At 48.8% G+C, this 44,179-nt stretch carries 30 protein-coding genes; 18 read left to right on the top strand and 12 right to left on the bottom strand.

The features are described 5' to 3' along the window. The first annotated feature begins 477 nt into the window (after nt 1–477). Nucleotides 478–3,804 carry a PAS domain S-box protein gene (locus tag Q0K92_RS01500; protein ID WP_297324028.1) on the top strand — a complete coding sequence of 1,109 codons (3,327 nt, stop codon included), beginning with the start codon at nt 478–480 and terminating at the stop codon, nt 3,802–3,804. A gap of 17 nt (nt 3,805–3,821) precedes the next feature. Here the strand turns inward: Q0K92_RS01500 and Q0K92_RS01495 are convergent, their stop codons facing one another. Next, on the bottom strand, nt 3,822–4,499 hold the full coding sequence (locus Q0K92_RS01495; protein ID WP_297324027.1) for a thiopurine S-methyltransferase: 678 nt from the start codon (nt 4,497–4,499) through the stop codon (nt 3,822–3,824). 181 nt (nt 4,500–4,680) lie between these two features. Between Q0K92_RS01495 and Q0K92_RS01490 the strand changes: the two genes are divergently transcribed. The 6 genes from Q0K92_RS01490 to Q0K92_RS01465 all read left to right on the top strand — a co-directional run bounded on the left by Q0K92_RS01490 (nt 4,681) and on the right by Q0K92_RS01465 (nt 12,010). Beyond that, nucleotides 4,681–7,578, top strand: a complete 2,898-nt coding sequence (locus tag Q0K92_RS01490) for an EAL domain-containing protein (RefSeq protein WP_297324026.1) — start codon at nt 4,681–4,683, stop codon at nt 7,576–7,578. Between the two features lie 59 nt (nt 7,579–7,637). Beyond that, the gene (locus Q0K92_RS01485; RefSeq protein ID WP_297324025.1) at nt 7,638–8,843 is read left to right on the top strand and encodes a hypothetical protein; all 1,206 of its coding nucleotides are present in this window, start codon (nt 7,638–7,640) and stop codon (nt 8,841–8,843) included. An 80-nt stretch (nt 8,844–8,923) separates the two neighbouring features. After that, nucleotides 8,924–9,889: a 2-hydroxyacid dehydrogenase gene (locus Q0K92_RS01480; protein ID WP_297324024.1), complete on the top strand. Its 966-nt coding sequence runs from the start codon at nt 8,924–8,926 to the stop codon at nt 9,887–9,889. Nucleotides 9,890–9,922: 33 nt separating this feature from the next. Then, complete coding sequence (locus Q0K92_RS01475) at nt 9,923–10,255, top strand: SMR family transporter (RefSeq protein ID WP_297324023.1); 333 nt, start codon at nt 9,923–9,925, stop codon at nt 10,253–10,255. Between the two features lie 12 nt (nt 10,256–10,267). Continuing rightward, nucleotides 10,268–10,816, top strand: a complete 549-nt coding sequence (gene greB, locus Q0K92_RS01470; RefSeq protein WP_297324022.1) for a transcription elongation factor GreB — start codon at nt 10,268–10,270, stop codon at nt 10,814–10,816. Nucleotides 10,817–11,041: 225 nt separating this feature from the next. Continuing rightward, on the top strand, nt 11,042–12,010 hold the full coding sequence (locus Q0K92_RS01465) for a hypothetical protein (RefSeq protein WP_297324021.1): 969 nt from the start codon (nt 11,042–11,044) through the stop codon (nt 12,008–12,010). 98 nt (nt 12,011–12,108) lie between these two features. On the opposite strand, the gene Q0K92_RS01460 is transcribed toward Q0K92_RS01465, so the two are convergent. Then, nucleotides 12,109–12,777: a hemolysin expression modulating protein gene (locus Q0K92_RS01460; RefSeq protein ID WP_297324020.1), complete on the bottom strand. Its 669-nt coding sequence runs from the start codon at nt 12,775–12,777 to the stop codon at nt 12,109–12,111. A gap of 310 nt (nt 12,778–13,087) precedes the next feature. Here Q0K92_RS01460 and Q0K92_RS01455 point away from each other — a divergent pair, with 310 nt between their 5' ends. Continuing rightward, nucleotides 13,088–14,647, top strand: a complete 1,560-nt coding sequence (locus Q0K92_RS01455) for an adenylyltransferase/cytidyltransferase family protein (RefSeq protein WP_297324019.1) — start codon at nt 13,088–13,090, stop codon at nt 14,645–14,647. Between the two features lie 180 nt (nt 14,648–14,827). Here Q0K92_RS01455 and Q0K92_RS01450 read toward each other — a convergent pair whose 3' ends face one another. After that, nucleotides 14,828–16,663 (bottom strand): sigma 54-interacting transcriptional regulator, encoded by a 1,836-nt coding sequence (locus Q0K92_RS01450; protein WP_297324018.1) that lies wholly within the window; start codon nt 16,661–16,663, stop codon nt 14,828–14,830. 390 nt (nt 16,664–17,053) lie between these two features. Between Q0K92_RS01450 and Q0K92_RS01445 the strand changes: the two genes are divergently transcribed. Genes Q0K92_RS01445 through Q0K92_RS01435 form a run of 3 tightly spaced genes read left to right on the top strand, consistent with a single transcriptional unit; the run spans nt 17,054 to nt 20,663 of the window. Further along, the gene (locus Q0K92_RS01445) at nt 17,054–18,640 is read left to right on the top strand and encodes an alginate export family protein (protein ID WP_297324017.1); all 1,587 of its coding nucleotides are present in this window, start codon (nt 17,054–17,056) and stop codon (nt 18,638–18,640) included. Nucleotides 18,641–18,663: 23 nt separating this feature from the next. After that, nucleotides 18,664–19,386 carry a cytochrome c4 gene (locus Q0K92_RS01440; protein ID WP_297324016.1) on the top strand — a complete coding sequence of 241 codons (723 nt, stop codon included), beginning with the start codon at nt 18,664–18,666 and terminating at the stop codon, nt 19,384–19,386. Next, nucleotides 19,383–20,663, top strand: a complete 1,281-nt coding sequence (locus tag Q0K92_RS01435; protein WP_297324015.1) for a cytochrome c — start codon at nt 19,383–19,385, stop codon at nt 20,661–20,663. Before Q0K92_RS01440 ends, Q0K92_RS01435 begins: the two co-directional genes overlap by 4 nt. Before the next feature lie 49 nt (nt 20,664–20,712). Here Q0K92_RS01435 and Q0K92_RS01430 read toward each other — a convergent pair whose 3' ends face one another. The 5 genes from Q0K92_RS01430 to Q0K92_RS01410 form a co-directional block, all read right to left on the bottom strand. Then, nucleotides 20,713–21,867 carry a trypsin-like peptidase domain-containing protein gene (locus Q0K92_RS01430; protein WP_297324014.1) on the bottom strand — a complete coding sequence of 385 codons (1,155 nt, stop codon included), beginning with the start codon at nt 21,865–21,867 and terminating at the stop codon, nt 20,713–20,715. A gap of 37 nt (nt 21,868–21,904) precedes the next feature. Next, nucleotides 21,905–22,342, bottom strand: coding sequence for a thioredoxin TrxC (trxC, locus tag Q0K92_RS01425; protein WP_297324038.1), 438 nt, complete (start codon nt 22,340–22,342; stop codon nt 21,905–21,907). Between the two features lie 266 nt (nt 22,343–22,608). Further along, nucleotides 22,609–22,926, bottom strand: coding sequence for a chaperone modulator CbpM (locus Q0K92_RS01420; protein ID WP_297324013.1), 318 nt, complete (start codon nt 22,924–22,926; stop codon nt 22,609–22,611). Nucleotides 22,927–22,929: 3 nt separating this feature from the next. Next, the gene (locus Q0K92_RS01415; protein WP_297324012.1) at nt 22,930–23,874 is read right to left on the bottom strand and encodes a DnaJ C-terminal domain-containing protein; all 945 of its coding nucleotides are present in this window, start codon (nt 23,872–23,874) and stop codon (nt 22,930–22,932) included. Between the two features lie 204 nt (nt 23,875–24,078). After that, entirely contained in the window at nt 24,079–25,245 is a 1,167-nt protein-coding gene (locus Q0K92_RS01410) for an alkaline phosphatase PhoX (protein ID WP_297324011.1), read from the bottom strand. Nucleotides 25,246–25,353: 108 nt separating this feature from the next. Here Q0K92_RS01410 and Q0K92_RS01405 point away from each other — a divergent pair, with 108 nt between their 5' ends. Next, nucleotides 25,354–25,737: a multidrug ABC transporter permease gene (locus Q0K92_RS01405; protein ID WP_297324010.1), complete on the top strand. Its 384-nt coding sequence runs from the start codon at nt 25,354–25,356 to the stop codon at nt 25,735–25,737. 15 nt (nt 25,738–25,752) lie between these two features. Here the strand turns inward: Q0K92_RS01405 and Q0K92_RS01400 are convergent, their stop codons facing one another. Together Q0K92_RS01400 and Q0K92_RS01395 are read right to left on the bottom strand one after the other, a co-directional pair. Continuing rightward, nucleotides 25,753–27,144, bottom strand: coding sequence for a PAS domain S-box protein (locus Q0K92_RS01400; protein WP_297324009.1), 1,392 nt, complete (start codon nt 27,142–27,144; stop codon nt 25,753–25,755). Nucleotides 27,145–27,190: 46 nt separating this feature from the next. Then, nucleotides 27,191–29,632, bottom strand: coding sequence for an EAL domain-containing protein (locus Q0K92_RS01395; protein ID WP_297324008.1), 2,442 nt, complete (start codon nt 29,630–29,632; stop codon nt 27,191–27,193). A gap of 480 nt (nt 29,633–30,112) precedes the next feature. On the opposite strand from Q0K92_RS01395, the gene Q0K92_RS01390 reads away from it, so the two are divergent. The 5 genes from Q0K92_RS01390 to Q0K92_RS01370 all read left to right on the top strand — a co-directional run bounded on the left by Q0K92_RS01390 (nt 30,113) and on the right by Q0K92_RS01370 (nt 38,368). Then, nucleotides 30,113–31,714 carry an efflux transporter outer membrane subunit gene (locus Q0K92_RS01390; RefSeq protein ID WP_297324007.1) on the top strand — a complete coding sequence of 534 codons (1,602 nt, stop codon included), beginning with the start codon at nt 30,113–30,115 and terminating at the stop codon, nt 31,712–31,714. Between the two features lie 103 nt (nt 31,715–31,817). After that, nucleotides 31,818–32,369, top strand: a complete 552-nt coding sequence (locus Q0K92_RS01385) for an NAD(P)H-dependent oxidoreductase (protein WP_297324006.1) — start codon at nt 31,818–31,820, stop codon at nt 32,367–32,369. A gap of 49 nt (nt 32,370–32,418) precedes the next feature. Next, nucleotides 32,419–33,648, top strand: a complete 1,230-nt coding sequence (locus Q0K92_RS01380) for an efflux RND transporter periplasmic adaptor subunit (protein WP_297324005.1) — start codon at nt 32,419–32,421, stop codon at nt 33,646–33,648. Then, nucleotides 33,645–36,827 carry a multidrug efflux RND transporter permease subunit gene (locus Q0K92_RS01375; protein ID WP_297324004.1) on the top strand — a complete coding sequence of 1,061 codons (3,183 nt, stop codon included), beginning with the start codon at nt 33,645–33,647 and terminating at the stop codon, nt 36,825–36,827. Before Q0K92_RS01380 ends, Q0K92_RS01375 begins: the two co-directional genes overlap by 4 nt. A gap of 80 nt (nt 36,828–36,907) precedes the next feature. After that, complete coding sequence (locus tag Q0K92_RS01370) at nt 36,908–38,368, top strand: catalase (protein WP_297324003.1); 1,461 nt, start codon at nt 36,908–36,910, stop codon at nt 38,366–38,368. A gap of 65 nt (nt 38,369–38,433) precedes the next feature. Here the strand turns inward: Q0K92_RS01370 and Q0K92_RS01365 are convergent, their stop codons facing one another. Both Q0K92_RS01365 and Q0K92_RS01360 read right to left on the bottom strand, forming a co-directional pair. Next, nucleotides 38,434–40,512, bottom strand: a complete 2,079-nt coding sequence (locus tag Q0K92_RS01365) for an MtrB/PioB family decaheme-associated outer membrane protein (RefSeq protein ID WP_297324002.1) — start codon at nt 40,510–40,512, stop codon at nt 38,434–38,436. 37 nt (nt 40,513–40,549) lie between these two features. Then, nucleotides 40,550–41,500, bottom strand: coding sequence for a DmsE family decaheme c-type cytochrome (locus Q0K92_RS01360; protein ID WP_297324001.1), 951 nt, complete (start codon nt 41,498–41,500; stop codon nt 40,550–40,552). A 378-nt stretch (nt 41,501–41,878) separates the two neighbouring features. On the opposite strand from Q0K92_RS01360, the gene Q0K92_RS01355 reads away from it, so the two are divergent. Next, nucleotides 41,879–44,053, top strand: coding sequence for a glutamine synthetase III (locus tag Q0K92_RS01355; RefSeq protein WP_297324000.1), 2,175 nt, complete (start codon nt 41,879–41,881; stop codon nt 44,051–44,053). Nucleotides 44,054–44,179: the final 126 nt, after the last annotated feature.

The following is a 44,179-nucleotide window of genomic DNA, read 5'->3' as shown; positions in this document are numbered from 1 at the left end:
GGCAACAAAAGCCTGAATGCGGTCGCGAAAATCCTTGGCGGATGATGGGTCCACCGCAGCGAGCTGGATGGGCCAATGCCTATTTTGAGATTTAACGCTGATGAACATTAAATTGCCTGTGAAAATTCGATTTTATGGAAGTCGGAGTGATCGTTGGTGGGACAGGATACTGAAAATTACGCAATATGATATGCTATAGTGCTTTACTACTCAACAAATTTTTGTGGGTGACGGCATCAACTGATGCGGATTATCGTGATTGTCAGTGCATGATGATCGCATCGAGTCAAGTATAAGCTGGCAGTATTACCGCCGGTTCAAGATACTCAGTATCAGATAGTTATAGCGTGCGGTCATTTTTGCTTAATATTTTCTTATATTTTGGATTAAAATCATACCGCTTGTGCAGCACTGCCAGAATTGAAGCATACGCTTATTCCGATTCACGTTTCCATATTCCCTATGTAAATCCATTTCATGAATAACGATGATATAGCGCTAGAAAAATCTTCCCAAATGAATGTGGCGATTCCAATTGCCACTATCCTAAGCGAAGAACAGCTGAGTCAGTTGTTCGATGGTATAAGAGATTTAATTCAGAGCGTTGCGCCGGATGGGCATTTTCTCTTTGTCAATCGTGCCTGGCGTGAAGTACTGGGGTATACAGCGGAAGAAGTGGCAACGTTGAATGTTTTCAGCATCATTCACCCCGATTATCATGCGCACTGCCAGAAATTCATGCAACGTATCATGGCGGGTGAAGATGTTGGGCTCATTGAAGTGCCATTTCTGACAAAAACCGGCCGGATTATCATGGTGGAAGGCAATGTGAGCCTTTATTCCATAGACGATGTGCCGATTGCGACACGCGGCATATTTCGCAATATTACCGAGCGTAAAGCAGCGGAAGCGGAAATTCTGGCGCTCAAAGAAAATCTTGAACAAGCCGTGATTCAGCGCACCATAGAACTGCAGACGAGTGAAAAACGTTTTCGTAATCTTATCGCCAGCATACCGGGCGCGGTGTTTGAGTTTTGTATTGATGCGCATGGTCGTCGCTCGCTTCCCTTCATGAGCGAGGGAATTACTGATTTAATCGGGCGTTCCCCCGCTGAATGTATGGCCAATGTTGAAATTGTGTTTCAACAGATTCGCCCGGATGCATTACCCGAGTTGGAAATATCCATTCTTGATTCACAGGAAAAGCTGTTGCCTTGGCTGTACGAATATCCTGTGCAATCGCCAATCGGTGAGAAGTGGCTGCGTGGTTATTCCATACCGCATCGGGAAGAAGATGGCAGTACGCACTGGCAGGGCGTATTGGTTGATATTACCCTGCAAAAACAGATGGAAATGGCGCTGCGCAATAATGAACAACTTTTCCGCAGCCTGACTGAAGTAGCACCGGTCGGGATATTCCGTACTGATGCCACGGGTAAATGCCTGTATGTCAATGAACGCTGGTGCAGTATTACCGGTATGAACATGGAAACAGCCTCAGGCTATGGATGGATTACTGCGATTCATCCGGATGATCGTGAGCGGGTGATGAACGAGTGGAACAGGGCGGTGCAGTACCAGCGGCAATTCATGTCCGAGTATCGTTTTCAAACCAAAGAACAAGTCATCACCTGGATTCTGGGTCATGCGCAGGCGGAGCGCGATCAGCAGGGCGATGTACTGGGTTATGTGGGTACCATCACTGATATTACCGATCGAAAAATGAAGGAAGCCGCATTGGCCGAATCACGCAATTTACTCGAGACGATCATCGATACAGCACCAGTACGCATTTTCTGGAAAGACGAACAATTACGTTTTTTGGGTTGCAATTCCGCTTTTGCCAAGGATGCCGGGGCGCAATCCGTACAGGACATGATTGGCACGGATGACTTTCAGTGGAGCTGGGCGGCGCAAGCGGAGCGCTATCGTAACGATGATCATCTGGTGATCGATTCAGGCATTCCCAAGCTCGGCTATGAAGAACCGCAAACCACCCCGGATGGAAAGATTAGTTGGTTGCGAACGTCCAAAGTACCTTTGCGTGACGGCCATAATGAAATCATCGGCGTACTCGGCATTTATCAGAATATTACTAAACAAAAGCGGGTTTATGAGTCGATGCGCTTGGCAGCGACCATTTATCAGTCGAGTAATGAAGCCATCATGGTGACGGATGAGAATGATTTGATCATACAAATTAATCCGGCGTTTACCCGTATGACCGGCTATGACATGGCGGATGTCATGGGTAAGAGCCCGGAAATGTTTCGCTCAGGGCGGCATGATCCGGTTTTTTATCAGGATATACGGCGACGGTTGTCCAATGAAGATCACTGGCAAGGTGAAATTTGGGATTTGCGCAAGGATGGCACAATTCACGCCAAATGGCTCAGTGTCAGTGTCATCCGGCATCCGGATGGGCGTATTCATTACCATGTCTCGCAGTTCACGGACATTACCGAGAAAAAGAAGAAAGATGAACTCATCTTATCCCAAGCGAACTACGATCAGTTAACGGGTCTGCCCAATCGCAATTTATTCAAAGACCGGTTGGAAATGAAAATCAAGAAATCGCGCCGCACTAAATTTCCGCTATCCGTGCTGTTTCTGGATCTGGATCATTTCAAAGATATCAATGATACATTGGGGCATGACAAAGGCGATGATCTGTTGAGAGAAGTCGCCACGCGCCTCGGATCCTGTATCAGCGAGACTGACACTGTGGCGCGCCTGGGCGGGGATGAGTTTGCGATCATCCTATCGGACTTCGTGGACAATCGACAGGTTGAAGCCGTTGCATTGCGTATTATTCAGAGTTTGAATAAGCCGTTTAATTTTAATCAGCATCGAACGGATTATTATATTTCCACCAGCATCGGCATTGTGTTCTATCCACAAGATGGAACGGACATGAAAAGCTTGATGAAGCATGCTGATCAGGCAATGTATGCCGCAAAACTGGAAGGGCGTAATCGTTTCTGCCACTTTACGCCTTCCATGCAGCGCGAAGCGCATGAAAAAATGGCACTGATTCATGATCTAAGGCAGGCGATCGCAAAGAATGAGCTGCAAGTTCATTATCAACCGATCCTGGAATTGTCCAGCGGACGTCTGATTAAGGCGGAGGCGCTGGTGCGCTGGAAACACCCGCGGCGGGGCATGATTAGTCCAACTATTTTTATTCCGCTGGCGGAGGAAAGCGGTTTGATCCTGGAAATTGGTGAGATGGTATTTAAACAATCGATTGCCCTGATCGATCAATGGCAAAGGCGCAAGGGTTACGTCATTCAAATCAGCGTCAATATGTCGCCGATCCAGTTTAAATTCATGAACAAATTCACTTGGCTGGACAGCTTGACTCAGCTTGGATTGCCCGGAAATTGCATCAATGTGGAAATTACTGAAGGTTTGTTGTTAAAGGATTCGGTTGTTGTTCAGGAATACTTGCTGGAATTTCGCAATAACGGTATCGAAGTATCGATCGATGATTTTGGCACCGGGTTTTCCTCGCTATCCTATCTCAAGAAATTTGATATTGATTATCTCAAGATCGATCATTCTTTTATTAATCAATTGATTGACAGTGAAACTGACCGTGCATTGGTGGAAGCGATCATCGTCATGGCGCATAAGCTGGATATCAAGACCATTGCCGAAGGTGTGGAAACGAAAGAACAGCAAGATCTGCTCAGTCATTTCGGTTGTGACTATGTGCAGGGTTTTCTGTATTCAAAACCGATCAAAGGAAAGGCATTTGAGAAACTGCTTGCCGAGCAACCGGGCCGTATATTAACAATATAATCCGCCAGAGTGACTCATTATTTGTCCGCTTCCATAACGCGGTACGGTTTCAGTAACAAGACGTTTTCCTGCAATCGGCTCAAACCGCGCTCCCGAAAGCGCGGATTCTGTGTCAGCACATCCTGGCTTGTCAGCAGTGTGATCTCAAAATGTGACTGATAATGTGTCATGACTTCATCGATAGTAACTGCAAAGGGCGGGCCTGCCATTTCGGAATCAGGGTAATCCAGTGTGATGAGTAAGATTTGCACCTCCGGTGGCAGGATGTTCAACAGATGATGCACATACTGCTCGCGTATTTCCGGTGGCAAAGCGATGAGTGCTGCGCGATCGTATACCGCCGTGATTTTTGCCAGATCATCGCTGCACAGATCGAAGAAATCACCGCATAAAATATGAATGTTATCCGCCTCCAGGCGCTTGAATGTATGGCTGGTGGTGCATTGCGGTATATGGCCGCTTTCTATAAAAAATGCCTGCGCCGCAAGGCTGCTCAATTCAACACCCAGCACATCATGTCCCTGTTTACGCAGCCAAAGCATATCGCGGCTTTTACCGCATAAGGGTACAAATACCGTGCTGTTTCGAGCCAGCGCTAGCCTGTGCCAGTATTTACGCAGATAGGGATTAACCGTGCTTTGATGGAAGCTGATTTCTTCGCGTTTCCATCGATCGAACCAATATTCTTTTTTCATCCGGGTATCATTTATTTATGCAGAGAGGTGTCAATAAGCTTTCCTGCTGGCTGAACATAGTAATAGTAAATGTTGTTTTTTTGTAACACACTACGGAAAGTTGTAAATAGTCACGTGCAGAGTATTGCTATCATAAGCATTTGTGTTTAAAAGTATTAGTTGGAGAAAGTGAACACAAATCATGTCATCGAAAGATAAAACCACAACAGATCGCAAAAGAGCATTTATTCCGTCTTCAGCGGAGCATTCATCCAACTCAGCAGCAAGTTCCATGATAAATTCATTGGAAAGCAAAATTAATCAACTAGAAGACATTCTAAATCAGGTGGATGCTTGCATTTACACGAAAGACAGAGCGGGGCGCTACACTTATGTCAATCAGAATGTTGTCGATCTTTTTGGTGCACCGGCTGAAGGAATTATCGATCGTGAAGATAAAGAATTCTTTGATTTGACGCTATCGGATGACTTGATATTTGACGACAGTCGCGTGATTGAGTTTGGGCAAACGATTAAGCGCGAAGAAAGAATGATCATCAAGTCATCAGGACAAACACGGTTCTTCTGGACCGTCAAAAGCCCCATGATGAATGATCAAGGTCAGATCATTGGCGAATTTGGAATTTCCACTGATATTACCGAACGTAAGCTGGCGGAGGATATGTTGCGTTTTCACAGCAATATATTACAGGGCCTGCCCATCGGGGTATGCCTTATTCGCGCTAACGATGAGCAGATCGTTTACGCTAATCCGCAATTTGAAACCAGATTTGGCTGTGGCGTTGATGAACTGCTCGGGCAACACATCAACAGTATCAATATTTCCACTTTGGCAGGTCCTCTGGTCATCACAGATTCGATTGCAACTGAGATTGAGCGAGCCGGCATATGGACTGGCGAGACCTATAGCCTCAAGAAGGATGGAACGATTTTCTGGTGCTATGTAACGATTTCTACTTTTGATCATCCCCTGTTTGGGAAAACCTGGGTTTTAGCGCTCATCAATATCACTGCGCACAAGCGAATTGAGGACATGCTGTGCCTGACCTCGCAACGCCTATCGCTGGCAACACGCACGACAGGCATCGGTATCTGGGAATGGGATGTCGTTCAGAACAAACTGATTTGGGATCATCAAATGTTTGTGCTGTATGGGGTCTCGCAAGATAATTTTCGCGGAGAATACGAGCATTGGTGTATGTGTATTCATCCGGAAGATTTACAACAGACAGAAAAAGAAATTCAAATAGCGCTATGCGAGAAAAGGGATTTCAATACTGAATTCCGCATTTGCAGACCGGATGGCACGATTTGTTATATCCATGCTATCGCCACCGTATTATACGATGCTGCCGGGCAGCCCATACGCATGATCGGTACCAATCGGGATATTACCAGCCTCAGGCAAACGTTTGATTCCATGTTACTGGCGGATGCAATTTATCAGACCAGCGGTGAAGCGATCATGATCACCGATGAAAATAATCTGATAAAACAGGTAAATCCGGCCTTCACGCGCTTGACGGGTTATGAGTTATCAGAGGTCGTGGGTAAGAATCCTCGAATTTTCTGCTCCGAACGTCACGATAAGATTTTTTACCGGAGCATATGGCAGGATATTCAGAAGAAAAATCACTGGCAGGGTGAAATTTGGGGGTGTCACAGGGATGGCACGATTCGTACCCGCTGGCTGAACATCAGTGCGATTCACCGTCCGGACGGCCAGGTGTATGGTTATGTAACGCAATTCTCTGATATCACTGAAAAGAAACAGAAAGAGGAACTCATCCTATTTCAAGCCAATTTCGACCAATTGACCATGTTGCCCAATCGTTTCTTGTTTAAAGATCGATTAGGCCAGGAAACCAGAAAAGCGCACCGTAGCGGACAACTACTGGCAGTGATATATCTCGACCTGGACCACTTCAAGGATATCAATGACACACTGGGTCATGCCGCGGGAGATCAACTGCTGAAGGAAGTCGGGCAGCGTATTAAATCATGCGTCCGCGATACCGATACCGTCGCTCGTCTTGGCGGAGACGAATTTGCCATTATTCTGCCCAGTATCGATTTCAGGCAGCATGTGGAAAAGATTGCGCGGCACATTATTTGTGAACTGAATCAGCCGTTCAATTTCCTGCCTGACCAGGCCGACTATCATATTTCTACCAGCATCGGCATCGTTTTCTATCCGGAAGACGGCATGGATATTGAAAGTTTAATGAAACATGCGGATCAGGCAATGTATGCGGCAAAACAGGGGGGGCGCGATCGCTATTGTTATTTCACACCGTCGTTGCAGCATAAAGCCAATGAAAAAATGATGCTCACCAATGATTTGAGAAAAGCATTGGAACGCAATGAATTGCATGTCTATTATCAACCCATCCTGGATTTGTCCCGACGGCGCATTATTAAGGCGGAAGCCTTGTTACGTTGGAAACACCCCTGCCGTGGCATGATTAATCCACATACGTTTATTCCGCTGGCAGAAGAAAGTGGGCTGATTGTAAAAATAGGCGAATGGGTATTTGATCAATCGATTGCGCATATTCAGCAATGGCTTGATCGATTTGGTTATATTATTCAAGTGAGTATTAATAAATCACCGATTCAGTTCCAGACATCGGATCGACCGGGCTGGTATGACAAGCTCGTCCATTGTGGTTTGCCGGGTGACTGCATAAATGTAGAGATTACTGAAGGCTTGTTATTGAGAAGCACGCTGACTGTGCAAAATTTCTTGCTGGAATTTCGCAATAACGGCATCCAAGTATCGATCGATGATTTTGGTACCGGGTTTTCATCACTTTCCTATCTCAAGGAATTCGATATCGACTATATCAAGATAGATCGCTCGTTCATCAGTAACCTGAATAACAATCCAATTGATCGGGCACTGGTCGAGGCCATTATCATGATGGCTCATAAGCTGGATATCAAGACCATTGCCGAAGGGGTGGAAACACAGGAACAACAAAATCTGCTGATTGAATTCGGTTGCGATTATGTGCAAGGCTTTCTTTATTCGCCGCCTATCCCTATCGAAGAATTCGAAAAATTGATCACGCTGTAACAGAATGAGAGAATGCTGCTTGATAGCGCCAATCTCATTACCCGGACTGAAAAAAACCCATGAAATCCGTTTGTCATACATGCTTGCTGCGACTACTGCAGATCGTGCTGATCCTGAGTATCCTTACCGGCTGCATATCACCGCTGGCGTTGAATCGCGCCGTGTTGGCGTATGACGACGCCGTCACCGACGCCTTGTCTCAGCAGCTACTGATCAATATCGTACGTGCTCATCACCGTCAGCCAATTCATTTCACCGCAGTGTCGAATATCGCGGCTACCTTTAATTTTCAAGCCAATGCAGGTGCAATGCCTGCACTGGGAGGACTTGCGGGCACATCGATACTGCCGGTTTTTGGCGGCAGTGTTGCGGAAAGTCCCACCATCAGCATCGTTCCAATCGAAGGGGAAGATTTTACCAAGCGCTTGCTCACACCCTTTCCACAGAGCAAACTAACTTTGCTGCTGCGCCAGCGTTTTGATGTTGATCTGTTATTACGCATGATGGCGCAGGAAGTGCGCTTGTTGCAGGACGAACAGCGTAACGTCTATCACAACAGCCCGGCGGACACGGGCGGTTATGAGATGTTTCGCCGGGTAGTATTGCACCTTTCGGCGATTCAGGATCGCAATCAATTATACGCTGAGCCCTTGCCGTTGATACACACTTGGACGATTCCCGCCAGTTCGATTGCACCCGACAGCTTTCAGTCGCTGCAAAAGGAATTTGTCGTGCATTACAATAACGAAGACAACACTTTTACAATGCGCAAGCAAATTCAGGGACCGATTCTGATTACCAACTATGATCCCGATATGCTCTCCGAAGATGACCGCGAAAAACTCAATGAGCGCGCACGGGAATGGGATGTCAGTGATATTGCTTTCGATATCCGTGCCGGTCACTATGGCGGAGAGTGGCCGATGAATGGGGTTTTCCGGCTGAGAAGCTTCCATGCGATTCTAAGCTTTCTCGGCAAGGCGCTCGGTGACGAACTGGGTTATCACGTGAGAAAGGACCCAAGAACGCCGCCCATCCTTGGCGATGAGAATCCTGATCTGACCATGGGATTCGTGGTTGCCAGTACGCCGCCTGCTGATGCCGATTTCTCTATCCGCTGGAATGACCGCTTTTATGCTGTCAATACCACAGGCCCGCATGCACGCTGGAATCGCGATGCTTTCCAGTTATTGTTTCTGTTGTTTCAGATGACTGTTACTGACATTCCACGTATCGGCGTGCCGAGCATTACGATTGCTAAATAGTTTAGTTTTTTAGAAAAATGCTGAGTAACCCTTATTTGTCATTCCGAACGTAATGAGGAATGCTTGGTTGGAGCGATTCGATGCGTGCTGTTTTCTTTGATTTCGGTTCTGTGACCCGTGGCGATATGGATTGCACGGCGCTGGAGCGAGCGATATCGCCATGGCAGTTTTATCATGACTCTTCCGAACAGGAGGTGTTGGTGCGTATCCGTGCAGCCGAGGTGGTTGTCAGCAACAAAGTATTTATCAGTCGTGCGGCAATTGCGGCGGCGGACCGCCTAAAGCTGATTTGCGTGGCTGCTACCGGGTACAACAATATTGATCTGCAAGCTGCGGCTGAACGCAATATTCCGGTTTGCAATGTGCGCGGTTATGCCACGCCTTCGGTGGTGCAGCATGTGTTGATGCTGATGTTGAATCTGGCGCGCCGTTTTGTCGACTATCAGGAATTGGTGAAACGGGGCGGTTGGCAGGCCAGCACTTTTTTCTGTCCACTGGATTTCGGTATCCAAGAGCTGTCGGGCAAAACGCTTGGCATCATCGGCTACGGCGAACTGGGACATGCGGTGGCGCATATGGCGCAAGCCTTCGGCATGCGGGTATTGATTGCGGAGTATAAGGGTAAACCACCGCGTTCCGACAGAACAGCGTTCGATGACGTGTTGCAGCAGGCGGATTTTATAACGCTGCATTGTCCATTGTCACAAGAAACCCGGCATCTGATCAGCCGCCGCGAATTTGAATTGATGAAACCTTCCGCGTATCTGATCAATACTGCGCGCGGCGGGTTGGTGCATGAGGCGGATTTGTTGCAGTGCTTATCCAGCGGCCGCATTGCCGGTGCCGCCATCGATGTGATACAGGGCGAGCCACCGGGCAAGGATAACTTGATATTGCGGCAGCAACCGGCGAACCTGATTGTCACACCGCATATCGCTTGGGCCAGCCGGGAATCCAGGCAGCGTTTGCTGGATCAATTGGCCGGCAATATCAGCAACTTTCTTCAGCACAAATCGTTTAATCAGATTATTGACGTGCCGGGCTAATATCGGCTGGCGCAAACCATTGGAGTGATCAAAATGCAGAATTGGATTCTTCTTGCCATCGCGATTGTCAGCGAAGTGATTGCAACGTCATGCCTCAAATCGACGGAAGGGTTTACCCGCTTATGGCCGTCGCTGGTGGTTGTAGTTGGTTATCTGCTGGCTTTTTACCTGCTTTCTCTGACGCTCAAAACCATTCCAGTTGGGATAGCCTATGCGATTTGGTCTGGTGTAGGAATCGTATTAATCGCGCTGAGTGGTTGGCTTTTTCTCGGACAATCGCTGGATATTCCCGCTGTGATCGGTCTGACGCTGATCATTGCCGGGGTTGCGGTCATCAACATCTTTTCCCAAACCGTTACACATTAACGAGTGATCAGTATGAGTAAAGCATTCACCAAGGAAAACGAAGATGATGATGATCTCGACGGCACGCCGAAATTACCTCAGGGTGTGAAGAACTATATCACCCCGGCCGGACATCAGCGGTTGAAGGAAGAGTTCGATCAATTGTGGAAAGTAGAGCGCCCGGAATTGGTTAAAACCATTACCTGGGCGGCTTCCAATGGTGATCGTTCGGAAAATGGCGATTACATTTACGGTAAAAGACGCTTGCGCGAAATTGACCGGCGCCTGCGTTTCTTGTCCAAACGGCTGGATAACGCTGAAGTGGTCGATCCCGCCCGGCGCGGTGCATGTGATCAGGTATTTTTCGGTGCCACCGTGACTATCTGTAATGCCAAAGGCGAGGAGCATACCTACAGTATCGTCGGCATGGACGAAGTAGACCCCGGTCGTGGCCGCATCAGTTGGATTTCCCCGCTGGCCAAGGCGCTGCTCAAGGCGCGTGAAGGCGATACGGTGTCGTTGCACACGCCGGTTGGCGTGGAAGAGTTGGAGGTGGTGGAAATTCGCTATGAAACGTTATGAAATTGGATTGTCGTCGCCCACAGTAAGATGGCAATTTGCCTCCGGTTGTTACTTTAAATTTACAACAGTCATGCGGCTGTCGCGATAGCTTTTCACTACCTTTCATTTGAAATTTAATGCAATTAAAAGAAAGCGCTATATTGCATAAGTGCTGGTGGGTTTTCTCACAGAACAATATTCACCACCACTTCATACTGAGCCATCGGTTAGAAGATGGAGGGTATGATGAGTAAGCGCATTGCTTTTATCGTAGTTACATTGCTGGTTTCGATGAATACCTACGGATCCTATTTTAATACGGATCGACCCCAGAAAATAATCGGACCGTTTCTGGCGCAGGTGGAACACATTGAGGAAATCAAAACGTTCAGCAATGCGTTTGGAGTTGCACCGAAAACTGCCAGCGAGATTACGCAATACCTCAATGCCAATACACACCAGATGTTGCCTGTAATCACCATCAGCAGTCTATTGTTTGATAAAGAAACCGGGATGTATCGCGATGATTCGGATGCGATCATCGATGCGATACAAAAGTCCAGCATACGCCCCGCTGAAATTTTGTTTTTAATGGATGAGCCTCTAGCGGCAGTTAGGGCGGCATGTGAAAAAGGCAAATCCAAAGCTTGTCGCGATGTTGAAAATCGTTATGTAGAAACCTTGTCGACGTTACGATTGGTGGGGCAGCTATTAAGGAAGCAATTCCCAGGGGCCGGTGTGATGCATATCGAGGCTTGGATTGAATTGGTACAGCAAAAGAAACAATATCCCAATGAGAATGTGATCATGCTTGATGATGCGGAGTACTTGGGGTTTGATTGTTATGGTGAATTTGATTACTGTGGGTCATCGGAACATGGTTATAACTCACAAATCGAGTATGGAACATGGGTGTGGGATGCTATGCACGCACTGGAATCAACTAATTCGATAGGGCGCAAGATGTTTTTAGTGACCGGAGCATTTCTGGCAGACCATAGCTTTGACAGTGCTGAAACAATACTGAAGCAAATGTACACTTATGCTTACGTATTGAGTCAACACGATAAGCTTGGTGGGTTGGGGATTTTCTTATGGAGTGACATGATCGAGAATGGCACGCTTTTTACCGGGGCAAGGAGCATTCGTGATATTGCTGATTTTATAGTTCTTATTGCTCAGTACTTTGGGGTGGGAAATAAAACTGAACAGTGAGTTTTTTACTGTATTCTAAGTTGGCGGTTGGCATCGTTACTTCCAGCCGGAGACTGGAAGTAACTGAGAGAAGTTAACGTTGATTTGCTTTAAGCTGCTTACAAATTGAAAACGATCATCCCCGCTGTGATGGAGTCTATATTCACATTGACAAGTTCAATAGATGCAGCGCCGCCTACGAATTCAACGGTAAAGCCGCTATCGCCACGGTCATCAAGGCCGGTGATATACGGGGTCAATTCCGAGAGTTGATGGATCCCGAGTATTTCTGAATCGAAGAACAAGCGGTCTTGACCCAGTGTAAAATCGGTAATTTCAAACGTGCCTACGCCATAGAATCCAAATGTGTCGAAGCCTTCGCCACCAGTGAGTCTGTCGTAGTCTCCAGCCGGTTGGCCAGGTGGGACGGGTGTGTTAGCCGGGATGCTACCGCCTGCGCGCAGAATATCGTCTCCTGCACCACCAAACAGCTTCTCGGTGCCTTCTTGTCCGTCCAGATCGTCATTGCCGTCTCCGCCATTCAATATGCCGTTGCCGAGACCTTCTCTCAGGATATCGTTGCCGCCCGCACCTCTTATTTCATCATTGCCTGAACCACCGGTCAGATCATTGTCTGTGCTGTCGCCGTTATTGTCTAAGTCATCGCCGATGATCAATAAATCATTGTCACTGAATCCTGCAGATCCAAGTCCTTCAAAAGGGAAGCCATCAATAAACTTGATGCTTCCTGAGCCCAGGCTCGGGCGGGGATCACGGGTTATTGCCATAATGTTGTCTCCTAATGTGTTGCTGCATTAAAGCTTTTTATGGATTACGAACATTTCTAAAAACCCAAACCGTATCAAACATTGATTATTTGCAAAAACATAGACGGCCTGAAATTCTGAATTTCCGGAGATGCTCGCTGATTTATACAATCATTTTGTTTATCATCTCATTAAAGGGGAAAAACACTAATGAGAATTATTCCTATTATAGTGAATAATCGTTAAAATGCAATGTTTAATATTAGACATGCGCTATGCTTGTATGAAACGCATAATTTATGAATAAAAACAAAATGATCGACGATAAGCTATGAGCAAGAAGCTGGATGAATTGTTGCTGCGGGCGAGGGATTTAATCTCCGCAGGCAAGCTGAACGACGCGGATAGGATTCTGGAGCCATTAAAAAACGACTATCCGTTATCACAGGATGTTGCGCGATTGTGGTGCTCGCTGGCAATGCGCACTGATCGCACCGCCGATGTGCCGGCTTATGCAGCAAAGATTTATGCACATGTACAGAGTGATTTTCATAAAACGCATTGGGCGCATGTTCTGGGAACAGCAAATTTCATTTTATTGGATTTATCCGCTGCACACGGTCATTTTGTCCGTGCTTTAGATCATTTGCTGGTATTGGCGAAAGCGGGGAAGATTCCGCCCCATCGGGAAAAAAAGAAAACCCGGCAATCCGATGAAAATATATTTGTTTCTGGGAAAGCAGAGAAGCTATTGTGGACGACTTGTGCGCAATTGGCCGAATTGGGAATTCCGGCGTTTCCTTATGCGGGGACTTTACTGGGTCTGGTGCGCAACGGATGTTTGCTGGATTTTGACAAGGACTTGGACATTGCGGTATGGATGGAATCCTGGGATGCGTGTTGCGCTGTACTGGAACAGGCCGGGTGGGTCAGACCCCCGATGCGGATTGACTATGCGAGTTATCGCGATTATGTGCATCCGGAATTGGGGGTGACGCTGGATGTTTGCGGTTTGCAGACGAGAGGACAACAGTTAGTAGGCGGTTTTTCGTTACCTGATCATCCCGCTGACTATCAGCGCGTGTCGGTTTTTCCTCGGTTTGATTTGGTGCAGCGCAGTACTGACTACGGCCCAGTCTGGTTTCCGCAGCAACCGGAAACAATCCTGACGGCATTTTATGGAGACTGGCGCACACCGAATCCGCATTGGGATACGGTGATATCTGCGCTCAATCTGGAAAGCTTCACTTTGCTGGTGCGCTGTTACGCGTATCACAGGTTGGTGCAATGCTGGTTAATCGGCGATTTGGCTAAAGCCTGGTGCTATGCACATCAGGTCGCTTTGAAGGATCCCGATGATGTATGGGCGCTGCGCAGCCGTCAGTGGTTAGAATGGGCCATGACGCGTTTAAACCGGGAAATTCCCGTGTGGCCGAGAAATCAGCAGCAAAAACGCGTGTATACCCGCATGGTGGCTGATCTGTTTCACGAAGGCCATGTCAATTTTTTACGGGCGGCCCGCGCATTGGGCACGCATTTGACGGTCTGCGTGGTTTCCGATGAGCGCGTGGTGGAAAATAAGGGCAAGTTGCCGGTCATGAAACAGGCTGAACGTGCGATGGTCGTTGCCGCCTGCAAATATGTGGATGCCGTCATGACCGAAACCCCGGCGAATGTTTCTGCAGAATTTATGCAACAGCATGGTTTCGATATTTATACCTTCGCATGCGCATCGGAACAGGAACGCTTGGATAAATACAAACTCTGCGAGTCATTGCCAGCCGAAATGATTCATGAACTAACGTACACGCCCGGTATTTCAACATCCGATCTGGTCATGCGCATTCTGGAAGGTGCGGGAAGTAGGGAAGTGAGCACAAAGAATCAGTAGGGATCTATAACAGGCCGTTGAAAAACTATCTGCGTTGCCGCTACGGTGTTAAAAACAGGCTCAAAATGCTCATTTATTACACATAAACTGCGCTTTCTCGCCTGTTTTTGCCTGGTATCGGCTGCCTCGAAAACGTTTTTCAACGGCCTGATAAGGACTTTATGTGTTGAATAAACAGAATCAATCCGGTTTCTGAATTCCATATAATTTCATCCGGTAAGCAAATGTAGAAGGCTTAATGCCCAGTAGTTCCGCGGCACCGTCTGTACCGGATATACGCCAGTCTGCGTGTTGTAAGGCCGCGTACATGTTTATTTTTTCTTTCTCACGAAAAACGGCGTCTGTTACGAACGCTGTTTCTTCGGATGGTATATATACCTGGGTTTGCTTGGTTTCATGATTGCCGGGCATCGCAAGATCGAGTCGGAGTCGCTTGCCTTTTGTAAGAATGACAGCTCGCTCAATGACGTTCTTGAGCTCCCTGATATTGCCCGGCCAATGATATTTACTCAAGCTATCCAGCTGTTGCTGGGTCAATGATAAAGCGTCATGCCCCAGTTCTGTACAGATGCTATCCAGGAAATGGGTGGCTAACGGGCCGATATCTTTGACACGCTCCCGCAATGGCGGTACTTCGATAGGAAAAACACTTAGGCGATAATACAAGTCTTCACGAAACCGCCCGGCATCGACTTGAGCCTTTAAATCACGGTTGGTTGCCGCAATAATGCGTACATCAATTTTGATCGTTCTATCATCTCCCACGCGTTCAAATTCATGCTCTTGTAATACGCGTAATAATTTTCCTTGTGAATCCAAAGGGATCTCACCGATTTCATCAAGAAACAGGGTGCCGCCTGCAGCCAGATGAAAACGTCCGACCCGGTCGCGATGAGCGCCGGTAAATGATCCGCGTACATGCCCAAAGAACTCGCTCTCAAAAAGATTCTTTGGGATAGAGGCGCAATTTACTTTCACAAGTTGCTTGTCAGCTCTGGTGCTATTTGCATGAATTGCACGTGCAACCATTTCTTTTCCAACACCTGATTCACCCAGAATCAGCACACTTGTCGGCATTTTGGCAACGGCTTCAATTTGGGCAAGCGTACGTTTTAAGGCTTGGCTTTCGCCAATGATCTCACCGAAGTTGATGGTGATATTGATTTCATCACGTAGATAGTCACGCTCATCTTCTAGCAAATCTTTCAGGATCTTGATCTGCTCATAGGCGATTTCACGCTGCTGCTCGTTCTTTTTGCGCTCAGTAATATCCCGGAAGATAACTACTGCTCCTTTGAGTTTATTGTCTTCCAGAATCGGTGTGCTGGTATATTCAACAGGAACTGCAGTACCGTCGGTATGCCAAAAAACCTCGTCATCGCCATGATGCACTTTGCCGTCTTTGATGGCTGCATAAATCGGACATTCGCTACTTGGGTAAGGTGAACCGTCAGGATAGGAATGATGGTGGATGTCGTGTAATGGTTTGCCGATCACATCGGCGCCACGCCAGCCCAATATTTGAGTTGCAGCTTCGTTAACGAAGATGGTATTGCCTTGGGAATCCACTCCGTAGACGCCTTCTCCGGCCGCATTCAGGATCAATTCGTGAATGGTTTGTAAGCGCCGCAATTCATTGGATGTTTGACTGTATCCAGTGATATCACTGAATACCAATAACACCCAAACTTGCTTATCATGCGCCGGTTGCACGCGCCAGGCCGATAATAATCCCCGGTGTGATAGTTCGATAGCATGATGCTTGGTTAATAAAGTAGCCGGAATTTCTTTTATCACATGGCCTTCATGTGCCACTTGTTTGATCTGACTCAGAAGTGCGGATTCATTATGCAAGTCATCGAATAATTCTTCGACAGACAAGGTAACTGTGTCTGTTGTGCCAAAATTCAGATAGTTGCGCCAGGTTTGGTTGATTTCGCGACAAATCAGTGTGTCATCCATCATCGCAAGAAACAAGGGGGAATCTTGGAATAGTATTTTAAAAGTATTGATCATTACAAAATGATTCTCAAATTTCTGTGAATTCTATCTCAAAATATTGACAATCACAAATTATTGTTTCTGTAAATTTATAATAAATGTATATTAATCATGATATTAATTTTGGCATGGTTAATGCTAAATATATTCTGGAAATGAAAGTTTATGAGTTCAGATATTTTAAAATAGGAGAAGGATGCTATGATTTTTTTGTGGATACAATGCTGTAACCGCTTTATTGAAACTTGGCCTTATCATTGGTATCAACAGTCTTACAAAATCAAAGGAAATTTAATTGATGAAAAAAATAACTTATTCACACCTTCATTGGTGACTACTGTACGAACAAAGAAGATTCTGCTAATAAGTATTCGCGGATCATTACTTAAAATCAGCTTTGTAGGAATGATGTGCCTGATTTTCCAGGCGCATGCGACGAATCCATCTCCGGCAAATACCAATACGCCAGCCACTGCACCAGCCACGGCAACTGCTGCAACCAGCACAGCGAGCGGAGTTTTTGATAAATCAAAAGTACCGCCAGTCACTGCAGCATCGCGTCCCGGTTTATTCATGTTGCCTCCCACTGGATCCGGTTATTACTCATTCTGGGACATGGTCACGAGTAACAAGCGTGAGAAACCACCGGTTGCGCCTTATGCACCCTTTGCACTAATGACTACGCCAGCCTACGACATCGACTTTCGTTACCTGGATACTGCGGGGCACGAAAAAGATATTTTTGATCCGATCAAGAGAATGCATTTGGGTAGTGATTGGTTGCTGGCTTTTGGCGGTAATTTCTGGTATCGCTACACGAATGAAACAGACAGTCGTTTAAATGCAGCCGGTACTGACAATAGTTTTCATTTGCTACGTACACGATTTCACGCGGATTTATGGTATCGGGATAAGGTGCGATTATTTGCTGAATTTATTGACGCTCGTATCCTCGGCGCTGATTTACCTCCGTTAGCGACGGATAGGAACCATACCGATATGCTAAATCTGTTCACCGATATCAAACTGGCCAATGTGAATAATGGTCCCGTTTATGTTCGCGTAGGGCGGCAAGAATTATTATATGGTTCACAAAGATTGATTTCCACTTTGGACTGGGTCAACACCCGTAGAACCTTTCAAGGGGTAAAAACTTTCTGGCGTACACCTGAATGGGATGTTGATGCATTCTGGGTACGTCCGATGATTACCGAAAAAGGTAATTTTGATAATTGGGATACGCAACAGAATTTTTATGGTTTGTGGGCTACTCATAAACCGAAACCGGGTCACTTGATTGATCTCTACTTCCTGAGTCTGGAAAACAACCGTAATCTAGGCGCAGCCAGTGTATTGACGGGAAATATTCTGCAAGGTAATTCCCATGTTCATACGTTAGGTAGCCGTCTTGCTGGAAATTTTGACAATTTCCTGTATGAATTGGAAGGGATGTATCAGTTTGGTCAACGGTCCAACCTGGATGTTTCTGCTTTTGCCGTAGCCACTGGTGTAGGTTACCGTTTGCCGCTGCCGATGAACCCGCAAGGTTGGATACGTTATGATTTCGCATCTGGTGACAGCAACTCTACCGATGCTAGAAGCAATACATTCAATCAACTTTTTCCATTCGGTCATTATTATTTAGGTTTCCTGGACCGGGTTGGGCGCCAAAATATGCATGATATTAATGCACAATTTACCTTACATCCAATGCCATGGATTACCTTTATTTCCCAGTACCATAGATTCTATCTGGCGAATGATCGTGATTATTTGTATAACGCCGCTGGCTTGGCCACACTCAGAGACATTACAGGTCAGTCAGGTAGTCATGTCGGGGACGAAGTTGATTTCCGACTAAACCTGCATGTGAGCCGCCATCAAGATGTACTGATTGGCTATTCAAAAATGTGGAGTGGTGATTTCCTGAAAAAACAAGTCCCGGGAATTTCGCCTGATCTTTTTTATGTCCAGTACAACATCCGTTTTTGATAAATTAGACAAGGAAATCCTAAATGATGCGCTGCTTCATTCTATTGGTATTTTTCTGTATCACTTGTGTGGCTAATGTTCATGGCGGCACACCGGTCGAAGTGCCTGATACGATGGCTGAGCGCGTTAAGGCTTGTATCATTTGTCATGGCGCTGAGGATAAAGTAGGGCGCGATGCCTATTATCCTCGCATAGCGGGTAAACCCCAGGGATATTTGTTTAATCAGTTACGCAATTTCAGAGATGCTCGGCGCTATTATCAGCCGATGGCCATTCTGCTGGAAAATATGACAGACGAGTACTTGTTGGAAATAGCCCAATACTTTTCTGCGCTACAGTTGCCCTATCCAGCACCTGAGCAGATTCACATGCAACCCGAAGAAATCAAGCTGGCAGAGCGGCTTATCTATTCGGGAAATCCAGAGAAGAATATTCCGGCATGCAACGCCTGTCATGGAGATATTTTGATGGGCGTGGAGCCCGCTATTCCGGGTTTGCTAGGATTGTCTCGCGCGTATATTACTGCACAGCTCGGCGGATGGCGTAACGGAGGCATTATGCGGGGTCAAACAGCGGATTGCATGTCTGAGATTGCACAGCAGTTGACTGACGAAGAAGCCAATGCGATTGCGAAATGGCTGGCGAGTCAATTTGTTTCAGGAAAACCAAGTCCATTCAGTGTGCTTTCACCTGAACTGGCGCATCGCTGCAGCCAAAACATTCTGGAAAACGGAGGTGCAAAATGAGGCATCCAACGATGATATTCATGGCCAGTAGTTGGATATGCATTGCTTTATTATGGGGATGTATCGTATTTGCTGCAGATACGATTACTGACGAACCTGAACGCTCCACCGGAACGCAACAAGTAGTGCATGGTGCTTATTTAGCCCGCGTTGGCAATTGCATGGGATGCCATACGACTAAAAGTGGTCAGCCGTTTGCGGGTGGACGCCGCTTGTCGACATCATTCGGCATCTTCGTGACACCCAATATTACACCCGACAAAGAAACGGGCATTGGCCTTTGGAGTGAGGAAGATTTTTGGCAAGCGCTGCATCAGGGTAAGTCGCGTGATGGGCGGCTGCTTTATCCTGCTTTTCCCTATACCGAATATACTAAGGTGACGCGACAAGATGCCAATGCGATTTTTGCTTATCTGCAATCACTGCCGCCCGTTTCGCAATCCAATCCACCGAACGATATCTTCTTTCCCTATAATTTCAGACCGCTATTAGCGATCTGGCGCGCATTGTATTTCAAAGCAGGTGTTTATCAATTGGATCAATCCCAAAGTGAAGCATGGAATCGCGGTGCTTATTTGGTGCGGGGATTAGGTCATTGTAATGCCTGCCATACTACTCGCAATGTATTAGGTGCCGGTCAGGATGATGCACTGACGGGCGGACAAATCATGGGTATGAATTGGTATGCGCCATCCCTGTCTTCGCAACTGGAAGCGGGTGTGGGTGATTGGACTATCGAAGAAATCGTTACGTTGCTAAAAACGGGCATAACAAAACGCGCCGTAGCTTCAGGTCCCATGGCCACTGTCATAAGACAAAGCCTGCAATATGTATCGCAAGAAGATATTCACGCCATGGCAGTGTATCTAAAATCACTTACAGAAAATGAGAGCGGTAACGCGCCTGGTGTCAGTTTCTCGGTGATGTCGGGTAGCTTACGGAGACATTTGGATTTGGGTGGACAACTGTATGAAAAATATTGTCAAACATGTCATGGCGTTGATGGCAAAGGCATGCCGGGCATTTACCCTGCGCTGGCCGGTAATCGCAGTGTGACGATGAAGTCGCCATTGAATGCCATTCGCAGTGTGTTGAATGGCGGCTATCCACCCACAACGGCGGAAAATCCCCGGCCCTATGGAATGCCACCGTTCCAGCAGATTTTGCGTAATGAAGAAGCAGCACTGGTGGTGTCGTATATCCGCAATGCTTGGGGAAATCGTGGCAGCTTGGTGACGGCAGTGGATGTTGATCGAAGTAAAGGCGGGGGTTATTAGTATTTAACTAAGTAAGATCATCCCCCAACTATACAGGGGATGATCTTAATCACTCACCAGGTTGCAGCGTAACCGGTACCTCAATCGTTTCACCTTGCCGCAGCACGGTGATCTTAACGGTATCGCCAACTTTATAACCATCAATACGCGCAAGTAATTTATCCACTGAATCAATGGATTTGCCTTCAACGGCAACGATGATGTCGTTCGCGATGATGTTGCCTTCCGGTGTGATCGTCGCGCCTTTGAGGCCGGCTAAATCTGCTGCGGATCCAGGACTGATGCTCAATATCACGACGCCGGTTATTTTCAAGCGTTCTGTCAGGCGGTTATTGAGTTTCCCATCGACGGTAATGCCCATCGCCGGGCGAATATATTTGCCTCGGCTGATGACCTGAGGTACTACACGATTGACGGTATCGACGGGCACGGCAAATCCAATGCCGGCGCTGGCGCCGCTGGGGCTGTAAATAGCGGTATTGATACCGATCAGACGACCTGCGGAATCCAATAATGGGCCGCCGGAATTGCCCGGATTGATGGCGGCATCGGTTTGAATCAGGTTGTCGATGGTGCGTCCGTCGCCACTGGGCAGTGCTCTATCCAGCGCTGAAATGATACCGGTTGTCAGTGTCCAATCCAGACCAAAAGGATTGCCAATGGCAAATACTTTTTGTCCGACTCTGAGGTCGTGACTGCTGCCCAGCGGAACGGGCGCAGGCCGTTGGAAGCCAATGCCTATTCTCAGCACGGCAATATCATGTGCCGGACTGGCACCGACCAGGGACGCTTTGTAATCGCGTCCGTCGGCCAGGCGCACAATGGCTTCACTGGCGCCTTTGATGACATGGAAGTTGGTAATGATATGCCCGTGATCATCCCAGATAAAGCCTGAGCCGTTACCGCTGGGGACGGAAAAAATATTGCGCGTCCATGCATCCATGACGCGCTGACGGGTGGTGATGAACACTACCGAGCCGCGTGAATTTTCAAATAACTCAATGGTGCTTTTTTCGTCTTCAGCCAGATTGCCGCGTGCCTGGACTACCCGCGGCTCGGTATTTTCCTTGTCTTTGCCGGTAAAATAATCCGGGTGTAGCGCATCCGGAAAGTAGTGATACAGGAAACTGTGCAGAAACAGCGTCAGCAATACCACCGCCAGTGAAATCCAGATTAAACGGGATAGAAATCCGCTATTGGGCATGAATGCTTGCTCCTTTATTGATTATTGACCATTGTTGTTATTTATTCGCTGTCTGTGCCCATCGCACCAGATCGTGTTCACTCATGGCGCCGGATTGTCGGGCAATTTCCCGGCCGCCGTTAAATAATACCAAAGTCGGGATGCTACGAATGTTGTAACAAGCAGCCAATCCCTGTTCTTCTTCCGTATTGACTTTAACCAGACGCATTCCCGGTTCCAGCGCGGCGGCTGCTTTGGCAAATGCCGGTGCCATCATGCGGCATGGACCGCACCATGGGGCCCAGAAGTCAACCAGTACCGGAATATTATTGTTAGCGATGTGTCGATTGAAGTTGCTTTCAGCGAGTTCAATCGGTTGCGCGGTAAACAGTGCCTGATGGCAAGCGCCGCATTGGGGTGATGCACTGAGGCGGTCAGCCGGTACGCGATTGGTGGCGTGGCAGTGTGGGCACACGATATGTAAAGACATGAGCAGTTTCTCCTTTTAATTCGTTTTTCTAGGGAGCCCTCTAGATAACTGTCATTTCGAGCATAGCGAGAAATCTATCTGGTTAATCCAAAAGATTCCTCACTGCTGTTCGGAATGACAAATGTGGATTACTTGGAGGCTCCTTAGGGAAACTCTGAATAACTGTCATTTCGAGCACAGCGAGAAATCTATAACATTGATTCACAAAGATTCCTCACTTTGTTCGGAATGACAAATATGAATTATTCAGAGTTTCCTTAGCAAGCACCTTTCTAATCTTCATCCAGTTTGGCTGCTTTCAGGCGGGCGCGCAGCAACTCAATTTCTTCGATCATGTCGGCGACCAAGCCAGCCAATTCCGGATTGCACTCGAAGTTTCTCTCAACCGCGATGATTCTTTTGACGCGCATGAAGCTGCGGCTGTCGAATAGCCATGAAGCAGGATCGGCAGTACGCGGATCCTCACTCAGCAACAGACCCCATTGAACGCGCTCAATCACCCATTCACGGCTGACCTGGCAGCTTCTTGCCAGCTCATCCAGGCTGAGCCTGGTATCCTCAAGTAAAATGGCATCAATTTCGTGCGACATGGCTCAGACTCCGAGATGTTGGCGCGGATTGAACGCTAATTCCTGCGCCATGGTTTGGTAGAACTCGCGTTCTTTGGGTGTAGTAACAGGTGGTAACACAACTTCCAACACCAGATACAGGTCGCCGGGATTGGCGGCGGGGATGCCGCGTCCTTTTAATCGCAGCTTGCGGCCTGATTGGGAGTTCTCCGGCACTCGCACTTCCACCAAGCCGTCCGGCACCGGTATTTTGACTGTGGTACCCAACGCAGCTTCCCAGGGTGCGACCGGCAGCGTGGCGTAGACATCCTTGTTTTCAATCCGGTAACGGCTGTGCGGTTTGAAATGAACTTCCAGGAACAAGTCTCCGGCGGCTTCCCCGGCATGGCCCGGGCCGCCCTGTCCGGCCAGCCGGATTACCTGTCCGGCATGCACGCCTTTGGGAATGCGGACGTTCAGTGTATGTTCGGCAAGCACGGTGTGTCCCTGATTGTCGAGTTTGGGCATGCGCAGCGTCAGGCTGCGAGTGGCCCCGTGGTAAGTATCTTCCAGGTCGAGCATGATTTTGGCGTGATGGTCTTGGCCGCGCATGCGGTGGTGAGCTTGCCGGGCGCCTTCGCCCATTTGTTTGCCGAATAATTCCGCAAAGAAATCACTGAAATCTGCGGCCTGGGCGCCGCCAAATCCCTGCCCGCTGAATTCAAAACCTGCGTCCCAGCCAGGTGGCGGCTGAAAATCGCTGCCTGCCTGAAATCCTCGTTGTCCCAGTTGATCATAAGCCGCGCGTTTTTCCGGATCGGAAAGCACTGCATACGCTTCATTCACCTCTTTCATTTTGTGCTCGGCGTCAGTTTCCTTGGAAACATCCGGGTGATACTTACGCGCCAAACGACGAAATGCTTTTTTGATTTCTTCTGCCGTTGCCTCGCGTGAAACGCCAAGTGTCTGGTAATAATCCTTGAATTCCAAATCAGTTCTCCCTGTTTGTCACGCTGTCACATCATCAATATTATGATTGCTTTAAATCCGATCGTGAAGCTTATTTGCGAACATTAAAATCTGCTACGTATTTGCGTTCAAATGGGTCCGCTGTGCTGATTTATCAAGTACCTTAAGATACGCTTGTCATGAGCGAATGGTTAACTGAAATAAAGAAGCGTCTGTCTTCGATGTTCAGAACGGTCCGGTTACCTCGAACGTGACGCCATCTTGAGCTAGCCCGGTTTTGCCGCGCTGTGAGCTGAAGTATAAGCGCGAGCCATCGGGACTGAAGGCCGGTCCGGTGATTTCCGAATCGTCATGGCCGATGACTTGTAGCACCGGAACAATCTTATCCACGGTCAGGGCAACGATCTGCATGTTGCCTTTATCTTCGGTCACCAGCAATTCGCCTGCAGCATTGCCGGTGATATTGTCAACACCAGTGAGTACAGGCTGCAGAAATAATGCCGCATTGTAAATAATCATGAGATGGCGATAGCGCACATGATATGCCCATACGCGGTCGTCGCCTTTGGTCGAAAAGTAAACCACATCCTGGTGATACCAAATGCCTTCTCCGCCATCGAATCGAGTGCAATGGGCGATCTGTTTGCGCGTTGGTGTCGTGGTTGCCAGTGGATCGGGGAGAGGGTGCCAGCGTACCTTACCGATACTTCCATCAATGACTTCAGCGACTTCTAAAACTCCGGCGTTCAAATCGGGATTGCCTGCGGCGTCCAATGCGTGTGCGGTATAACGGTACAGGCATCCATCCGGCTCATCTTCGGTGAGATACAGCTGTTTTCTGTGTGTGTCGACCGCCACTGCTTCATGCCTGAATAACCCCAGCGCATTTCTCATGTGCGCCGCTTTCTGACCAAACGGATCACATTCCCACACCCGGCCTTTCTCAATCTCCTCGCACGATAGCCAGGTTTGCCACGGCGTCTGCCCGCCTGCACAGTTGCGATCGGTGTGACTCAAAATACTATAGGCATCAATGAGTTCTCCTTGGCGATTGAACCGTAGTGCACCTACACCGCCTGCTTTATTGTCAATTTCGCTATTCGAGACATAAATCCAGCCACCTTCTGCGGTGGCAAAGATAGCTCCGCCATCCGGAGCCGCATGCCAGCGATAGCCAAAAAGCGTTTGACCGGATTGCGCCACGATACGGGAGGTAAATCCTGCGGGCAAACGCACACCATTTCGATCGGGCGGCAGAAGCTCACCGAGTGATGCCAGCGACAAAGATGCCGCTTGGATGGGATTCGGTAACAGTGTGTTACCAAAAAACGCGCTCAATCCAATAAATCCGTATTGCAATAGCTTGCGGCGTTGTGCGTCAAATGTGTTCATGGTATCAGTAGCCTTAATGAGCCTTTCCACGAGTCATCGGTCTTGTGGTTAGAGATAGTTTACAATACCGGATTATTAAATGACCATTAATTATGAGAACGACTCACAATGATTCAACTACTTAAACCGCTGGTATCTTTTTTGATGTTTTTGATTGTCATGTTTTCGATGAGCACCATTTTGTCGATCACGACCAGCTATCCTACCTGGTTGTGCATGATTTTTTCGCTAGTTTGTGCAGTACTGGCAGGGTGGTCTGCATGGAAACTGGTTGCCGGAGAGAAGATGGGTGCCGGGGTTGCAGCCATCAGTGGTGCGCTGATGCTCGGCGGACTATGTTTTGTAATTGGTTTCTTCGGTCCCATGGCATTTGCTAAAGATACCAGCCAAGGGCCATTGATCGGGCTATTCATTGCCGCGCCATTGGGCGTGATTATGGGGGCGATCGGCGGTTATCTCTATGTTTCCAGGCAGAATGGGGCTGATGGTTGACAGCCTGTCAAAGATTCACAGCGGGATAATGAGGGAAAAGCTGGTGGGATTTTTGCGTTGGATGATCAATTCCGCAGAAATTTGTTCACTTAATAGCTGAACAAGCTGTAAGCCTAGTGTTGCAGTATTTACGATATCAAGTTCTTCCGGTATGCCTATGCCATCATCGCTGACGATAACCTGTAACTTGTTGAATGCCGTATATTTCAGGGTGATATCAATATTGCCGTGGCGGCTTTCATCAAATGCATACTTCATGGCGTTGGTGCACAACTCGTTCAGGATGAGTCCTAAAGGAATACTGATATCGATCGGAAGAAGCACTTGGTCTGTAGTGATATTGATTTGAATTCTGGAGGAATTCAATGCGTAGGAAGCGGAAAGATTACTGACCAAGCTTTGCACCACGCTGGCAAAATCAACATGAGAAAAATCAGATGATTCATATAAAATCTGGTGAATCAACGACATGGACTTTACTCGGTTTTGGCTTTCTTTCAGAATTGATGTGGTCACGTCACTCAAAGACATATCGGATTGCATGCCGAGCAGGCTGTCGATGATTTGCAGATTGTTTTTGACTCTGTGGTGTATTTCCGATAATAACAAGTCTTTTTCTTTTAATGCTGCCTTAAGCCGCTCCTCCTGATGTTTCCGTTCCGTGATATCGATGACTGAAGCCAGTACCATAAAACCCTGAGGTGTTTGTGTCGGATTCAGGCCCACTTCGACCGGAAATTCTTTTCCACTTTTGTGCAGTCCATACAGATCCCTGCCATGGCCCATGGCGCGCGCACTCGGATTTCTTAGGTAATTTTTTCTTAATCCCGGGTGATGTGCACGGTGTGCTTCCGGTATCAGGATTTCAATGGACCGGCCAATCAATTCTTCTCGCGGATGACCAAATAGTGTTTCGGTCGTGGTGTTCACCATGACAATGCATCCCTCATGATTGGTCATGATCATGCCATTGGGGGAAGCCTCTACTGCGAGGCGTATCATTTCTTCGGCATACTTGCGGTCGGTGATATCGACTATCGCAGCCAACACAAAAATGCCATGTTCGGTTTCAATGGGATTGAGACCCACTTCGACCGGAAATTCTTTTCCATTTTTGTGCAGACCATACAGCTCTCTTCCGTGGCCCATTGGGCGGGTTTTTGATTCACCGATATAGGTTCTTCGATACTCAGGGTGCTGTGGACGAAATCGTTCAGGTATGAGTATTTCAAGGGGACTGCCCATGAGTTCCTGCCTTGAATAACCGAATAATTTCTCCGTCATGGAATTCACCATGACAATTTTTCCATCGCAATCGGTCATGATCATGCCGCTGGGAGAAGCTTCTACAGCAAGATACATCATCTCTTCAGTATCATTGAGATTTTCTAATTGTACGATCGGCATGTTGATTTGATCCTCCGTATTTATAAAAATATGTCCAGGAATACGTCTAAGGCTGAATGGCTTGCGGAAGTGTGGTTAATTGGTTGACTAATCCGGGAATTTGTTCCGGGGAGACTGGTTTGCCTAGTAAATAGCCTTGTAGTTCATTACACCCAAGATCGGTTAGAAAATTGACCTGATCCAGTGTTTCGATACCTTCGGCAATCACTTGCAGATTAAGCTTTTGCGCCAGGGCTAGAATAGCTGCTGCAATGGCACAATCATTATTATCATGAGGTATACCCTTGACAAAGCTTTGATCGATTTTTAATCGATTGATCGGAAGATTCTTCAGTGAACTCAGACAGGAGTAGCCGGTACCGAAATCATCAATGGAGATGGATATACCCAGGTTTTCCAGTTGCTCTAAGCAATTGATATAAATTAATTTATCCTGCAGGCAGGATTCCGTGACTTCCAGCTCCAGTAAATGCGGAGGCAGGGAATATTGGTGTAATAGTTCGGCGATAAATTTCTGCAGATGATTATCTGCGAGCTGCCGTATGGAAATATTGACAGCAATCCGCAAATCACACAGTCCTTCCGCACGCCATTGATTGAGCTGCCTACAGGCTTCTGTCAGAATCCAATCGCCAATCTCGACAATCAGTCGACTGGATTCGGCGACAGGAATAATCTCGATTGGAGATAATAGGCCTTTAATAGGATGCTGCCAGCGGATGAGTGCTTCAACGCCGGTTATTTTTCTTTTTATTGGGGAAAATTGTGGTTGATAATGGAGCAGAAACTGGTTTTTTGCCAACGCATGATGGAGCTCCCGTTCTCGAGTCAAATGATAGACTGCTTTTTGCGTAAAAGATGGATGGTAAAAAGCGTAGTTGTTTCGTCCGTTGTTCTTTGCCTCATACATTGCAGTGTCTGCCATCTGCACTAATTCATCCGGAAGCGCAGAATGATCTGGAAAAATGCTAATGCCGATGCTGCAGGATGGCATTATTTCCATATTGTTGATGCTCACCGGTCTGGAAAGATTTTTCAGTATTTTTTCAGCAACTTTTTCAAGCGCTTCATAAGATTCCAAGTTTGTGACGATAATAATAAATTCATCACCGCCCAATCTTCCTAAAGTATCGCTCTGGCGCAGCGCTGAAAGCATTCTTTGAGAAACCAAACATAGCAGCTTATCGCCATTATCATGCCCCAGCGTATCATTGACCCTCTTGAAATTATCCAAATCAATAAACAATACGCCTAGCCGCGAACGTTCCCGTGTTGCTGTGGCCAATGCCTGTTTAAGCCGGTCCATGATCAGCATACGGTTGGGCAGACTAGTCAGGTTATCGTAATAAGCAATATGGGATAGCTGTTCCTCTGATTTTCGAATAATAGTGATATCAGAAATCATGACAACAAACTGCTGCTCCATACCCGCGCCCGCTGGGATGAGGCCGATATTTAGCCACGCATACATCTTTTCCGCATTTTCTTTAAATGCATTGATTTCGCCTTGCCAGTGGCCATATTTTTTGCACGCCTGCCATATTTTGTTATAGGCGGCTTCATGTAGATAATGCTGGGTTAAGAATGGCAACTCTTTATTTTTCAAATCACTTTGCTGAAACCCGGTGATTTTATAGAAGGCTTGGTTGGCACTATCAAACCGCTTTTCCTTGTCAAGAATGATGATACCTTCTGCTGCACATTCAAAAACAGTGGCTGCTTGCGCTAATTTATCCCTTGCGCGACGATTTTCTGTTGTTTCTTGCAAAACACCGACTACCTGATGTATGCCTAAGTCATTATTTGTTAATGACTTGCCATACAATTTATACCAATAATCTTCAGCGGAGCCAGAATTAACGCGAAATTCTATTTCAGCAGTGGTGCTTTTTTTTCTGCGCAATTTATTGATAAAATCAGCTACCTTAGGTTTATCATCGTCATCAATTGTAAGAAAGAAGCTGTTCCAATCGGGTATCGGTTGTAGGTTTCCATCAGGGCTTTTTCCTATGAATACTTCATGAGAATCCTTGATGACCTCCCAGGTACCTAAATGGGCGGCCTCTAAAGCGAGGCGAAAATGTTGTTCATTTTTTTTGAGCAGAATGTCACTTTCATGACGTTCCAAGCTGACTTGGATGATGATGTGTAGTTCTCTATCTGAAAATGGCTTTAGCAAATACCCATAGGGTTTGGTTGTTTTAGCGCGAGTGAGCGTTTTTTCTTCAGAATAAGCCGTCAAGTAAATGATCGGGATACTATGTATTTTTTGTAACATAGCGGCCACTTCGACACCATCAACGTCCCCCTGTATGTGAATGTCCATCAACACAATGTTGGGTAGCTCCTGGTCGATCAATGCAAGCGCCTTATCGCCACTGGCAGCCATGCCTGTGACTTGGTAGCCCAGTTTGGTCAAGCGTCTTTTTAGATCAAGCGCGACTATTCTTTCATCTTCAACGATCAGTATCTTGATGTATCCACTCATCATCATTCCGCCAAACAGGGGTAATTTATATTGAATTATCAGCCGTGACTTTAGGGGTCTCGTTTTTATAAAACTGATGGACTATGAAGCTTGATTTTTTTAACAGGCATGAACAAACACGCCGCATGAACGCGGGTGTTTGACATGCCTCATCCCTATAAGGGAGCAACTTTAAGGGAATGAGTAAGCTAACATAAAAGGGGAAGAGATTAACATCGGTATTGTCCTACATAAAAAACAGCTTGATTCTGTCATGATTCACGTGATAATTTTCTCATAACATGCTGAATATATTATTTTCTATCATGTGCTCACGCGAAATGGAATGGGCAGCATGAGCAGAGTCTGCGAATGAATATGATATTCTTGGTTTGTGTATTCTGTCGGCACTTGAAAAGTAAATAATATTTCCACAAAGCAACTATCATAGAACAATGAGCTAATTGAGCTGGGTATTTTGAATGGATGGGTGCGATTAATATGTCATATGTTAGTAGGTCGTTGAAAAACGTTTTTGAGGCAGCCGGTAACAGGCAAAAGCAAGCGAGAAATCGCAGCTTATGCGCGATCAATGCGCATCTTGAGCCTGTTTCTAACACCGTAGCAGCAACGCAGATAGTTTTTCAACGGCCTGGTATGTCTGTGAGGTCTGATGCAGCGCCGTTGAGAGTTCATTCATCCAGAAAGAACCATTGGTATGGCTGCCTGATGCGTCGATTGGTGTTATTTTTGAGCATGTTGCTAGCCGGTTGTGCGATGGGTCCCGACTATCTGCGCCCGCATATCGATACCGCCGAACAGTTTCGCATCAGCCAGGCGGAGGGGCAATCCATCGCTAATCTTCCGTGGTGGGAGCTGCTGCGCGATGAAGAACTGCAGCGCTTGATCAATCTGGCGTTGCAGGAGAATAAGGATCTCAAACAGGCGGTGGCCAGTGTTGACGAATTCCAGGCACGTTCACGCATTGCATTCATGGATTTTGTGCCTAATATGCAGATTACTGGTAATGCACCGGCGTTCGGTACGCTGAGTGGATTCCAGATTCCGGGATTTCCGACGCCTTTCAACTATTTCGGGCAGACGACCCTGAACTGGGAAATCGATATCTGGGGCAGGATTCGTCGCTCCAACGAAGCAGCTCGAGCGGATTTGATGGCGCGTGAGGAAAATCGCCGCGCCATCGTTCTAGCACTGATCAGCGCAGTGGCGCAGTCATATTTCGATCTGTTGCAATTTGACATACAGCGGGATATTGCCTATCGCGCATTGTCTTCGTGGGAAGAATCGGTCGCCATTTCACGCGCGCAGTTGCAAGGCGGCATCATTTCCCGTCTGGATCTGGATCAGTTCGAGGCAGAGCGCGCCAATGCAGCTTCGCGGGTGGCGGAACTGGAACGCAAAGCGGTGCAGAAGGAAAATGAACTCAGCGTGTTGTTGGGACGAAATCCGGTGTCGATAACGCGCGGGCGTTCGCTTACCGCGCAACTGGTTGCACCTGAGGTGCCGGCTGGTTTGCCTTCCGAGTTGTTGCAGCGGCGCCCGGATATTTTGCGAGCGGAACAAAATCTGGCGGCTGCCACGGCCAGAATCGGCGTCGCTAAGGCATCGCGCTTTCCCAAATTGTCGATTACCGGTTTTCTCGGTGTGGCGAGTCCGGCTTTGTCCAATCTATTGTTATCCGGCAGCGAGTTTGGCGTAGGCGGGCTCGGCTTGGCGGGTCCATTGCTCAATGCACAAAGTCTGGGTTTCGAGCAAAGGGCTGCGGAAGCACAAGCAAGACAGGCGCTGGCACAATACGAACAAACGATCCTGATCGCGTTCAAAGAAGTTGAAGATGCGCTGGTAGCGGTTCGCACCGTCAACGATCAACTGCAAGCACAACAGCAGCAGGTTGAAGCGCTGCACTCGGCTTTGCATGTGGCAAACCTGCGTTATCAGGGCGGCATTACCAGCTATGTGGACGTGTTGCTTGCCAAACGCAATCTGTTTGATGCGGAATTTTCGCTCAGTGCAACACATCGCTTCCGCTTGGTGTCCGTGGTGCAACTCTATAAAGCGTTGGGTGGAGGATGGTCGCCGTGACGCCGCGTGATCGGCACCGGCAGATGGAAAGAAAAAATGCGCTAACGTTGTAGAGTAAAGTTATACTGAATCAGAAATCTTATATCAATAACAGGAGATCATGTTGAGTCGATATCAGATTGCCATTATCGTCGGCAGCCTTCGCAAGGATTCATTCAACGGCAAGCTGGCTAACGCCATTATAAAACTGGCGCCGCCCGAATTTTCATTCAAGCAAGTTCAGATTGGTGATTTGCCGCTCTATAATCAGGACGGTGACACGAACCCGGTCGAAGCGGTGAAACGGTTGAAAGCTGAAATCGTGGCATCGCATGGACTGCTGTTTGTCACACCGGAATACAACCGCTCACTCCCCGGTGTGCTGAAGAATGCGCTTGACCATGCGTCGCGGCCCTATGGGCAGAGCGCGTGGGCGGGTAAACCTGCCGGTATATTGGGTGTTTCTGTGGGTGCTAATGGTACGGCGATGGCGCAGCAGCACTTGCGCAATATTCTTGCTTATTTGGACGTGCCGACACTGGGTCAGCCTGAAGCGTTTATTCAAGTCAAAGATGGATTGTTTGACGCAGATGGAAATATCGGTGCGGGCAGCAAGAATTTTCTGCAAAATTGGATGGATCGATATGTTGCCTGGGTGGATAAACACGCTTGTTGATGCGTGATACTGTATTTTCTGTAAATTTTCTAACAATTATTCGAATCTGATGATTAATCATAACACCAGCTTAGCTAGATTGACCGTGCAAATTGGCATGACCATTGCCGGGCTATGCGTGGTTTTACTGGTCGGTTGCTCAGGAAAACCGCCTCCGCATGCTGCACCACCGGCTCCGCAAGTGGAAGTCATTACGGTGGCGACGCAAACGATTCAGGATGAGCCCGAATTCATCGGGCAGACCGAAGCTTTTCGCCCTGTGGAGATTCGCGCGCAAGTCAGCGGGATCATTAAAAAGGTCTTTTTTACTGAAGGCCGCAATGTCAAGAAAGGCGATCAGTTATATCTCATTGATCCTGTGCCATTTAAAGCCATTTATCTGAGCAGCAAGGCCAAGGTGGCCCAGGCGCAAGCCCGGCTTGGTTTAGCCAAGCAGGATTTGGCGCGCGTGAAGCCGCTGCTTGAGCAGCAAGCGGTCAGTAAAAAAAATGTGGATGATGCGCAGGCAGAGGTACTAGGGGCCCAAGCGGCGCTGGAATCGGCACAAAATGACCTGATTAAAGCCAAATTTGATCTGGATAATACCTTGATTACCGCGCCGGTAAACGGCCGGATCGGCCGCAGCCATTTCTACGAAGGGCGATTGATCTCCGCGCAGACGACGCTGCTGGCTACTATCGACCAGCTCGATCCGATGTATGTCAATGTCAGCGTTCCTGAAAGCTATCTGTTGCGCCGCCGCCGCGAGCTTGCCGAGCATAAGGTGCAACGGCCGGATATTTTTCAATTACGTGGCGTGATGACATTTTCCGATGGCAGCGTGTATCCCCAGGAAGGCGTGCTGGACTTTGCGGACGTTGCTTTGCGCCCTGAAACCGGCACGTTACAAGGGCGGTTTGTATTTCCCAATCCGGAAGGCGGCTTTTCTCCCGGACAATCCTATTTCTATCCCGGTCAGTTCGTGAAGATTCGTATCAAAGGGTATACCCGCGCAGGTGCCATTCTGATCCCTCAACGCGCCGTGCAGCAAGGGCCGAGCGGCTCATTTGTCTACGTGATTGATAAACAAGAGAAAGCGGAATTGCGGGCAATCCGGGCCAGTATGTGGCGCGGCAAGGAATGGTTGATCGAAGATGGTTTGCATCCGGGAGAACGCGTGGTGGTGGAGGGGTTTTATCGCATTCTGCCGGGTGTTCAAGTCAATGCCATTCCTTATCAAAAAGAAAAAAATTCCTTAATGCCGCCTGCTGAGGAACCCATCGTGCAGAACACGCCATGAATTCGCATTTCTTTATTGACCGGCCCATTTTTGCATCGGTCCTGTCCATCATTATTGTCGTCATTGGCTTGGTTGCTTTGCAAAAGCTACCCATCGCGCAGTTTCCGCAAATCACACCGCCCATGGTACAGATCGATGCCGATTATCCGGGCGCAAGTGCGGAAGTCGTCGCGGAAGCCGTAGCGCGTCCCATCGAAGTGCAACTTCCCGGTATCGATAATCTGCTGTACTACGAATCGACCAGTACCAACGATGGGCATATGACCATGAAGCTCACGTTCGAGATTGGTACCGACGTGGATATTGCACAAGTTCAGACGCAGAACCGGCAACGTCTTGCTGAACCGCAACTGCCTGATGAAGTGGTGCGACAGGGTATCACCGTAAAAAAAACATCGCCCGATTTATTGGCGGTGATCGCGCTGAGTTCGACCGATCCCAAGCATGACACGGTTTTTCTGTCGAATTACGCGTTGCTGCGCATTCTCGATAGCGTTAAACGGCTGCCCGGCGTTGGCGATGCGATAATTTTTGGCGGGCAGAGTTATTCCATGCGCTTGATCCTCGATCCTATCCGCATGGCGCAGCTCAATATTACGCCGACCGAAATTGCAGCAGTCGTGCGCGAGCAGAATCGTGATTTTCCGGCCGGTAGAATTGGCCGCGAGCCGACGCCCAGTGGTACGGAATTGACCATTCCGGTCATCACCCGCGGGCGCATGAGTGAAGTCAGGGAATTCGAAGACATGATTATCCGGGCTTATCCGGATGGTTCCATGGTGCGCATGCGCGATGTCGCACGGGTGGAGTTGGGGGCGCAGTCCTATGATTTGCAAGGCCGGTGGAATGGCAAACCCAATACTTTTTTGCTGACTTTTCTGGCACCGGGTGCGAATGCACTCGACACGGTTCGGCGCGTGCGCGAGGAAATGGATAAGCTGACCAAGAGTTTTCCGGCGGGCGTGTCGTACGATATTCCATACGATACCACCGCGTTCATCGATGTTTCCATCCGCGAAGTGGTGAAGACGCTTGGCGAGGCCATGCTCTTGGTGATTCTGGTCGTCTTCCTGTTCTTGCAGAGTTGGCGTGCGACGCTGATACCGGCTATCGCTGTTCCCATTTCGCTGATCGGAACGCTGGCCGGCATGGAAGCGTTGGGTTTTTCGATCAATACCTTGACGCTTTTCGGCATGGTTCTGGCCATCGGTATCGTGGTGGATGATGCGATTGTGGTGGTGGAGAATGTCGAGCGGCATATGACTCAAGGCGGGCTTTCACCCAGGGATGCGGCAAAAAAAGCCATGAGTGAAGTCACCGGGCCAGTGATTGCGATTGTCTTGGTGTTGGCAGCGGTGTTTGTACCCGTTGCTTTTTTGGGAGGAATTACCGGGGAACTGTACAAGCAATTTGCCATCACGATCGCGCTGTCCGTGGCTATTTCCGGATTCGTGGCGTTGACGCTCAGCCCAGCGCTGTGTGCCTTGGTGCTCAAACCGAGCCATGGTTCTCCTAAGCGCTTCTGGGTATTGTTTAACCGGTCGTTTGATTGGGCGCAGGCACGCTATGTCGGAACGGTCGGCGTCGTTATCAGACGATCGGTGATAGCGCTGACTATTTTCTTGGCGTTGATATTGGTTATCTTTGGTTTATTCAGAACGATTCCGGGAAGTTTCTTGCCGGAAGAAGATCAGGGGTATTTCATTACGGTTGTGCAATTGCCGGATGGCGCATCCATGACACGCACCATTGAGGTTTTAGAGAAGATTGAAGGATACTTTCAATCGATTCCGTCAGTTCATTCCACGGACACCCTAGCCGGTCAGAATTTTGTTTTTGGCACCCGTGGCACGAATCAAGCGACGATGTTTATTCCGTTGCATCATTGGGATGACCGTAGAAATACCAGCGAGCAGGTTCCCAGCCTGATTGCCGCAGCTTTTCAGGAATTCGCCAAGATTCCGGAAGCGCTGATTCTGGCTTTTAATGCCCCCTCGATCCCAGGTTTGGGCTCCACCGGCGGTTTTTCAGCACAATTGCAAGATCCGGGGGGCGGTGATTTTGCCGAATTTGCCGCCGTTGCCCAGGAATTTGTGACCAAGGCGATGGAGCATCCCGCGATTGCGGTTGCCAGTACCAATTTCCGTGTCAGTGCTCCCAGGCTGTATGCGCAAGTCGATCGGGAACGGGCCAAAGCATTGGGTGTGCCTATCTCAGAAGTGTTCGATACCATGCAGGCTTACTTTGGCAATCTGTATGTCAATGATTTTGTGAAGTTTGGCCGCATCTACCGGGTACAAACGGAAGCATTGCCGGAATACCGTTCCAACCCGGAGGACATCAGCAAAATCTATGTGCGCGCCCAGAATGGTGCGGCGCAGACCATGATTCCGCTGGATTCCGTGGTGACTACCGAATTTAATAGCGGACCTGATCCGGTAACGCATTTCAACGGATTCAATTCGGCACTCATATTGGGCGGTGCCGCGCCCGGCTATAGCTCGGGACAAGCGCTTGAAGCACTGGAACAAGTTGCTAATGAAATCCTAGTGCCGAGAGGTTATTCGATCGATTGGAGCGGAATATCGTTGCAAGAGCGCAAGGCGAGCGGGCAATCCACTTATGTGTTCGCCTTCGCTTTACTGATGGTGTTTCTGGTATTGGCGGCTTTGTACGAAAGCTGGTCAATCCCGTTTGCGGTTATTCTGGCGATTCCTTTTGGCATCCTGGGCGCTTTTCTGGCGATCTGGGCACGGGACATGACCAACGACATTTATTTTCAGATCGGCTTGGTGACATTGATTGGGTTGGCGGCTAAAAATGCCATTCTGATCGTTGAATTTGCCAATCAACGGGTCACAGCTGGACTGTCGTTGACGGAAGCAGCATTGGACGCGGCGCGTTTGCGTTTCCGGCCGATCATCATGACCTCGATGGCGTTTATTCTGGGTGTGCTTCCTCTTGTGATGGCGTCCGGTGCCGGTGCAGCCAGCCGCAACTCGATCGGAACGGGGGTATTTGGAGGAATGTTGGCGGCTACATTTTTGGCGATCTTTTTTGTGCCATTGTTCTTTGTGCTGATCGGTAAAATCGGGCGGCGTACCCCGCAAGCAACTGGTCAGATAAAACAGGTTGAAGATAAAGCGGACGATCCGCCAAAGGATGAAAAGCTGCAGTAGTTCAGGAGGATGATTATTAAGCCTTGCAATATCGATAGCAAGCAACCGCTTCACAATTTGTCAGCGAAAAGGAGTGCACTATGAGTGACAAAAAGAAATTAACCACCAATGCCGGATGTCCGGTCGCCCACAATCAGCACGTGATGACAGCCGGGCCACGCGGTCCGCAACTGTTACAGGATGTTTGGTTTCTTGAAAAACTTGCACACTTTGACCGTGAAGTCATTCCTGAGCGGCGCATGCACGCGAAAGGTTCCGGCGCGTATGGAACGTTTACCGTCACGCACGATATTACCCAGTACACACGTGCCAGGATTTTTTCTACGATCGGTAAGAAAACCGATTTATTTGCGCGTTTTACCACCGTGGCCGGTGAACGCGGTGCAGCCGATGCGGAACGGGATATTCGTGGTTTTGCAGTGAAATTCTATACCGAGGAAGGCAATTGGGATCTGGTGGGTAATAACACGCCGGTATTTTTCCTGCGTGATCCATTGAAATTTCCCGATCTGAACCATGCCGTGAAACGCGATCCGCGCACCAATATGCGCAGCGCGAAAAACAACTGGGATTTCTGGACATCACTGCCGGAGGCATTGCACCAAATTACCATTGTCATGAGCGAACGCGGCATTCCGGCCACATATCGCCATATGCACGGCTTCGGCAGCCATACCTTCAGTTTCATTAATGCCAAGAATGTGCGCCATTGGGTCAAGTTTCATCTGAAATCGCAACAAGGGACTCGCAACCTGACCGATGCGGAGGCTGAAGCGATCATTGGCAAAGATCGTGAAAGCCATCAGCGCGACTTGTTTGAAAGCCTGGAAAAAGGTGATTTCCCCAAGTGGACGATGTACGTGCAGATCATGCCGGAAGCGGATGCCGCCAAAGTTTCCTACAACCCGTTTGATCTCACCAAGGTATGGCCGCATAAGGATTATCCATTGATCGAAGTCGGTGTCATGGAACTGAACCGTAATCCTGAGAACTTTTTTGCGGAAGTGGAACAATCGGCTTTTAATCCCGCCAATATCGTGCCCGGTATCGGTTTTTCACCAGATAAGATGTTGCAGGGACGGTTGTTTGCATACGGTGACGCTCAGCGTTATCGCCTGGGGGTGAATCATCATCTGATTCCGGTGAATGCGCCGCGTTGTCCGGTGCACAGCTACCATCGGGATGGCGCCATGCGCGTGGATGGAAACTTCGGCGGCACACTGGGTTACGAGCCGAATAACAGCGGTGAATGGCAGGAGCAGCCGGAGTTTGCCGAACCGCCATTGAGTTTGGAGGGCGCCGCTGATCATTGGAATCACCGTGAGGATACGGATTATTACTCGCAACCGGGTGCGTTGTTCCGTTTAATGACACCAGCACAACAGCAAGCTTTATTTGAGAATACCGCGCGTTCTATCAAAAGTGTGCCGCGCGAAATTCAGATTCGCCACATTAATAATTGCCTCAAAGCTGATCCCGCTTATGGTGCAGGCATCGCGCAGGCGCTGGGTATTCCGCAGAGCGAAGTCGGGAAGGAATAATTGCAGGCTGGCGGCATACTTGTTTTGCAAGCGGTTATACGAGTAACCGGGAGATGTTGAGGTCACTATTGCCAGCTATAGAAAGCGGACAGGAAAACAAAGCTGATCATCTGATTGGTGTCCTGAGTTAATTTTGTGCCGTCGGTATAGCGCCAATTCCAAGTCCACTCATTGGTTTTGAAGTGATCAAGGATGTAATCCAGCCGCAGCCCCAGGTTTTTGCGCACCTCGTATTTTGCATACAATCGCAAGCTGCCGTATTGTGTCGAGATGTTGGGCACGGTGTTGATTTGCGGGTCGAGAATCACTTTCTGGTTGAATTTATTTGTGAAATCCGAATAGAGTAAGTTTGCGCCGGTTTCAAGTTTGTCGGTGGGTTTGCCATTGATATCCAATCCAAAAGAAGTACCGATATCCTGCAGGTTGGCGTTCCAGACTTCGCGGAATCCGCTGTCTGTAATAGGATTTCTGGATGTCTGATCAATATGCGTTTCGTTCCTGGAGAACCAGGCGGTTGCTTGCCATGCTTCGGAGAAGGTATAGGTGGCATCCAGTGAATAGTTCCGTGCCGAGCCTTTTTGCAGCCCTAAATCCGAGCCGGCGCGATGACCGTAGTTATCGCGTGATTCATCAATGGCCAATTGCAGCGATAGCGATTCGATGGGTTCCCAATTAGCCATTAAGCGTACCTTATCGCGTGTGCGATCAGCGAGATTGAAGGGCGCAATCAGATTGAAGAAAGGATCGCCTGTGCCTGTTGTGTTGGTGAGAAAGCTGGAACCGAAACGATCACTAAGAATATAGGCAATGGTGCCGGTTATGGTTTCCGATAATGAGCGGCGCAATTCAGCGCGATAAGAGATTTCATCGGTGCGGTGCCGATGGCTGGTATTCGTTGCAAAACCGCTGCGATCCCGATGATCATGGTCGATGCTGCCAATCAGGCGAAAATCTTTGGGTAATGCGTAGCTTGCTTCAAATTTGCTGGTAATTGTCCTGAAAGAACGTGGATTATTAAACCCGTGCCAACTATTACCATTCAAGTCCAGTAAGGTTGCCATCGGGTTATAGAGTAATACGGGTGTTTTATCATCGCGATCCTCAAAACGAAAATTGGTATTGATGGATAACTTGGCAAGTGGTCTGGCCGTGAGCCCGGCTTGCAGCAACGCGGTATCAATGCGGCCGCCCAGATTGGCGCCAACGCCCGGTGCGGAAAATAGGGTGGGAGAGAAACTATTCGTTTGCGTGGCGCGGGTGTAAGCCGCTTTGAATGTGCCGCGTGTGGTGGGGGTGAAGCTGTAGCCGCCTGCTAGAAATGCCTGATGCGATTGGTTATCAGGGGCCAATGCAATGGGGGTAAATGCGCTGGGTGCATAGATGCCGCCCACGTCACTGCCGCCTGTGACATTCAAAACCGAGTTTTTGTTGTTATACATCGTGCCATAGTATCCGCCTGATAATTGCAGCTGTTTGCCGACGTAATCCAGCGAAGCGCCGAATTGGCGAATGGTCGAATTAATCGGTTCGGGGATGAATTCAAAGCCGCCAACAGCTTTGGGGCCCGGTGCGCCGAGCCGATTGCCGCGTCCGAACAGGCGCGCGCCGTCTTTGTCTTCATTGCGGAAATGCAATTGGAATTCCAGATTGCCCGGCAGGAATTTATTGTAGCCGAATCCAATCGACTGGCGTTCTGTCTTGAGCTGCGCCGGATCTCCGGAAGTCGGGGAAGTTGGCACGTGAACATCGGCAGTGCCGATGCCGGTAACCGCCGTATTGACAGTGAACGGTTCATAGCGCGGCGTCTGGCTGTAGTCGATAAAGTAACCCCAGTTGCCTTGTTTACTGTGTTCAAACCGAACATCACGATTTTGCAATCCCAGATTGCGGCCGAGTAGTTTGAGCCAGGTTCCGGTTTCGTCATTGCGTCGTACGATATCTATGTTAAAAATGCCATAGGGTCCTTCATTACGCAGGCCGGTGTACTGACCAAAACGGGCATTATCGTTAAACAGATAGCCTGTGCCAAAGTTGACGGTGCTTTTGGGTTTTGTGAGTTCCTTAATCGGGTCATTATCCGATGACCAAACCGGTGCATTAATCAAGGCGAGCGTTATGGCAAGGATTGATTGAGGAAATTTCATTTTAATTATGCGGATGTTCATTGTCATTTCTCTTCAATCAGCGTTGAAACATGCTTTCATTGCGTACATTTTCATGATTATTGCTGCCATGAACCTGGGTATGGCAATTGAGGCAACCCCTGGCCAAGGTATTTCTGGCGTATGACCCCGTCAGTGTTCCGGAACTGCCTTGGTGGGTATTGGGTTCATGGCATTCCTGACACAAAAAGGGCGAACGTGATCTCAGTAAATTGGGCGCAGTGGTGCCATGCGGGTTGTGGCAAATGGCGCAATTTTCTTGTGCGGGCGGATGGTTATAAACAAACGGCCCACGTTTCTCCATATGGCAGGTGAAGCAGGTGTCATTGACACTGTCACGCACCATGTTGCTGGGCCCGGCGGAACCGTGCGGGTTGTGGCAATCGGAACAGATCACCTTGCCTTCACGTATGGGATGGCGGGATGGGCGGTTAATCAGCGTGCGTAACTCTTTATGGCAGTTAAAGCACACTTCTGCCTGGGTGATGCGGTTGCGTACTTTGTCTTGCTCGGTATGTATTTGGTGACAAGCCGTACAAGCCGTATCGCGATTGGCATGCAAGCTGCCAGCCCAGTGCATGCGCTTGCCGCCTTGGTGGCATGCTAAGCAAGCTGCATTGCGTTCTTCGACGGGATTGAGTGAATTCTTTCCGAAAGTCCGCTCTGGCATGAGCGCTTTGTCAGGGGAATCGACATGGCTGTTGCCTTCGCCGTGGCAACTGGTGCATGTGGGTGTGCGATGATCCGCAACTGTGCCATGTTTGGTTTTTCCGATGCCAAGTACCGGCCTGTCGCTATTTTCATCATGGCACACTGTGCATTTGCCATCCCCTCTGAGTACATAGTCCGGCGGCGGATCGTCATCATCGAGATCGTCTTCTGCGAGCGCATGTTGAGACAGTAGCGCGATACCGGATATGAGGGTGATGACCAATAGCCACGACCGAATAACTTTTACATTGCTTAACATGCTTACTCACTCACTAAATTGATTATTAACAACAGAATCATTGGTGAGCGCATTATTGGTTATGCAGCTAAAATTCTCGGTGAGTTTTCACACAGGAATAGAAGTCTTGGTACTGTTAATTGTTGCAGCCTGACTAATCGCTTGCGGATTCAATGAATTGATCACGAATCTTTGCGTCCAGCAGAAAGGAGCATTTTGAGCCTGTTTTTAACACCGCAACGGTAACGCAGATAGTTTTTCAACAACCTGTCAAAGCGGGTGTTTGACACCCCATTCGATTTCCAGTACTTTCATCTTGCATAAAAGGGTGTTTATTTTTCCTGTATGCCTGCTCGACCGAACAATTTCGGCGGAAAATTCAATCAAGAGGGGAAGGACATGTCTGTACTTCAGAAAACTGCGAAAGAATCAACGAGCAATGGACGGAACAAAGTGACTTCCAAAAAAACGAATAGCGATGACCTCACCGAACTTTTTGGTAGCAACGTCTTCGGCGACCGCGCCATGCAGGAGCGACTCCCCAAGGATATCTACCGCGCGCTGAAAGAAACCATCGAGAAGGGCAAGTTGCTCACGCTGGAAGTCGCCAACGTTGTCGCCAACGCGATGAAGGACTGGGCGATCGAGAAAGGCGCCACCCACTACACCCACTGGTTCCAGCCCCTCACCGGCAAGACCGCCGAGAAGCACGATTCGTTCATCACCCCGACCGCCGATGGGCACATCATTATGGAGTTCTCCGGCAAGCAGTTAATCAAGGGCGAACCGGACGCTTCTTCGTTCCCCTCGGGCGGCATCCGCGCCACCTTTGAAGCCCGCGGCTACACCGCGTGGGATTGCACTTCACCCGCTTTTCTTAAGGAAGACGCCGCCGGCAATGTGACGCTCACGATCCCGACCGCATTCTGCTCGTACACCGGCGAGGCCCTCGACAAGAAGACCCCACTTCTCCGCTCCATGGAAGCCGTGTCCAAGCAGGCGATCCGCGTTCTGCGCGCGCTCGGCAATACCACCGCCCAACGCGTGACCGCGACCGTCGGCCCGGAACAGGAATACTTTCTCATCGATAAAAAGTACTACGACCAGCGCATTGACCTCATCAGCGCCGGCCGCACTCTCTTTGGCGGCCCGGCCCCCAAAGGCCAGGAGCTGGAAGATCAGTACTTCGGCGCGATTAAGGACCGCATCTCCGCTTTCATGCGCGACTTGGACATCGAACTTTGGAAGATGGGCGTGCTGGCGAAAACCAAGCACAACGAAGTCGCCCCGGCTCAGTTCGAAATGGCTCCGATCTTTTCCACCACCAACGTTGCCACCGACCACAACCAATTGGTGATGGAAACCATGCAGAAAGTCGCGCTGCGACACGACCTCGTCTGCTTGCTTCATGAGAAACCCTTCGCCGGCGTAAACGGCTCGGGCAAGCACAACAACTGGTCGCTTGCGACCGACGACGGACAGAACCTGTTCGAGCCTGGTAACACCCCGTACGACAACGAACAGTTCCTCATCTTCCTCGCCGCCACCCTGACCGCCGTCGACCGGCACGCGGACAAACTCCGCGCCAGTGCCGCTAACACCGGCAATGACTTGCGCCTCGGCGCGAACGAAGCTCCGCCCGCCATCATCTCCGTATTTATGGGTGATGAGTTGAGCGATATTCTGGAAGCTCTCGGAAAGGGCAAGTCCGGCAAAGGCAAGGGCGAGCGCTTCATGGCACTCGGCGTCGACAGCCTTCCCTCCCTTCCGATGGACAACACCGATCGTAATCGAACCTCGCCGTTCGCCTTCACCGGCAATAAGTTCGAGTTCCGCATGGTCGCATCCTCCGCCTCCATCGCCGGTCCGAACACGGTGCTGAATACCGTGGCCGCGGAAGCGCTGGACGAAATCGCGACCCGGCTTGAGAAAGCCCCGGACGTGAACAAGGAAGCCACGGCCATCGTCCGCGAAGCCGTCAACAAGCACGGTCGCGTGATCTTCAACGGCAACGGTTACGCCGCTGATTGGATCAAGGAAGCTAAGAAGCGCGGCCTTCCCAACATTTCCAACACCGTCGACGCCCTGGCCGCAATGGCCAACGACAGCGCTGTGAAGCTATTCGAGAAGTACAAAGTGCTCTCCGGCGGTGAGCTCCACTCCCGCTACGAAGTGTACCTCGAGCAGTACACCAAGAATATCAACATTGAGGCCAAGGCATCCATCGACATGGTGAAGAAGCAATACATTCCCTCGGTCATCAGCTACCTCGGCGATCTCGGCCAGGCCAGCCAGAATGCCAAGTCGCTCGGGCTCACGGTGACGGTGCAGAAGGACCTGGCAGGCAAGATCAACAAGCACCTCGTGGCTGCGTACAAGAAGCTCGCGATCCTCGAAGCCGCGCAGGAAAAAGCGAATGGCGTCGAGCATGCGAAGGAAAAAGCGGAAGCATTCCGCGACAAAGTGGTTCCGGCGATGCATGGTCTGCGGAGCGACATCGATGCGCTTGAATGCCTCCTCCCCACCACCGCGTGGCCGGTGCCGTCCTATGCGGAGATGCTCTTCAAACTCTAACAGGCCGTCAAAAAAACGATCTGCGTTGTCGCTGCGGTGTTAACAGACTAAAAATGCTCATTTATTACGCATAAGCTGCGCTTTCTCGCCTGTTTTTGCATGATCGAAAACATTTCTCAACGGTCT

Origin of the sequence: Nitrosomonas sp. (assembly GCF_024282095.1) — a bacterium.
In the GTDB taxonomy this organism is placed as follows: domain Bacteria; phylum Pseudomonadota; class Gammaproteobacteria; order Burkholderiales; family Nitrosomonadaceae; genus Nitrosomonas.
This window is presented reverse-complemented; position numbering and strand designations above follow the sequence as displayed.

Bases quoted from the DNA above. Each gene is read 5' to 3' on its own strand.
- Q0K92_RS01410 (WP_297324011.1), bottom strand. From the start codon at position 25,245: ATGAACACATTTGACGCACAACGCCGCAAGCTATTGCAATACGGATTT.
- Q0K92_RS01365 (WP_297324002.1), bottom strand. From the start codon at position 40,512: ATGAAATTTCCTCAATCAATCCTTGCCATAACGCTCGCCTTGATTAAT.
- Q0K92_RS01440 (WP_297324016.1), top strand. From the start codon at position 18,664: ATGATGCGCTGCTTCATTCTATTGGTATTTTTCTGTATCACTTGTGTG.
- Q0K92_RS01390 (WP_297324007.1), top strand. From the start codon at position 30,113: ATGTCATATGTTAGTAGGTCGTTGAAAAACGTTTTTGAGGCAGCCGGT.
- Q0K92_RS01395 (WP_297324008.1), bottom strand. From the start codon at position 29,632: ATGAGTGGATACATCAAGATACTGATCGTTGAAGATGAAAGAATAGTC.
- greB (WP_297324022.1), top strand. From the start codon at position 10,268: ATGAGTAAAGCATTCACCAAGGAAAACGAAGATGATGATGATCTCGAC.
- Q0K92_RS01380 (WP_297324005.1), top strand. From the start codon at position 32,419: ATGATTAATCATAACACCAGCTTAGCTAGATTGACCGTGCAAATTGGC.
- Q0K92_RS01485 (WP_297324025.1), top strand. From the start codon at position 7,638: ATGAAATCCGTTTGTCATACATGCTTGCTGCGACTACTGCAGATCGTG.
- Q0K92_RS01495 (WP_297324027.1), bottom strand. From the start codon at position 4,499: ATGAAAAAAGAATATTGGTTCGATCGATGGAAACGCGAAGAAATCAGC.
- Q0K92_RS01490 (WP_297324026.1), top strand. From the start codon at position 4,681: ATGTCATCGAAAGATAAAACCACAACAGATCGCAAAAGAGCATTTATT.
- Q0K92_RS01465 (WP_297324021.1), top strand. From the start codon at position 11,042: ATGAGTAAGCGCATTGCTTTTATCGTAGTTACATTGCTGGTTTCGATG.
- Q0K92_RS01375 (WP_297324004.1), top strand. From the start codon at position 33,645: ATGAATTCGCATTTCTTTATTGACCGGCCCATTTTTGCATCGGTCCTG.
- Q0K92_RS01450 (WP_297324018.1), bottom strand. From the start codon at position 16,663: ATGATCAATACTTTTAAAATACTATTCCAAGATTCCCCCTTGTTTCTT.
- Q0K92_RS01420 (WP_297324013.1), bottom strand. From the start codon at position 22,926: ATGTCGCACGAAATTGATGCCATTTTACTTGAGGATACCAGGCTCAGC.
- Q0K92_RS01405 (WP_297324010.1), top strand. From the start codon at position 25,354: ATGATTCAACTACTTAAACCGCTGGTATCTTTTTTGATGTTTTTGATT.
- Q0K92_RS01435 (WP_297324015.1), top strand. From the start codon at position 19,383: ATGAGGCATCCAACGATGATATTCATGGCCAGTAGTTGGATATGCATT.
- Q0K92_RS01480 (WP_297324024.1), top strand. From the start codon at position 8,924: ATGCGTGCTGTTTTCTTTGATTTCGGTTCTGTGACCCGTGGCGATATG.
- Q0K92_RS01500 (WP_297324028.1), top strand. From the start codon at position 478: ATGAATAACGATGATATAGCGCTAGAAAAATCTTCCCAAATGAATGTG.
- Q0K92_RS01455 (WP_297324019.1), top strand. From the start codon at position 13,088: ATGAGCAAGAAGCTGGATGAATTGTTGCTGCGGGCGAGGGATTTAATC.
- Q0K92_RS01430 (WP_297324014.1), bottom strand. From the start codon at position 21,867: ATGCCCAATAGCGGATTTCTATCCCGTTTAATCTGGATTTCACTGGCG.
- Q0K92_RS01445 (WP_297324017.1), top strand. From the start codon at position 17,054: ATGATGTGCCTGATTTTCCAGGCGCATGCGACGAATCCATCTCCGGCA.
- Q0K92_RS01460 (WP_297324020.1), bottom strand. From the start codon at position 12,777: ATGGCAATAACCCGTGATCCCCGCCCGAGCCTGGGCTCAGGAAGCATC.
- Q0K92_RS01360 (WP_297324001.1), bottom strand. From the start codon at position 41,500: ATGTTAAGCAATGTAAAAGTTATTCGGTCGTGGCTATTGGTCATCACC.
- Q0K92_RS01475 (WP_297324023.1), top strand. From the start codon at position 9,923: ATGCAGAATTGGATTCTTCTTGCCATCGCGATTGTCAGCGAAGTGATT.
- Q0K92_RS01355 (WP_297324000.1), top strand. From the start codon at position 41,879: ATGTCTGTACTTCAGAAAACTGCGAAAGAATCAACGAGCAATGGACGG.
- Q0K92_RS01370 (WP_297324003.1), top strand. From the start codon at position 36,908: ATGAGTGACAAAAAGAAATTAACCACCAATGCCGGATGTCCGGTCGCC.
- Q0K92_RS01400 (WP_297324009.1), bottom strand. From the start codon at position 27,144: ATGCCGATCGTACAATTAGAAAATCTCAATGATACTGAAGAGATGATG.